Source organism: Anatilimnocola aggregata (assembly GCF_007747655.1).
Taxonomy (GTDB): Bacteria; Planctomycetota; Planctomycetia; order Pirellulales; family Pirellulaceae; genus Anatilimnocola; species Anatilimnocola aggregata.
On record NZ_CP036274.1, the window covers coordinates 5534890 to 5592560 of the forward strand.

Annotated in this window: 49 protein-coding genes (2 of these 49 only partly in view); 20 read left to right on the plus strand and 29 right to left on the minus strand. The window is 57.5% G+C overall.

Annotated features, from left to right (window positions below; all coding sequences use genetic code 11):
- The 11 genes from ETAA8_RS20640 to aroC all read right to left on the minus strand — a co-directional run.
- A protein-coding gene (locus ETAA8_RS20640) for a DUF58 domain-containing protein (RefSeq protein ID WP_145092675.1) crosses the window boundary here: on the minus strand, window positions 1-1319 show its 5' portion. It extends 106 nt beyond the left edge of the window; the window shows 1319 of its 1425 coding nt (coding positions 1-1319); it begins with the start codon at window positions 1317-1319; its stop codon lies beyond the left edge, outside the window.
- 13 nt (window positions 1320-1332) lie between these two features.
- Window positions 1333-2667 (minus strand): AAA family ATPase, encoded by a 1335-nt coding sequence (locus ETAA8_RS20645; RefSeq protein ID WP_238397442.1) that lies wholly within the window; start codon window positions 2665-2667, stop codon window positions 1333-1335.
- 161 nt (window positions 2668-2828) lie between these two features.
- Complete coding sequence (locus ETAA8_RS20650; protein ID WP_145092679.1) at window positions 2829-4028, minus strand: DUF4350 domain-containing protein; 1200 nt, start codon at window positions 4026-4028, stop codon at window positions 2829-2831.
- Window positions 4025-4828 carry a hypothetical protein gene (locus ETAA8_RS20655; protein WP_145092682.1) on the minus strand — a complete coding sequence of 268 codons (804 nt, stop codon included), beginning with the start codon at window positions 4826-4828 and terminating at the stop codon, window positions 4025-4027. The genes ETAA8_RS20650 and ETAA8_RS20655 overlap by 4 nt, the downstream gene beginning before the upstream one ends.
- Window positions 4829-4848: 20 nt before the next feature.
- Window positions 4849-5739, minus strand: coding sequence for a hypothetical protein (locus tag ETAA8_RS20660; protein ID WP_145092685.1), 891 nt, complete (start codon window positions 5737-5739; stop codon window positions 4849-4851).
- The gene (locus ETAA8_RS20665) at window positions 5726-6709 is read right to left on the minus strand and encodes a stage II sporulation protein M (RefSeq protein ID WP_145092688.1); all 984 of its coding nucleotides are present in this window, start codon (window positions 6707-6709) and stop codon (window positions 5726-5728) included. Before ETAA8_RS20665 ends, ETAA8_RS20660 begins: the two co-directional genes overlap by 14 nt.
- Before the next feature lie 45 nt (window positions 6710-6754).
- Window positions 6755-7675 carry an RDD family protein gene (locus tag ETAA8_RS20670; RefSeq protein WP_145092691.1) on the minus strand — a complete coding sequence of 307 codons (921 nt, stop codon included), beginning with the start codon at window positions 7673-7675 and terminating at the stop codon, window positions 6755-6757.
- A gap of 52 nt (window positions 7676-7727) precedes the next feature.
- Window positions 7728-9638: a 1-deoxy-D-xylulose-5-phosphate synthase gene (gene dxs, locus ETAA8_RS20675; RefSeq protein ID WP_145092693.1), complete on the minus strand. Its 1911-nt coding sequence runs from the start codon at window positions 9636-9638 to the stop codon at window positions 7728-7730.
- A gap of 6 nt (window positions 9639-9644) precedes the next feature.
- Entirely contained in the window at window positions 9645-10544 is a 900-nt protein-coding gene (locus ETAA8_RS20680; RefSeq protein WP_145092696.1) for a polyprenyl synthetase family protein, read from the minus strand.
- A gap of 109 nt (window positions 10545-10653) precedes the next feature.
- Window positions 10654-11994: a hypothetical protein gene (locus ETAA8_RS20685; RefSeq protein WP_145092699.1), complete on the minus strand. Its 1341-nt coding sequence runs from the start codon at window positions 11992-11994 to the stop codon at window positions 10654-10656.
- 88 nt (window positions 11995-12082) lie between these two features.
- Window positions 12083-13225, minus strand: coding sequence for a chorismate synthase (gene aroC, locus ETAA8_RS20690; protein ID WP_145092702.1), 1143 nt, complete (start codon window positions 13223-13225; stop codon window positions 12083-12085).
- Between the two features lie 404 nt (window positions 13226-13629).
- Between aroC and ETAA8_RS20695 the strand changes: the two genes are divergently transcribed.
- A complete protein-coding gene (locus ETAA8_RS20695; protein WP_238397445.1) occupies window positions 13630-14184 on the plus strand; it encodes a DUF4254 domain-containing protein in 555 nt (184 codons plus the stop codon).
- Here ETAA8_RS20695 and ETAA8_RS20700 read toward each other — a convergent pair.
- The 5 genes from ETAA8_RS20700 to ETAA8_RS20720 all read right to left on the minus strand — a co-directional run bounded on the left by ETAA8_RS20700 (window position 14181) and on the right by ETAA8_RS20720 (window position 18843).
- The gene (locus ETAA8_RS20700) at window positions 14181-14804 is read right to left on the minus strand and encodes a phosphoesterase (RefSeq protein WP_145092708.1); all 624 of its coding nucleotides are present in this window, start codon (window positions 14802-14804) and stop codon (window positions 14181-14183) included. The two genes, ETAA8_RS20695 and ETAA8_RS20700, sit on opposite strands and share 4 nt — an antisense overlap.
- 84 nt (window positions 14805-14888) lie before the next feature.
- Window positions 14889-15335, minus strand: a complete 447-nt coding sequence (locus ETAA8_RS20705) for a hypothetical protein (RefSeq protein ID WP_145092711.1) — start codon at window positions 15333-15335, stop codon at window positions 14889-14891.
- 192 nt (window positions 15336-15527) lie between these two features.
- Window positions 15528-17360 carry a phospho-sugar mutase gene (locus ETAA8_RS20710; protein WP_145092714.1) on the minus strand — a complete coding sequence of 611 codons (1833 nt, stop codon included), beginning with the start codon at window positions 17358-17360 and terminating at the stop codon, window positions 15528-15530.
- Between the two features lie 138 nt (window positions 17361-17498).
- Window positions 17499-17897, minus strand: coding sequence for a hypothetical protein (locus tag ETAA8_RS20715; RefSeq protein WP_145092717.1), 399 nt, complete (start codon window positions 17895-17897; stop codon window positions 17499-17501).
- The gene (locus tag ETAA8_RS20720; protein WP_145092720.1) at window positions 17884-18843 is read right to left on the minus strand and encodes a DUF1559 domain-containing protein; all 960 of its coding nucleotides are present in this window, start codon (window positions 18841-18843) and stop codon (window positions 17884-17886) included. Before ETAA8_RS20720 ends, ETAA8_RS20715 begins: the two co-directional genes overlap by 14 nt.
- A gap of 207 nt (window positions 18844-19050) precedes the next feature.
- On the opposite strand from ETAA8_RS20720, the gene hemL reads away from it, so the two are divergent.
- From hemL to ETAA8_RS20735, 3 genes are all read left to right on the plus strand, one after another.
- Window positions 19051-20343 (plus strand): glutamate-1-semialdehyde 2,1-aminomutase, encoded by a 1293-nt coding sequence (gene hemL, locus ETAA8_RS20725; protein ID WP_145092723.1) that lies wholly within the window; start codon window positions 19051-19053, stop codon window positions 20341-20343.
- 338 nt (window positions 20344-20681) lie between these two features.
- Entirely contained in the window at window positions 20682-23099 is a 2418-nt protein-coding gene (locus tag ETAA8_RS20730; protein ID WP_145092725.1) for a DUF1592 domain-containing protein, read from the plus strand.
- Complete coding sequence (locus ETAA8_RS20735) at window positions 23096-24439, plus strand: DUF1552 domain-containing protein (protein ID WP_145092728.1); 1344 nt, start codon at window positions 23096-23098, stop codon at window positions 24437-24439. The genes ETAA8_RS20730 and ETAA8_RS20735 overlap by 4 nt, the downstream gene beginning before the upstream one ends.
- 4 nt (window positions 24440-24443) lie before the next feature.
- Here ETAA8_RS20735 and ETAA8_RS20740 read toward each other — a convergent pair whose 3' ends face one another.
- Window positions 24444-25937 (minus strand): sulfatase family protein, encoded by a 1494-nt coding sequence (locus tag ETAA8_RS20740; RefSeq protein WP_145092731.1) that lies wholly within the window; start codon window positions 25935-25937, stop codon window positions 24444-24446.
- Window positions 25938-26080: 143 nt separating this feature from the next.
- On the opposite strand from ETAA8_RS20740, the gene ETAA8_RS20745 reads away from it, so the two are divergent.
- Together ETAA8_RS20745 and ETAA8_RS34800 are read left to right on the plus strand one after the other, a co-directional pair.
- Window positions 26081-27250, plus strand: a complete 1170-nt coding sequence (locus tag ETAA8_RS20745; RefSeq protein WP_145092733.1) for a tyrosine-type recombinase/integrase — start codon at window positions 26081-26083, stop codon at window positions 27248-27250.
- Window positions 27247-28398: a tyrosine-type recombinase/integrase gene (locus ETAA8_RS34800; protein ID WP_202921137.1), complete on the plus strand. Its 1152-nt coding sequence runs from the start codon at window positions 27247-27249 to the stop codon at window positions 28396-28398. Before ETAA8_RS20745 ends, ETAA8_RS34800 begins: the two co-directional genes overlap by 4 nt.
- A gap of 369 nt (window positions 28399-28767) precedes the next feature.
- Here the strand turns inward: ETAA8_RS34800 and ETAA8_RS20755 are convergent, their stop codons facing one another.
- The 3 genes from ETAA8_RS20755 to ETAA8_RS20765 all read right to left on the minus strand — a co-directional run bounded on the left by ETAA8_RS20755 (window position 28768) and on the right by ETAA8_RS20765 (window position 31847).
- Window positions 28768-29103, minus strand: a complete 336-nt coding sequence (locus tag ETAA8_RS20755) for a hypothetical protein (protein ID WP_145092736.1) — start codon at window positions 29101-29103, stop codon at window positions 28768-28770.
- Between the two features lie 875 nt (window positions 29104-29978).
- Window positions 29979-30287, minus strand: a complete 309-nt coding sequence (locus tag ETAA8_RS20760; RefSeq protein ID WP_145092739.1) for a helix-turn-helix domain-containing protein — start codon at window positions 30285-30287, stop codon at window positions 29979-29981.
- A gap of 96 nt (window positions 30288-30383) precedes the next feature.
- On the minus strand, window positions 30384-31847 hold the full coding sequence (locus ETAA8_RS20765; RefSeq protein ID WP_145092742.1) for a hypothetical protein: 1464 nt from the start codon (window positions 31845-31847) through the stop codon (window positions 30384-30386).
- Window positions 31848-32310: 463 nt separating this feature from the next.
- Between ETAA8_RS20765 and ETAA8_RS20770 the strand changes: the two genes are divergently transcribed.
- The 11 genes from ETAA8_RS20770 (at window position 32311) to ETAA8_RS34805 (ending at window position 41366) form a co-directional block, all read left to right on the plus strand.
- Window positions 32311-32868 (plus strand): hypothetical protein, encoded by a 558-nt coding sequence (locus ETAA8_RS20770; protein ID WP_145092745.1) that lies wholly within the window; start codon window positions 32311-32313, stop codon window positions 32866-32868.
- A 57-nt stretch (window positions 32869-32925) separates the two neighbouring features.
- Window positions 32926-33288: a DUF1257 domain-containing protein gene (locus ETAA8_RS20775; protein WP_145092748.1), complete on the plus strand. Its 363-nt coding sequence runs from the start codon at window positions 32926-32928 to the stop codon at window positions 33286-33288.
- Window positions 33289-33292: 4 nt separating this feature from the next.
- The gene (locus ETAA8_RS20780) at window positions 33293-33487 is read left to right on the plus strand and encodes a DUF2997 domain-containing protein (RefSeq protein WP_145092751.1); all 195 of its coding nucleotides are present in this window, start codon (window positions 33293-33295) and stop codon (window positions 33485-33487) included.
- Window positions 33488-33581: 94 nt separating this feature from the next.
- Window positions 33582-35063 (plus strand): AAA family ATPase, encoded by a 1482-nt coding sequence (locus ETAA8_RS20785; protein WP_145092754.1) that lies wholly within the window; start codon window positions 33582-33584, stop codon window positions 35061-35063.
- Window positions 35064-35199: 136 nt separating this feature from the next.
- Window positions 35200-36159 (plus strand): hypothetical protein, encoded by a 960-nt coding sequence (locus ETAA8_RS20790; RefSeq protein ID WP_315851576.1) that lies wholly within the window; start codon window positions 35200-35202, stop codon window positions 36157-36159.
- 13 nt (window positions 36160-36172) lie between these two features.
- The gene (locus tag ETAA8_RS20795) at window positions 36173-36418 is read left to right on the plus strand and encodes a hypothetical protein (protein WP_145092757.1); all 246 of its coding nucleotides are present in this window, start codon (window positions 36173-36175) and stop codon (window positions 36416-36418) included.
- A gap of 107 nt (window positions 36419-36525) precedes the next feature.
- Entirely contained in the window at window positions 36526-36732 is a 207-nt protein-coding gene (locus tag ETAA8_RS20800; protein WP_145092760.1) for a hypothetical protein, read from the plus strand.
- 92 nt (window positions 36733-36824) lie between these two features.
- Window positions 36825-37961, plus strand: coding sequence for a hypothetical protein (locus tag ETAA8_RS20805; RefSeq protein WP_145092763.1), 1137 nt, complete (start codon window positions 36825-36827; stop codon window positions 37959-37961).
- Window positions 37962-38296: 335 nt separating this feature from the next.
- Complete coding sequence (locus tag ETAA8_RS20810; RefSeq protein ID WP_145092768.1) at window positions 38297-40516, plus strand: recombinase family protein; 2220 nt, start codon at window positions 38297-38299, stop codon at window positions 40514-40516.
- Between the two features lie 296 nt (window positions 40517-40812).
- Complete coding sequence (locus tag ETAA8_RS20815; RefSeq protein WP_145092772.1) at window positions 40813-41208, plus strand: hypothetical protein; 396 nt, start codon at window positions 40813-40815, stop codon at window positions 41206-41208.
- Window positions 41209-41219: 11 nt separating this feature from the next.
- Window positions 41220-41366 carry a hypothetical protein gene (locus tag ETAA8_RS34805; protein ID WP_202921138.1) on the plus strand — a complete coding sequence of 49 codons (147 nt, stop codon included), beginning with the start codon at window positions 41220-41222 and terminating at the stop codon, window positions 41364-41366.
- 56 nt (window positions 41367-41422) lie between these two features.
- Here the strand turns inward: ETAA8_RS34805 and ETAA8_RS20820 are convergent, their stop codons facing one another.
- Window positions 41423-42139 carry an alkaline phosphatase family protein gene (locus tag ETAA8_RS20820; RefSeq protein WP_145092775.1) on the minus strand — a complete coding sequence of 239 codons (717 nt, stop codon included), beginning with the start codon at window positions 42137-42139 and terminating at the stop codon, window positions 41423-41425.
- A gap of 69 nt (window positions 42140-42208) precedes the next feature.
- Between ETAA8_RS20820 and ETAA8_RS20825 the strand changes: the two genes are divergently transcribed.
- From ETAA8_RS20825 to ETAA8_RS20835, 3 genes are all read left to right on the plus strand, one after another.
- Window positions 42209-45370 carry a PSD1 and planctomycete cytochrome C domain-containing protein gene (locus ETAA8_RS20825; protein WP_145092778.1) on the plus strand — a complete coding sequence of 1054 codons (3162 nt, stop codon included), beginning with the start codon at window positions 42209-42211 and terminating at the stop codon, window positions 45368-45370.
- A gap of 5 nt (window positions 45371-45375) precedes the next feature.
- Window positions 45376-46845: a DUF1501 domain-containing protein gene (locus ETAA8_RS20830; RefSeq protein ID WP_145092780.1), complete on the plus strand. Its 1470-nt coding sequence runs from the start codon at window positions 45376-45378 to the stop codon at window positions 46843-46845.
- Between the two features lie 142 nt (window positions 46846-46987).
- Window positions 46988-47452, plus strand: coding sequence for a hypothetical protein (locus ETAA8_RS20835; RefSeq protein WP_145092783.1), 465 nt, complete (start codon window positions 46988-46990; stop codon window positions 47450-47452).
- On the opposite strand, the gene ETAA8_RS20840 is transcribed toward ETAA8_RS20835, so the two are convergent.
- The 8 genes from ETAA8_RS20840 to ETAA8_RS20875 form a co-directional block, all read right to left on the minus strand.
- Entirely contained in the window at window positions 47413-48501 is a 1089-nt protein-coding gene (locus tag ETAA8_RS20840) for a heparan-alpha-glucosaminide N-acetyltransferase domain-containing protein (RefSeq protein ID WP_145092786.1), read from the minus strand. The two genes, ETAA8_RS20835 and ETAA8_RS20840, sit on opposite strands and share 40 nt — an antisense overlap.
- Window positions 48502-48504: 3 nt before the next feature.
- The gene (locus tag ETAA8_RS20845; protein ID WP_145092789.1) at window positions 48505-49446 is read right to left on the minus strand and encodes a hypothetical protein; all 942 of its coding nucleotides are present in this window, start codon (window positions 49444-49446) and stop codon (window positions 48505-48507) included.
- Complete coding sequence (locus ETAA8_RS20850) at window positions 49443-50813, minus strand: flavin monoamine oxidase family protein (protein WP_145092792.1); 1371 nt, start codon at window positions 50811-50813, stop codon at window positions 49443-49445. The genes ETAA8_RS20845 and ETAA8_RS20850 overlap by 4 nt, the downstream gene beginning before the upstream one ends.
- 159 nt (window positions 50814-50972) lie before the next feature.
- Complete coding sequence (locus tag ETAA8_RS20855; RefSeq protein WP_145092794.1) at window positions 50973-51653, minus strand: PepSY-associated TM helix domain-containing protein; 681 nt, start codon at window positions 51651-51653, stop codon at window positions 50973-50975.
- Window positions 51650-53146 carry a DUF2271 domain-containing protein gene (locus tag ETAA8_RS20860; protein WP_145092797.1) on the minus strand — a complete coding sequence of 499 codons (1497 nt, stop codon included), beginning with the start codon at window positions 53144-53146 and terminating at the stop codon, window positions 51650-51652. The genes ETAA8_RS20855 and ETAA8_RS20860 overlap by 4 nt, the downstream gene beginning before the upstream one ends.
- A 39-nt stretch (window positions 53147-53185) precedes the next feature.
- Window positions 53186-53869 (minus strand): EF-hand domain-containing protein, encoded by a 684-nt coding sequence (locus ETAA8_RS20865; RefSeq protein WP_145092800.1) that lies wholly within the window; start codon window positions 53867-53869, stop codon window positions 53186-53188.
- Between the two features lie 50 nt (window positions 53870-53919).
- Window positions 53920-55353 (minus strand): DUF1501 domain-containing protein, encoded by a 1434-nt coding sequence (locus tag ETAA8_RS20870; protein WP_145092803.1) that lies wholly within the window; start codon window positions 55351-55353, stop codon window positions 53920-53922.
- 64 nt (window positions 55354-55417) lie between these two features.
- Window positions 55418-57671 carry the 3' portion of a PSD1 and planctomycete cytochrome C domain-containing protein gene (locus ETAA8_RS20875; RefSeq protein ID WP_145092807.1) on the minus strand. It continues 191 nt past the right edge of the window, so only the last 2254 of its 2445 coding nucleotides appear in the window; the start codon falls outside the window, past its right edge; it ends in the stop codon at window positions 55418-55420.

Here is a 57671-nt window from a genome sequence, read left to right on the forward strand (position 1 = left end):
CGCAGCACCTGATGCCGCCACGAGAGAATCTCCGCCGCGGCGGCCCCTCGGAATAACTCTTCCTCGGAACGTGGGTCGCGATCGGCCGCATCGAACAAATGGTGATCCCGCAGCAGCACTCCGAGGGGCAGATGTTGCCCCACAACGTTACCGAGATAGCTTTGAATCTGGTGCGAATTGACTTCGTCGATCACGTTCGTAATCAGAACTACCAGCGACCGCTTCTTGCAGTGTGTGTGAAGGTAGAGAAAAGCATCGTCGTAACGCGATTCAACCAGTTCGGGAAAGCGATCGAACGATGAATGCAGCAGTTGATTCATCTGGTTCATGCCGCCGCGCGGTGGGACGAACGAGAGCACCTTATCGGCAAAGCAGATCATGCCGACCGAATCTCCCTGCCGCAGAGCGACATAGCTGAGCATGAGCACCGCGTTGAGCGCGTGATCGAGCAGGCTAATGCCGGCGGCCTGGTTGGTCATTAGGCGTCCGCAATCGACCAGAAATATCAGCCGTTGGCTTTGGCTGGTTTGAAAATCCTTCACTGTCAGCTTGTTGCGGCGGGCGCTCGCGCGCCAATCAATGAACTTGTAGTTGTCATCGAGCGTATAGTCGCGCAATCGTTCAAAATCGTTCTCGGTACCGACCTTGCGAGTACGGCGAACGCCCATAAGGCTCAAACGGTTCGTGCGCGCCAGAATGGCAAATTCGGCCAGCTGCTTCATATCTGGATAGACGTGAATCGCGCTCGGAGCATCGTATTGATAGAACCGCTTCCACAAACCCAACCAACTGCGGACGCGGACGTGAACGCAGTGCATTGCATAAGCGCCGCGACGGCTTGCTGTCAGCTCGTAGTGCACAGTCGTCCGGCTCTGCGCGCCCAGCTTGAGCACAAACTCCTTCGGATCTGCCGTGAATTCTTGCGGAATATCGTCGCGTACCCAGGCGGTGAACGGACGCGAGCCGATGTTAGAAATCTGCAGCGTCACTCGATGTGGTTTTTGCAGTGAGGCAATTTTAAGTGCCTGTCGCTCGACCTTCAGCTGCTTTTGACGGGGAATCGTAAATAAATCGACCAGAGCGATCAGTGGAATCAGCAAATCGATAATTAATACCAGCGCAAGCAGGCGCTTATCGATCAGCAGCGTCAACGTGAGGATCACCGGAATGCTGAAGAGGGCGATCTGCGTCACATGCGGATAGATTTTCCGGCTAAAGCCAAGTAATGCGAGCGGCGCTACCGCGAGCGCCACAATCAGCACGGCGTACTGATTGAGAAAATCGGCGTTCTGCGTCAGGAGCTGATTCAAGCGATCCATGAGTTCGATCCGGTTAGATCCGGGGGACCTCCACCGAGCGAATCAGTTCCGTTAGCAGATCATCGATCTTCTGTCCTTCCACTTCTGCTTCGGCAGTCAGCACCACGCGATGCCGCAGTGCGGGAAGTGCGATTTGTACGACATCATCCGGCACCGCGTAATCTCGACCGGCAAATGCAGCCAAAGTGCGGGCAGCTTGAACTAACGACAATCCAGCCCGTGGCGATGCGCCCATGTGGAACTGAGGCCATTCGCGCGTTCGCCGTACGATCTTATTGATGTAGTCGATCAGCCGGGGGTCAATGCGAACCTTGGCATTATCCTGAATAGTCTGCAGGATCTCAGGTGGCGAAGTGATCGTCTGTAAATCATTCTTCAGGCGATCATTCAAGTCCAACTGCTGGCTGTGCATTTGCAGAATCTGAGCTTCCTGCTGTTCGAGCGGGTAGTCGACCACTAATTTGAACATGAAGCGATCGAGCTGAGCTTCGGGCAAATTGTAAGTTCCTTCGGATTCAATCGGATTCTGGGTGGCGAGCACCAAAAACGGTCGCTCGATTACGTGACTCGTACCATCGATGGTGACGCGATACTCCTGCATGATTTCGAGCAAGGCCGCGTGGGTCTTGGCTGGAGCACGATTGATTTCGTCTGCCAGCAGGAACTGGGTAAAGACGGGCCCGGGACGAAAGCGGAACTCCTGAATCTTCATATCGAAAATTGGCGCGCCAGTGATATCCGAGGGCATCAAGTCCGCAGTGAATTGAATCCGCCCAAACTGGCAACCGAGTACTTTCCCAAGCGTCCGCACAAACAGCGTCTTACCCAGTCCAGGCACGCTCTCGATCAAGACGTGCCCGCTCGAAAAGAGCGCGACCAAGGCTCCCAGGACTAGTTCATCCTGTCCGACATACAACTTGCCAATTTCCTGCGTAATGCGGTCGAACAGCTTCTTGGTGGGGGTTTCTCTCCCTGGTTCTGCGCGCGGAGACATGTGAATGCCTGCCGCCGGTGCAGTATGCGGAGGCGTTGGTTGAGCGAATGGAGTGAGCGCTGGTGCCCCGCTGGCAGGAGGGGAAAATGTCGACAGCGGCGTGGCAGGGGGCGCATTCCAGGCAGCGGGTTGCATGGCGGGCGGTTGTGGCGCAAACGGAGTGACTGGCGGTGATGTGGGCTGCGCCGCAACCGTACTCGCCTCAGGAACCTGCACAACGCCATAGCATTGCGGGCAGGATGCTTTGCGCCCAGCCGCAGAGGCAGGAACTTTAAGCGAGCGGCCGCAGCCGCTGCACGTGAATTCGATGGTACCAGCAGCGTTGGGATCGGATCCGGGTGGTAAAGAGCTCATGCGGTAATCAAGGATTGCGAAAGGAAGAAGTAGATCTACGAGGAGGTGTTCGCTGGCGGCTTCACGTGCTTGCCAAGCTTGCCGGAGTGGCTGAGCATGACTTTAGTCCAGCGAAGTGCCAGGCACCATGCACATGAGAAAGTTCCGCTGGTTTAATACCGTCACTTCTTATGAGCCTTTCCCGAGTCTCGTTTGCCATGTTGACGATATTGCTGCAGCCGGGCATAAGCATACGACTGGTCTTTGGTGCGCTGCATCAGTTTGCCGAGGGCCGTAATATGTTTGCCGAAGTCGGTGGGTGTATCGCCGATTAAACGGCGGGCGCGCCCAAAGATAGCCGATCTAGCCAGGCAATAGACCATGGCTAACATGACCAGATGAAACACAATGGCGTTCATCGGAAATGGCCACTCGGAATTCACTTTCGCCAAGTGGCGATGTTCGACGCGCGGGCCACCCTCGCCACTTTCCAAAAAGGCGACATCACCAAGTGGATCACTTTCGGCAATTAGTCGACCCGCGAGCTTGCGGTGCTCATGGTTGATCAGCGGATAATTCAAGAGCGTGCTGCCATTGGCAACGACGATAATCTGACCGCCGCCGAAAGCGTTGCCAGAAACGCGGGCGATAATGACATCCCCGTCGCTCTCCAACAGCGGCTCGAACGTTTCAGGGGGAGTGCCCTGATTGCTGGTGACATCTTTTTCGGTTGGTTCAACCAGTTGGCTGGCGATACGGATGTCGGCCTTCAAAGGATCAATTCCCTCGGCCCACTCACCCTGTAAGGCGGTGACTTTTCGCGGCGGACCATCTCGCAAAACAAACCAGCCCCCAAACTTGTCCTTGGGCAACATTGCCCGCTGGGTTGCAAAACGAGATTTGGCATCGGCCAATTTGCGCCGGATTTCGACAGCCTGATCGGCTGGAGCTTGAGGCTGAATCTGCGACCAATAGGCGGTTGCGGCATCGTAGTCCCGCCCCACATAGATGAGCGTGCGGCCACTCGACTCAGCCAGCCAGTTCTCGATGAATTGCCGCTGCTCGAGCGTGGGAACGCCAAAGTCGTCGGGAAACCAGACAATGGTCTGATACTTCCTTAATCTGGGAGAAAGCTTGTCGAGCGAAGTTACCGAGTGGCCTGCGTTGCGAAACATTTCTGAAAACGCCAAGGTCCCATTAACGCTGGCCCGGTTCTCGTTGCCCAATCGCTGTCCATAGCCAGTTTGCAATTGTTCGGACCCGCGCATGAGCCAAACGACCAAGAACACCAGGAGCACGAGACCGCCGAGAATTGCTGGCAGCGTGTACGGACTCCCCTCAGGTTTTTCGGTCGCGGAGCGATAGGTGCGCGCGGTGCTCATGCGGCGGCTAGCTCCACTTGTTCAAGTTGGTGGTGGAAGTTGTCTAGTTGAAACCAGCTTTCTTCAAACCCCGCGCGGCTTAATTCATGGTGTCCAAAAAACACATCTTCGAACGAAATCATCGTCCCCTGCAGAATCTGCTTAAGCCCCTCACGTGAACGCGCTTCACGCAGATATTGGCGATTCGTTTTTCCCTTTGCCAGGCGAATGAAGTGGCGCTTATCGAGTGCCACGAGCTCGTAGCTGAACAAGTAGATGATTGCTTCTGAATATTGCCCCGCTTCATACAATCGCCGAGCTTCGGAAAGGAAATCTCCGGTGGGGCGCTTAAGCTGAAAGGGCAGGTCTTCAACTCGGTCGACGTCGCTCGAAGTATCGACAAATTTGGCGCCCTGCGTTTGTGTTTGCTCGCCTTGCAAGAACGTTTTCGTCAGCAGAATCGCCACAGCTACGATCAACAACGTGAGGACGGTCAGGCCTGCCACTTGAAAGAATGAAGCAAACGAACTGCTCCTGCCGCCACCACCTCGCACTGGCGCAGTCGTGCCGGTTGTGGACGCCCATTTTGAATCGTTGTCTGCGTCTGCCGCGGTCTTCTTCTCCTGCACATCAATCCGCCGAACTTCATCCTTTTTCGCATCATAAAACGGAAAGTATGTCCTGCCGTTCAAGGCATCCCGACCGCTCTCAATTGCCTCGACATCGCTGGGGGCAATTTGTTCGTCGGCGCAGGCCGGCCACCGACTGCTTGTCGTGAGCAGGAGAAATCCAAACGTCAGGTAGCAAAACGCTCTCGTCACCGCGAATCAGTCCAATCGTGTTATAGCGGGTTTGGTTTCAAGCGCAGGGCTTCTGCCTTCATCAACAACTCCACTTCCCACCCTTCGTGCCGAATGCGCAAGTCGAGGTAATCCAGAAAGCGGACCAGTGAAATCAAGCTGACGACCGTCCAGAGGACAGCAGGATACCAAATGTAAACCAGGAGCCAGTTCAGCTCCGAATTCGAGAATAGAACCGACTGAAGAGTCAGCGTGCTGACGCCGATCATGGCAACCAAAGCCAGCGAGATCAACAGGGTGCCGAGCCAGCGAACGAACAGGTCGCTGCCATACGGGCCATGCAGGTGCGCACTTCGTTTGCCAATCGTCAGCACTTGAGGATTGTTGGAGCGGAGCGGGTTCTTTTCGAGCAGGATAATCTCGTTGATGTAAGGGCGAAAAGCGCGCACGGCAGTCGCCAACGGTAGCAGCAAGAACGGAATCACAAACGCCTCGATGGGCCAATTCGGTTCGATCCGATCCATCATGGCCGCTAGTAGCCAGACAGGCAACACGCACCTGAGCAGGCACTGCGCTATGAAGAGCGACGGGAATTGTCGCAGCGTATCCCAGAAGACTTGCTTAATGGTCGGCTTTTCCATGAAGACCGCCGGCCCCATGTAGCCGACGACAAATATCGAAGCCAGTGGTGCTTCGAAATAGATGAACACAGCCATTGTCCAGAAATAGCGAGCCGGCCATTCCTCGACGAAATCCATATCGGCAGCCATCCAGCCAAGCAGCAACGCGTTGAGGATTGCCAGCGGGACTATCGCCAAGAGCGAGCAAATGAGCCACGGCTTCCAAAATTCGCGCAAGACGCGAAAGGACAAGTCGACGGTCTCCAGCAGATTCCGCTCGCGGATCGAAATGCGGGTGTTATCGAGTTGCACCGAGCAGGCTCCGCGGAAATCCAAGCACGATGAAGTAAAACGCGAGGGCCGCACTCGAAATGATCGCTACTGCCGCCTTGATCCAATAAGGGGCGGCCGAGGGAGATAAGAATCCCTCGATAAACGCAGCCAGGCCAAACATAATCATCGCCGCACACATGACGGGCATCATTTCGGTTCCCGTCTGCTGCAACGAAGCACCACGTGTCAACTGTCCGGGCATGATCCAAGCCAATCCCAGCCGCAGTCCGGCACCGGCGGATAGGACGATGGCAGTCAGTTCGAACGGGCCGTGAGCAGTCACGAAATGAAAGAAGTTCGCCCCTTCGGGCACATCGGGACGAGCCATGTAGCCGAAAGCGGCGCCGAGCAAGAGTGCATTTCTGATCGTGACGTATAAACCGGGAACCACCAACAGGCCCCAGACAAAACACTGCAGGCCAATTCCCGTATTATGCCGAATGTAAAAGGCCGCCATAATCAGATTCATATCCCCGTCGCGGCCTGAACCATCAATGGGGTTTTTGAAGCTGCTTTCCATTTGCTCGATCATCTCGGCCTTCATCATCTGCTCGGCATAGTCGGGCCAGGTTGTTTTGGAATAGGCCAGCCAGGCACTGAGAATGAAGAAGCCCCAGAAGAGACAAAACATCAACTGCACGCAGCGATCGTTGAAGATGCGTTGAGGCACATCTTCGAGCAGCATTTTGCTCCAGGCAGCAAAGTCGAGCCGCTTGCTGCGATATAGTTGATTGTGAGCTCGACCCACAATATTGTGCAGGTACTGCACGGTGTTTTCGGGTAGTTGATAGGAATTCGAAAGTGCCAGGTCAGCACAGGCAGCGCGATAAAGGGCCGAAAATCGCGACAGTTCCGAGGTATTGAGCGAACCCAAGCTGCTTCGCGCGCAGTAGCGTTCCAGCTCCTGCCAGTTCTTGCGGCGGCGCTCGAGTAGTTCAACGACTTTCATGCCAGAGGCTTTCGTACGGGGGCGAGTGTTCGGCTACTCTCAAAATTACATCTTCAGCTTCGCCACTTCATCGACTGGAATGCCTACCATTTGCTCTTGCGGCAGCGGCGGCATCTTTACTTGGATCTGGAATAGATTGTTACCGACTTGCTGAAACGGATTGTTTTGAACGGCAGCCGCTTTCGCTTCGGCCAGGCGCTGTTCGTCTTGATGCCGATCGGCAATGAACGTGCGGTAATAGAGCGAGCAGAGGAGCAGGTCGTAGCTGGTATCTGCCGGCAGGCCAAATTGCTGCAACAGGGGTTCGCCCAAGTGCTTGGCCACTTCCCGTCGCCGCAGGGGAGAGAAGAAGCGACGCCGCTCAACATAGGTCGCCAATGCTCGCGCAAGTTGACGAGAAACTACGAAGTTGGGCGGCAAATAGCCGGCTAGTTGAATCGCGCGGTGGTCTTCCAACTTCGCAACCCCCGTAAGCCAGGAATTCTGTTCGACGACGACGATGGTTCCCGCCACCAGGTCCCCTAGCCGCTGGCTTCGGTCGTTGAGTGTCATCACGACAGGGCCGATCAGAGGCATCATCGGAAACAAATCGGCACCGCGGAACAAGTTCCGCATGATCGATTGCATGCCATTGATGGGCTGACCTTCGGTCGTCAGCACGCGAAGTCCGGTCAACCGTTTTCCGGGTGTCTGGCCATTCATGTAGACCTCGAAGAGGCCCATGTAGAACCATTGCACCACAAACGACATGATGAGAAAGATGGCGATCGTCAGCCCGAAGCTAACAATGGCGAGCGTCATCATCAGCACGATCATAAAGACGATCAGACCGGTGCCCATAATCGCAAAGTCGACGAGCAAGGCAGGCAGACGGCGGAATGGTCCCGCCAGACGATACTCGAACGCAATATTCTCCGGTGTGACCACCCGGATGATGGAATCGATCTGCTCGCGACGCTGTGCCATAGAGCCTGTATTATTCGCTTGCGAGCGGTCAGCCGCAAGTTGGCCGCGTCGATTAGGAATTCGCCTGCATGCTGGAAGAGGATTGGCAACGCTCGGTCATGGCACGGCACGCACTGATGATACCCAACTGGTCGAGTCCTAAATCGGCGAGCAACTCCGCGCGCTCGGCATGCTCGACGAACCGATCGGGAATGCCAAGCCGCTTGATGCGGCTGCAATCGAGGCCGAGGTCGGAGGCAGCTTCGAGCACCGCGCTGCCGAAGCCACCCATCAAGCAGCCTTCTTCGACGGTGATGAGGAAGGGGCATTCGCGGAGAGCCCGTTCGAGCAGTTCTCGATCCATGGGCTTGATGAAGCGGGCATTCACGACGCCGATATCCAGGCCATCTTGCCGCATTCGATCCGCAGCCCGCACGCACTCGGTGACCAGGGTGCCGCAGGCGAGAATCAAACCATCGCGGCCCCAGCGCAGGACTTCACTGCGGCCGAGTTCGATGGGGGAGCGCTCGCCGGGCAATGTTTCGGCGTTGGCCTTGGGATAGCGAACGGAAGTAGGAGCGTCGAGCGACAACGCAAAGTCGATCATCCGCTGGGCGTCGTACGTATCGCCCGGGGCCATGCAAACGATGTTCGGGAACACGCGCATGTAAGCGATGTCGTAGGAACCGTGATGCGTCGGGCCATCGGGCCCCGTAAGCCCCGCACGGTCGAGCGTGAACATGACCGGCAAGTTCTGCAGGGCCACTTCTTGAAAGATCTGGTCGTAGCTGCGTTGCAGGAACGTGCTGTAGATATCGACGATTGGCCGCATTCCAGTCTTGGCTTGTCCGCCGGCGAAGGCGACCGCATGCGATTCGCAAATGCCGGTATCGAAGAAGCGCGTGGGGAACTCTTCGCGCACTTTTTCGAGCTTGTTTCCCTGGCACATGGCGGCTGTGAGCACCGTGACGCGACTGTCCCGCCGCATGGCGTTGCCGATCGCTTCGCTAATGAGATTGGTATAAGCGGGTGAGCCACCCGACTTCTTCGGCACCGCGCAGCCGTGATCGTCTTCGAACGCTGGCGGTGTGTGAAAGAATACAGGATCGGCCGCTGCAGGCTGATAGCCGTGGCCTTTCTCGGTGACAACGTGCAGCAAGATCGGACCCTTCAGATCCTTGACCATCTGCAGATATTTCTTGAGGACCACAATGTTGTGGCCGTCGATCGGGCCGAGATAGCGGAAGCCGAGATCCTCGAACATCATGCCGCCGTGCAGGCCAGCCTTCACAGCTTCTTTCATCTGCGCGAGGAAGCGTTCGACCGGATCGCCCAGCAACGGAACCTTGTTCAGTGCCTTCACCACTTCGGACTTGAGTCCGGCATAGAAGGGCGTCGTGCGGAGGCGGTCCATGTAGCTGGCCATGCCACCGACACGCGGACAGATCGACATTTTGTTGTCGTTGAGGATGACGAGCGTGTCGCTCTTCAGCCCACCCGCATTATTGAGCGCTTCGAAAACGATGCCCGAAGGAAACGCGCCGTCGCCAATCACCGCCACCGCGCGACGATCGCCTTCACCGCGCAGATCGTCACCACTCTTCAAGCCGACAACTGTCGATACGCTAGAGCCGGCATGGCCGGTCATGAACAGGTCGTAGTCACTTTCGTGCGGGTTGGGATAACCCATCAGCCCCCCCTTGGTGCGGATGGTGCTGAATTCGTGATAGCGGCCGGTCACGAGCTTGTGCGGATAGATTTGATGCCCAGTGTCCCAGATGAGCCGATCGCGGCGGAAGTCGAAAACGCTATGCAGGGCCAGGGTCAGTTCGACCACGCCCAGGTTCGAGGCGAAATGCGCCGTCCGCGTGCTGAGCAAGTTGCAAAGGACGTCTCGAATCTCGGCTGCGAGCGTAGTGAGCTCCCCGACCGACATTTTGTGTAGGTCATGAGCCGACTCAATCTTAGAAAGCAACTGATGCATGGCTGATTAATGATTCCTTTCTAACACGTAGCGGGCCAGCGCTTCCAGGTGCGCCGCTCGCGGAGCGAAGACCGCCACTGCCTGCCGAGCCTGAGCAATCAAGCTTGTCGCTCGCTCCCGGCTAGCATCCTCGCCGATCAATCCGGGATAGGTCAACTTCCCGGCGTCTGAATCTTTGCGAGTCTTCTTACCCATCTTGCTCTCATCCCCTTGCAAGTCCAAGAGGTCATCCACAATTTGAAACGCTAATCCCAGGCATTGCCCGTACTTATCCAGGCTCTGTAATTGTTCGGTATTCACGCCGGCAATCAAGCCGCCCAGCCGCAGCGAGACCTCAATCATGGCTCCCGTTTTGCGCCGATGGATCCGCTCCAATCCCGCCAAATTCTGGGCCAGATGCTCGGGATGCAGGTCATCCTGCTGTCCGCCGACCAGGTTTCCCGCTCCCGCGGCCACCGCCAATTCCAAAACGCAACGGGCGGCAACTGCCGGAGGCTGAATGTCCTTCGCGATCAGTTCAAACGCCTGGGCGAGCAACGCGTCGCCAGCCAAAATGGCCGTCGCCTCCCCATACGCCACGTGACAGGTCGGCAGACCGCGACGAAGCTCGTCGTTGTCCATCGCCGGCAAGTCGTCATGAATCAGGGAATAGGTGTGAATGAACTCAACCGCACAAGCGGCGGGCAGAGCCGCCTCAGCATCATAACCGCAAGCCTCGCAAGCCATTAACACCAATAGTGGGCGCAATCGTTTGGCCGGAGCGAGCAGGCTATGGCGAATGGCCGCCGCCAAGTGAGACGGGCAATCGTCACCGTAAGTCGTGTAGTCACTTAACTTCTGCTCGACGCGCTGCCGCCAAACTTGGCAATAGGCAGCGAACTCGTCGGCAGATCCAGCAGCGGACATAGCGGGCGGGTTAATTCAGGGGTGAGGTAGTGGTGGGTTTATCTTAACCGAAATGTTACGAGTTGTGGCTGGGGTCGGGCGCGACAGCGGCTGCTACAAAACGGGATGCCTATCTGTAGGGCTGACGAATCACCGGGGCGTCGGGATTACGCGGGGGATTCAGCCGCGTCGGGACGTGCGACCGCGAGATGGTGGCCCCGTTTTGCAACTCGGGAAGAGGCAGGAACCTCGCCAGTGCCTGGGCAGGACGAGCGGCAGGAACCTGCCATTCGCTTTCGGGAACGAGCATGCGCACGAAGCCCAAGGACGTAGCCTGATGCCGGGGTGGAGTTTCCAGGATCGAGCCGGAGCCAGTCGCCAGCAGCACTCCCGCACGAAGCGGATCGGCGCTACCCGATAGTTGCAGGCCGCCGTCGCGCAGATCAAAGCCGAGCGATAACTGGCGATACGAAACGGGGGCTCCGCTGGCGGGCAATGTTTCAGCGACCGGGCAGTGCAGTTGCAAGTGTTCGGTCGCGGCTTGAAGTAGCGACCGGCTGATCCAACCATCGCGGGCTTGGACAGTGCCGCGGATCATTGTCAGCCGATTCTGCTCAAGCGTGGCGTCTTCAATCTTGCAAATTGCCAGTCCGCTCAATTGATGGGCAAATTGCTCGCTGATGAGGGCATCGAGATCGACATGCTCGAACGTGCCGCGCAGCCGGCCCGACGATTGCTCCCCGGCATCGACCAGTTCCAACTGCCCGAGAAAGGTCGCCCCAATGCCCAAGTGCCGCAGGTCTCGCCAACCGGGCGCGGCCAGCGAACAAGGGAGCGGCAACGCGCCGGATTCAAATTGCCAGCGTGTACTCGGCGGCGATGTTTGCCGGTTCCGTTGCACGACGATTCGTCCGCGCGGGGCATTTGGCTCTGCTTCGGGTAACCGGAATTGCAATCCGCCGAGCGGTCCATCCTTGGTCGATTGCCAGGTGCCGTTCAAATCGACGAGCGTCAAGCTTCGCTCGGCATCGCGGAGGGTGATTTCCCGCAGCCAGATTGCGCAAGGCAAGGCATCGGTCGCTGACATCTTCAGCAGGCGTTGCTGCAGCACTTGCATCACTTGCGGCAACTGGGCGGATTCAACCACTGCCTGCCAGCCAATCAATTTCCATTGCTTCTCTTCGCGAATCACTTCGAGCAGGGCGAGCGTGGCAATTGGCACCCCGGTCTCGGGATCGAAGAGAGCAACGTTTTTTAGCTCTGCAGCATTGGGCTGAGAATAATCGAGCGCTTCGCAAGTGACGCGCAATCCCAAACGCTGGCTGAGGACGTGCTCCCACTCCTGCTTTTGAGAAAGCACGACGCCGGCGAAGGAACGATAAGCAATCCACCCGCCGGTCACGCAAGTTGGCAATAGGCAGCACAGCACGAAGCCGAGGCGGCAAACGAATTGTGCTGTGTTACGGTGCATGACGAACGTCCTTGTTCGGTCACTGACTTGAACTGCTTAAAAACGTGGCGGAATCCTCTGAACTCCGGTGAGTTCAGCTACTTTTCAGTTATCTCTCTCGGGCCATCTTGTTGAACAATTCCAAACGAGCCTGCATCTCCACCAGGCTGTCGTTGCCAAACTTCTCGACGAGTGCGCGGGCGATTTCAAAGGCCACGACGTTCTCGACAATCACGCTCGCAGCCGATACCGCGCAAACATCGCTCCGTTCGTATTGAGCACTTTCCGGCTCTTTGGTTTCGAGGTTCACCGAATCCAAAGGCTTGGCCAACGTGCTGATCGGCTTCTTCGCCGCGCGGACTACCAAAGGCTGGCCATTGGTCATGCCCGCTTCGAGTCCGCCGGCATTGTTCGTGGGTCGGCTGTAGCCCAGCGTGGCGGTGTCGCGCGTGGCAGGATCGAAATGAATTGGATCGTGAACTTGCGAGCCGCGCCGGCGGGCCGCTTCAAACCCCAGGCCGATCTCGACACCCTTGATCGCCTGCACGGCCATCACGGCCTGAGCAATCCGGCCATCGAGTTTCAAGTCCCACTGGGCATGCGTTCCCAGGCCGAAGGGCAAACCTTCGACTCGGACCTCGACAATGCCCCCCAGCGTATCGCCGGCCTTGCCAGTCTCGTCGATGAGTGCCTTAACTTCGTCGTCTTTCTCGGGGACCAGCGAATAAACCTCACTTGATTCGCGCCGCTCCAGTCGCTCCGCCAGCGGGGCATCGACCGGATCCAGCTTGATGCCGCCAAGTTCCACGACGTAACCAATCACATCGATCTGAAAGGCAGACAAGAGTTGCCGGGCAAGGGCACCGGCTGCAACTCGGACGGTGGTCTCTCGGGCACTGGCCCGTTCGAGAATTCCCCGGATCGAACCCATGTATTTGATCGCGCCGGTCAGGTCGCCGTGACCTGGCCTTGGCCGCGTTAAGTCGCTGAGACGCTCCAACTTGTAATCTTTATTGACGACCTGCAGAGCGATTGGGCTGCCGAGCGTTTCGCCCTTCCAGATGCCGGATAACACATCGACGGTGTCGGTTTCGATTCGCTGCCGCCCGCCACGTCCATAGCCACCTTGCCGCCGACGCAGTTCCTGGTCGATCACCGCCGTATCGAGTTTCACCCCCGCCGGAAACCCATCGACCAAAGCCACCAAAGCCTTGCCGTGCGATTCACCTGCGGTCCAATAGCGTAAAGTCATGACATCCAAACAGTTGCGAAAGATCGATCCGTCACTCAGCGTCTGCGCAGACCTTCCCCGCGCACAATAAACCGTGACGTGAATTCTAGTTACGCTTCGCAGACACGAACAGGGCGGTTTTCGAGCCCGCAAGCCCGAACCTCGTGGAATATGCCACTTGTTAACTTGTGTTTTTGGTTGCGTAACCGACTAAACGACTGTCTCCCGCCCCTGCGGCAGGATTCAAATTTGGAAAGTGCGACCAAACGCGTAGACAGGCGTTCAGTCGTTTGAGCCATTTCAATTCACGTTGCCAGAATTGGCCTGAATTCTTAGAATCCCGCGCAGAACTAGGATGTTTGCCAGCAACGGAAGTCGAGGCATGGATGCAGAGGATAACGGAAATAACGAAGCTTCATCGGGAAATGATCGTGCGCTGGCACACGAAACCGATCGAAAATCACTACACCGGCTTTCTCGGGCTCGTTTGCCAGCAGCTTACTTATAACTTTCAGCTATGGCACGAAGAAGATATTGCCCGCAGTAAGGACGTGCCCGATTCAACCATTGCGCAGGTCAAGCGCGCCATCGATCGCTACAACCAGCAGCGGAACGATTACATCGAGAAGCTCGACGATTGGATCACTGATCGACTCGAACAACTGCAAGTCACACCCGCGCCTAACGCCACTCAAAATACGGAAACGGCGGGCAGTTCAATCGACCGGCTCGCGATTCTGGCGCTGCGGATTTATCACTTGCAGGAACAGGCCGAGCGTACCGATGCCACTCCCGAGCATCGAGCCAGCGTGGCCGGCAAACTGGGGATTGCTGTCATGCAGCAGCAGGACCTGTCGCGATCTGCGCAGGAATTGATCGACGATATCTTCGCCGGGCGCAAAAAGCACAAGACTTATCGCCAGATGAAGATGTACAACGACCCGACGCTCAATCCGTACTTGTACAAAGCGGCCGGTTAAGACCTGCTCTTGCCAAACAGTGCTTGCAGGCAGATCTGCGACCAGGTTTCAAACCGCGAGGTATCGGCCAGAATCTCGCTCACGGGGACGAAGCCCGTTTCGCAAATATCATCTTCGCGCGGACTAACGCGCGGCTCAGCTACATCGAAGATGTGGACGAGCCCTAAGTGGACCTTTCCCACTTCGGTCAGGTCGTCGTTAATCAAACCAACGAGTTTGGCCTCGTATTGCGTATCGATCTGCACTTCCTCGAGCAGTTCGCGGCGCATGCCCTCTTCGTAGGGGTTCTGGCAGGCGGCGTCGTCCGACGAAATATGCCCGCCGATACCAACGCTGCGCTTGGCATGCAGCCGGCTTTCGCCTTGGCCCTTGCCGCGGGTGTAGCAAAAGAGCGAGACGCTGCCGTCCGTCGCGCGATGGCGGAAGATGACGTACGGAATCAACTGCTTGAAGCTGGGATCCTTCTCCATCTCGGGTCGAGGGCGGTAACTAACGTGCTCTGGCTGAAGAAGCTGCGGCAGATAACGGCTGATGTCGCTCGAAAACCCCTGAAAGTATCCCAACTCATGAAAGACAGCGGTCGGGACAACCAGAATGTGTTCGACAGCAACCAGCGACATCGCAGACTCCTCGCGCGAGCAGAAAACGTTCCTAAAATCTCAGCTAGCAATCATCGTGCAAAAGCTGCAGCGCCGGTAGAGGGGCTAGGCTTCAAGCGGACTGACGTTCCCATCCAGGCCCATGATGAACGACTTCACAATGAGTATTTCTTCATTCGGGCCTTTGTTCGCACTGCTCCATGCTTCGATCACCGCGCGCAAGCGTCGCGCAAAGAAAGTGTGGCACCAAACTTCGGATTGCGCTTCGCTGGGGTCGAATGCCCCTTCAGCACCCAAGAACTCTTTGTAAGCCCCGCAGTCGCGATGCTCCAGCACATAGACTTGCTTGATGTGATGTAACTTATGAGCGAGTTCAAGATGCTTAAGAAATGTTTTATGCCAGCTCTCAAAACCAGTCGCGGGACTAATTGGCCCTTCGGGCCCACCCAACGCGCCGAGCGACGCGCCTGCCATGATGGCGTGATCGTAGGCGTTGGTGAGTTTTTGCAACTCCATCCAGCGTACGGTTTCATCCAGTAGTCGAAGATCCATACAAGTCAACAAGAGCACTGAGCCATCAGCGGCCGTAGCAGCTTTTGCTGGATCTTTTTTTGCGCGCGCCATTTGAGCCTCAATTGCAATCGGGGTGCATGTCAATAATTGAGTCGCATGATAACAATCGTAACGAGCGCCGCAAATCAAATATTGGCGGTGGTTGTTATAAGCGTGCTGCAGGATAGCGACTTACGCTTTCGCCGCAAAGGCTTTGAGGTCAACTTCAAAGGCTTGCATGCGGGCAGCCATTTCTTCCTTGGTGCGGTCAAGGTCAGCAAGCTGTTCGGCGGGGGTGTAGGTGAACATGTAGAACTTCACCTTGGGCTCGGTTCCGCTGGGGCGAACGGCCACGTAGTTTCCTTCTTCGGCCAGGTCGAGAATCACCATGTCTGCTGGTGGAGCGTCGAGCTTTTCGGGCTGGCCGCCGGTGACTGTGCGGGTAAGAGCTTTGTAGTCGCGGACGGCTGCGACCTTGATGCCGCCGAGCGCGGTGGGCGGTGCTGAGCGGAAGTTGCCCATCAGCGATTGCATCTTCGCCATACCCGCCGAACCCGGCATGGTGACGTTGAGCACGCGTTCGCCGTGGTAGCCATGCTGCCAATAGAGCGAGTCGAGCTTTTCGTGGACCGTCTTTTTCTGCTCCTTGCACACGGCAGCCAGTTCGGCCATCAGCATGCAGGCCGCAGCGCCGTCCTTATCGCGGACGTATTGGCCGATAAGAAAGCCGTGCGACTCTTCGGTGCCGAAGAGGAACTTGTCGGGGCCGGAAGCGTCGATTTGCTGGGCAATCCATTTGAAACCGACATGCAGGTTGTTGTAAGTCGTCACACCATAAGAGTCACCAATTCGGCGAATCATCTGCGTGGTGACGAGCGTCGAAACGAGGAAGTTCTCCTTCGTGAGCCCGCCAGTTTTCCTGCGCGATTCGCAAACATAGTCGGCGAGCAACACGCCCAGTTGATTGCCGGTGAACGTAGCCCAAGGAACTTGCTTCAAGTCACCCTTGAGACTTTTCTTCACGGGTGCGGCACAGCCCATGCGATCGCAGTCGGGGTCGGTGGCGAGAATCAGTTCGCCGCCAGATGCGTATGCCCGGGAAATGATCGCGTCGAACACTTCGACATTCTCGGGGTTCGAAACATGGCCGGGAACGTTCGGGAAATCGCCGCTTTGCTCGCGATGGGGGCCATAGACTTCGACGTCTTGAAACCCGTCTCCTTGCAGTACGGGAACAACAGCGGACTCGCCCACGCCATGCAACGGCGAGTAGATGATTTTCAAGTTCCGCGGGCCGGGCGTGCGCTGGGTGAGAACATTAGTCCAGAATGCCTGGTCGACTTCGTCTTTGCAGAAGATCACCTGCCCAGCTTCGACCGCGGCGTTGAAGTCGGTCGTCTTGATTTCGCCGGTGCTCATCACGCGATCGACGATGGCCTTGTCGTGCGGTGGAATCACTTGCGCGCCGCTCGACCAATAGACCTTCACCGCGTTGTCGCTGGGCGGGTTATGGCTGGCGGTGACCATGATGCCGCAGGAGCACTTTTTATAGCGGACCAGAAACGAAAGCTCCGGAGTGCTGCGATAGTCTTCGAGAAAGTAAACCTTGAAGCCGTTGGCGACCATAATGCTGGCGCACAGTTCGGCAAACCGACGGCTGTTGTGCCGCGTGTCGTAAGCGATCGCGCATGAAAGCGAACCAGCGGGCAACTTTTGCTCCAGAACGTAGGTCGCCAGCCCTTGAGCGCTTTCGCCGATCGTCCGGTCGTTGATCACATTGCAGCCGATGGGGTACATCTTGCCGCGACGGCCACCGGTGCCGAAGGGAATGACGGTCCAGAAGGCGTCGTCGAGTTCTTTCCACTTCCCTTCGGTTACATGGCGGGCCGTTTCGGCGGCATATTCCCGATAGCGCGGTTCGGTCAACCAAGTGCGAATATTGGCCGCGGCCGCTGGGGTGACTTTGGCAGCAGCGGCAGCAGCATCGAGTTGAGCGAGAGTAGCGGACAGATCTGGCGCAGCCATGAGCGTGAATCTCTTTTCGCGTGGAGAAACGTGAGGTTGCTCACAGTTTAGAGAGGCAAGCCGCGGGTGGCGAGGGGCGGGTAAAGGCAGAACTGAGAACGCAGAATGCAGAAGGAAAAAGCAATCAAGCCAGTCGATTTATTGCAAATCAAAATCGATGGTCTGCGGCTCGTTGGCTTCGACGGTTCGTTTTTCCTGGCTGGCCGTGTTGAATTTGGCGGGAAGGTCGACAAGTTCCGGAATCTTGGCTCCCATGCCACCTTCGGTGAATTTGCCGGTCTCGCGCGGCGCTGAAATGCGGACGGTCTTTTCACCCGCGGTCAGCTTGACGCTGTACTTGCCATTCTCAATCGGGCAAACGCCAACGTCGCCAGGATTGTCTGCTTCGAATTGAATTTGCCCTTTGGCGATGGGTTCCCCCTGGTGCTTTACCGTGCCAGTCACTTGGTAGAGGCGCGGCCCAAGTGAGCAGCCGGCTGTTGCGACCGCGAAGAGCAAACTGATGAACAGAAAAGATAGCGAGCTACGGATTTCCATCCTGCGAGGCTCCACGATTGCGCCAGGTTGTCAGATCAATGGTGTTGGTGACGAACTGCACCGAGCCATCGCAGTTCGCTGTCATCACTCCGCCGGGATGCGTGCTGCGGGCGGAAAGATTTTTCGGTGTCGAGCCCGTGTCTTTGCCCGATTCCGTCTGGCAGGGCATGCCAATGGAGGCCGCACCCGTGGGATCGGGACACCAATTCACCTGCACATAGTCGGGGACTTTGGTATTCGGGGCGTTGTGAGTGGTGATGCCGGTGTGGTGGCCATACCATTGCAGGCCGCGCAAATCGGTTTGATTTCCCGATGCGGGCTTCTGTCCCTGCCGCACTTCGGCGAGCATCAGCGTGTTGCTCGTGCCGTCAGTGATGCCGGCCAACGAGAACGTAATCATGGAGGGAGAAATTTGTGCTTCTTCGTAACGAAAAGGCGCTTCGTTGTAGGTGACGCCGTTGAACGGCGAGACGCGAAACACCGTCGTATTGCCGAGATTCACCGCGTAGTTCATGTTGGCCATTCGCTGGCCGCCGCTGTTCCAAGTGGAGAACGTGGGGTTATCGCTGGGGCACATGTGCGCCTTGATTCGTATCCGGCAAAGATCGAGATTGGGCTGCGAAGAATAGACCAAACCTTCGGTCCATTTTTCCCACAGCGCGCGTTGCTCGATGAACGGCAGTGTCATCTTGAGCCAACCGCCATGCCCCCAGTGCGAAGCAGCATACGGCAGCTTGCCATGAGTATCGTGATAATTGTGCAGCCCGATCGCGTGCTGCTTGAGGTTGTTGCTGCAAGACATGCGGCGAGCAGCTTCGCGCGCCGCTTGCACGGCCGGCAACAGCAGGGCCACCAATACGCCGATAATGGCAATCACCACGAGTAGTTCAACGAGGGTGAAGCCTCGCGCGCGGGAAGATCGAGAGGGCGAATCATGGGAGAGCATGATTGGCAGCTTTCTTGGATTGTAGTTGTCTGGGCTGGAGCAGCGCTCGGAACGCTGCCCCTTCCCCTTGCCGAGTCACCGCTTCCGTTACAGACTTGACTCATCGGTTCCGTTTTATTCACTGCGAAGGCCGCAAGCTACACCTGTACGGGTGGGGCAAGGCTTTTTGTTTCCCAAGTTTGTTTTAAGCCTCTCCGGAACAATGCCATGCAACGTCCCAACAGCCACGCCATCTTCACCCGTGCGAAAGAGATCATGCCCGGGGGCGTGAATAGTCCTGCGCGAGCCTTTGGAGCAGTTGGCGGTGAGCCCGTGGTGATGGATCGGGCGAGTGGGGCTTATTTGTTCGATGTCGATGGGAATCAGTACATCGACTACATCGGCTCCTGGGGGCCGATGATTCTCGGTCATCAACATCCGGCCGTGGTCGTGGCGGTACGCGCCGCGGTCGAGAAGGCCTTCAGTTTTGGTGCGCCCTCGCCTGGCGAAAACGAACTGTGCGAGTTGATTATCGAGCTCGTGCCGTCGATCGAGATGGTTCGGCTGGTGAGCAGCGGTACCGAAGCCACCATGAGTGCCATTCGGTTGGCGCGGGGTTATACCGGCCGCGATCGAATTATCAAGTTCGCCGGGAACTATCACGGGCACGTCGATAGCCTACTGGTAGCGGCGGGAAGTTCGGCGGCCACGCTGGGGGTGCCGAATTCGCCCGGCGTGACGGCGGGGACAACGCAGGACACGATCATCTGCCGCTACAACGATCCAGCGAATCTGGAAGAGATTTTTGCCGAGCATGGTTCGACAATTGCCGGCGTGATCTTCGAGCCGATCGTCGGCAACATGGGAACCGTCATTCCAACTGCCGAGTTTTTGCAGACGATGCGCGAACTCACCTGGAAACACGGCGCACTGATGATTTGCGACGAGGTGATGACGGGCTTTCGCGTTGCAGTCGGCGGTGCGCAGCAACTGCTCGACTTCACTCCCGACCTGACCACGCTGGGGAAGATTGTTGGCGGTGGCATGCCGATTGGTGCGTACGGAGGCCGCAAGGAGGTCATGCAGCATGTGCTGCCGGCCGGAAAAGTGTTTCAAGCGGGAACGTTGAGCGGCAATCCCCTGGCAACAGCAGCGGGGATCGCAACGCTCAAGCAGTTGCGCGATCAGCCGCCGTACGAGAAACTGGAACAATTGGGCGCGCAATTGGGCGATGGCTTACTAGCTGCAGCGCAAGCGGCGAAGATTCCTGCCTCGCTGACTCGCGTGGGCAGCATGCTCACGCTGTTCTTCAATCCCATGCAGCCGACCGATTGGGATACTGCGAGCCAGAGCGATACCACTCGCTTTGCCCGCTACTTCTGGGGCCTGCTGAATCGCGGCGTCTACATGCCCTGCAGCCAGTACGAAGCCCTCTTCATTTCCGCTGCCCATTCTCCGGCCGATATCCAGGCCACCATCGCCGCCGCCCAGGAAGTATTGGCGGGGTTCGGGGAGAAGTAGCGGCTCGGTTCATCGGTGCCAGAAGTAGAACCTGGCACGCGAACCGCAAGCGGGGGGGGTGTTCAACAAACGGGCCGATTGTTGAACAGCGATGTTTTGTAAGTCTCTAAAAAACAAGGCCTTACGACGGCAGCGTGTTCAACAATGAGGCTGAATGTTGAACATGTTGGTAAAACCTGATGCTGCGATTTCGCTTCGCAGGGCGAGGAGATTGGAATGACGTGCCTGCGTTTGCGGCTTGTTCGCGCTTTCCTGCGGACGAGGGCAAGGTTATGATCGAGACTCCTCCCGCCTGCAACCTTCCTTGGTCGCCCCGCCTTTCGTGAGCAGAGTTCGCTATGCGTCTTGGTTTCTTGATTGCGCTCCTCTCACTATCGGGATTTTCCATTGCAACAGCGCAAGAGTCAGGAAACAGTAGTGCCAAGCCTGATCTAACCAAGGATCTGTTCGCTTACGTCAATAAGAACTGCCTGCACTGCCACGGCGAGAAAGAAGGGAAGGCTGACGTCCGCCTGCACTCGTATAAGGACGAGCTATCGATCGTGAAGGGGCGGAAAGTCTGGGAGCATGTAGTCGACATGGTCGAAGCGGGCGAAATGCCCCCCAAAGACAAGCCTCAGCCGATGGCCAGCGACACGACCGCCTTCCTCGCTGCCGTGAAAGGCGTTTTCTTGCGGGCTGATCAGAATGCCAAGCCCGATCCAGGGCGGGTGACTGTTCGCCGCCTCAACCGGACCGAATACAACAACACGATTCGCGATTTGGTAGGCGTTGATTTTAACGCGGCCGAAGATTTTCCCTCGGACGACGTCGGCCACGGCTTCGATAACATTGGCGACGTGCTCACACTGTCGCCGGTGCTGATGGAACGTTACCTGGCCGCGGCTGAAGGCATTATGAAGCGGGCCATCGTGGTGGAAGTGCCCAAGTCGCCCACGCGCTGGCAAGGCGGCCAGTACTTGGAACCTGCTGGTGGCAACGTACCCAAGCAAAAATGGCGCCCCATCAGTGCCAAGGACGAGACGGCACAGTTCACTGGTCCTCTGCATACCCAATATCAAAACCTGCCGCCCGGCGAGTATCAGTTCCGCGTCCGCACCTATGCCACCACGGAAGGCAAAGAGCCGGTGAAGGTTGTCGTCCTCGCCGTCGGTAAAGAATTGGCGGAACCCGATCCTGTGGACCGCGGTGCGAATATTGTCGGCGGCACCAAGGCCTTCCGCTCCTTCAAGATTCTGAAGGAGTTCACCGTCGATGCCCGTGAGGACAAGAAGGCTCAGAACCTGGAACTCGATTTCACGATGCCCCAGGGAATGGACCGGATGGCTGTCGGCTTGCTGAAGGCGGCCGATGGCGAACCGTTGCAAACCCTGCATGTCGAGAATTTCGCACTGACGGGTCCGAAAGATATGCGTCCAGCGACGCAACTAAAATTGCTTCGTTGCAGCCCTGAGAAGCCGCAGGCCGAACAGACTCGCGAAGTCCTGCTGCGGTTTGCTTCCCGCGCGTATCGCCGACCAGCTACAACGGCGGAAGTGGATCGGCTCTGCCAACTGGCAGAGGCAGCCCTGGCGAGCGGCGAAAAATGGGAAGGAGCCATGCAGTTCGCGATGCAGGCTGTGTTGGTCTCGCCCAAGTTTCTCTTTCGCCTGGAACTCGACGATCGGCCCCAGGCGGCCGAGTCGCGGGCGCTGGATGAATTTCAACTCGCTTCACGCTTGTCGTATTTCATTTGGAGTTCCATGCCCGACGACGAACTCTTTCGCCTCGCGCTCAAGGGGCAATTGTCGGCGAATCTCGAACCCCAAGTTCGCCGCATGCTGAAGGATCCGCGCTCGGTCGCCCTTTACAAGAATTTCGCCGTCCAATGGCTGCAACTCGGGCGGCTGCAAATGCATTCGCCGGATAAAACGCTGTTCAAGGACTTCAACGACAGCCTGCGGCAAGACATGCTGCGCGAGACGGAGTTGTTCTTCCTGGCCATTGTGCAAGAGGACCGCAGCATTCTCGATCTGATAAATGCGGATTTCACTTACCTGAATGAACGCCTCGGCAACCACTACGGCATTCTCGATGACACCGGCACCACTTGGGCAACGAAGAAGAACCGCCCCAATCGTCCAAAGCTACCGCGGGAAGAGTTCGTCCGCGTCCAACTGGCCGACGATCAACGGGGCGGCCTCCTTACGATGGCCAGTGTACTGACGGTTACCTCCAATCCCACTCGAACGTCGCCGGTCAAACGTGGCAGGTGGGTGCTGGAACAGATTCTTGGTACTCCGCCGCCGCCACCGCCACCCGATGTGCCAGAACTAAAGGAAAGTGCGGAACTGAAGGGGACGCTTCGCGAGCGAATGGCTCAGCACATGGCGAATCCCGCCTGCGCCAACTGCCACGCGAAAATGGACCCGATCGGCTTTGCCTTTGAGAATTTCGACGCCGTGGGCAAGTACCGCTGGGAAGAGGAAAAGCAGAAGATTGATCCTGCCGGTACTTTGCCGGATGGTCAGTCATTTGCCGGGCCCGCCGAGTTAAAGAAGATCATTCAGTCGAAAAAAGAGTTGTTTGGCCGCAACCTGGCAGAGAAAATGCTGACATACGGCCTGGGTCGCGGCCTCGAATATTACGACCGTCCGACTATTCAGAAAATTGTCGGCGGCCTTGCTGCCGACGACTACAAGTTCTCCCGCCTGGTAATTGAGATCGCCAAGAGCGAGCCGTTTCGTAACCGCCGAGGAAAGGATCCTGCCAAATGACGAGCCCCATTTCCCGCCGAACCGTGTTGCGTGGCCTTGGTGTTTCTCTCACGCTGCCGTGGCTCGAAGCCATGGGCTCGGTCTCTTCGTGGGCTGCTGATGCTGGCTCGCGCAAGTCGGCCACAGCGCCGGTGCGCATGGCTTTCCTCTATGTTCCCAACGGCAAGAACATGGCTGACTGGACGCCGACCGCTGAAGGCACCAACTACGAACTGCCCCACATTCTCAAACCACTCGAAGAACTCCGGCACGACTTCAACGTCCTCACCGGGCTCACCGCCGACAAGGCTCGTCCCCATGGCGATGGTGGCGGCGATCATGCTCGCGCGCTCGGCGCGTTCTTGACCGGTGCTCAACCTCGCAAGACCGACGGCACCGACATTCGCAGCGGCATCTCGGTGGACCAGGTCGCTGCTTCGCGAATTGGCGATCAGACTCGTCTCGCCTCGCTGGAACTTGGTTGCGAAGCAGGCTCGATGGCCGGCAATTGCGACTCGGGTTATAGCTGCGTCTATTCCTCGACTATGTCCTGGCGCTCGGCCACTCAGCCCTTGCCCAAGGAAGTGAATCCCAAGCTGATCTTCGAGCGAATGTTCACCACCACTCCCGCCAAGGACCGCGTCGAACGCGATCAAAAGCGCAAGAGCGTGCTCGACTTTGTGCGTGAAGATGCGAAGGATCTCAGCGGCAAATTGAGCAGTAACGATGTCCGCAAGTTAGACGAATACTTCTCTGCTGTTCGCGATATCGAACAGCGGATCGATCGCGCCTCGCACTTGCCGGAAGTGAAGACTCCGGACTTCCCGGTTCCTGCCGGCGTTCCCAAGGACTATGCCGAGCACATTCGCCTGATGTGCGACCTGATGGTTCTTGCCTTCCAGACCGACGTCACTCGCGTGGCCACGTTCGTGCTTGCCAACGAAGGAAGCAACAAACCCTACTCATTCATCGGTGTGAACGAAGGGCATCACGACCTGTCGCATCACGGCAACGACGCGAAGAAGAAGGAAAAGATTCGCGACATCAATACCTTCCACACGTCACAATTCGCTTACCTGCTGAAGAAGCTGAAGTCGATTCCGGAAGGTGGTGGCACGCTGCTGGACAACTGCCAGATCGCTTATGGCAGCGGTAACTCGGATGGCAATGCTCACAACCACGACAACCTGCCAATCCTGCTCGCAGGCCGTGGTGGCGGCACCATCCAAACCGGCCGTCACATCAAGTATCAGAACGAAACGCCCCTCAACAACCTTTGGCTTTCGATGCTCGAGCGTGTAGATGTTCGCTTGCCGTTCCTCGGCGACAGCACCGGCGCACTCAAGGGCTTGAACGGGTGAGCGTTTACTCGCTCAGCCCTGCTGGTCGCAAGCCCGCCCCTTTGACTTGTGAGAGTGAATCACCAAGCTCGGAGCGAAACTGGTCGCCAAGTTTGGATAGTTCAGTGACGATTGCTGCGTTGTCAGCAGCCACGTTTTTCATTTCCCCAGGGTCGGCCAGTAAATCGAACAACGACTGTTCGATCTTCTCGACCCGATAGCCGTGCCGGCTGGCGATCCCGCGAATGCCCGATTGTTCGATGGAGTTCGGCTTCATGTTGGCAAAGTTGGCCGGCTTGCCACCAACTCCCGGCGGACCAGCGACCGTGAGATATTCGTGCGGAAAATGAAGCTTCCAGTTTCTTTTGCGAACGGCGTGCAACTCACTGGCCGAGTAGTAAGCAAACGAGTCTCGCCCTTGCGATTGCTCTTTACCTAGCAGCAGCGGAGATAGGTCGACACCATCGATTGCAAGCGTCGGCAACTTCGCCCCAGTGATAGTCGCCAAAGAAGGAAGCAGATCAAGCGCAGTGATCAGCTCGTTCCGCACCTGAGCAGCCGGAACCTTACTGGGCCAGCGGACGATGAAGGGCATCCGGTGACCTCCTTCGAAAGTCGTAAGTTTGCCTTCGCGAAATGGTTCCGCGCGCCCCGCATGATCGCCATAGCTCAAAAAAGGCCCATTGTCTGAGAGGAAGATCACCAGCGTATTCTCGGCCAACTGCAAGTCGTCGAGAGCACGCATGAGTTCGCCAACGCCAGCATCGAGTTCTTCCACCACATCGCCATACAACCCGCGCTTCGACTTTCCCTTGAACTCGGGCGACGCAAAGATAGGTACGTGTGGCATCACCTGCGGCAAATATAAAAAGAAGGGTTTGTCTTTGTTCGCCGTGACGAATTCGATCGACAACCTGGTGAACCGCTTGGTGAACTGCGATTGATCGGGATCGGTCTCAGTCACTTCATCGTTGCGATAAAACGGAAGAGCCGGTATGTCGCGCACCGTCGGGTGGAGTGGACCGTTATCATTTGAGTAGGGAAGACCCGCCCATTGATCGAAGCCGTTGCGAGTGGGAAAAAAGACCGGCTTGGTTCCCAAATGCCACTTCCCAAAGCAAGCTGTGGCATATCCCCGCTTATGCAACAATTCGGGCAGCAGCAGTTCATCGGCATGAATGCCGACTTTGCTTGTATGATTGAGCGCGCCCGCCATCCCGATGCGATGCGGATAGCAACCACTCATCAGTGCCGCCCGCGACGCAGTGCAAACAGACTGTGCGACGCAGAAACTCGTATATCTCGTTCCTTCCTTCGCCAGTCGATCGATGTTTGGCGTGCGAATATCTCTGGCACCATAGCAACCAAGATCGGCATAGCCCAGGTCGTCGGCAAGTATTAGCACTATGTTAGGTACACGACTAGATGCTGCATTCTGCTCGGCAATTACCGGCCGAAACGAGATGCAAAACAGGCCGGCAGCAATGATTAGTGTAGCTAATCTGTGTAGCAAACGCATAAAATATCCGTGCGATGGAGCGTGTGAACAAGCCGACCACGGGGGTTTCACCGAGGTTACGAGCAACGGTGACAGTATCGGGGCGCGAAAATAAGCGGTCAACCAAGCTGAAAGAGAACTGTTTCGTGGGTAGAAAACGGAAGGTGCGACGGCAACAGCACGGCTCGGTTTGGCACTGGAAGCAGACCGACGCCTGGTACTACACGTTACCGGGCACGAAGAAGCGAATGCCCCTCTTCGACGAACAGGGTGAACGCATCAAGGGACTGGCAAGGCGAGACGAGGCCGAGCGCACCTTTGCCAAGATCAAGGTAACTCTGGCCGACAATGGCCCAGGCTACACCCCCGAGGGGGAGTGGATCGTGGCTCGCGTTTGCTCAGACTACCTTCAGTACTGCGAACGGGGCGTTTCGAAGGCGGCCACCAGTGCAGGGCATCACCGCAGCGCGAAGATGTGGCTTAATGACCTTTGTGCCTACTGTGGTGCCCTCCCTGTTTCGCAACTCAAGAAGGGGCACATCACGACCTGGATCGAAGCCCACTCGTCGTGGCGCAGCACCGAGACTCATCGCGGGGTTTTATCCGTCGTGCTGGCAGCCTTCAATCGAGCCGAAGAAATGTTCGGTGTGGCCAATCCGCTCAAAGGGCTTAAGAAGCCAACACCCAAGCCCCGCCTGCAGTCGATTACTCCGGACGATGAACAGGTGATTTACGACAACCTGGAACCGCAGTTCCGAAACTTTCTGTTTGCTGCTGTTCATACCGGACTGCGGCCCTTTTGTGAACTGGCGCAACTGAAGGCCGAACATATCGAACAGACGCCGCGCGGGATGATGTGGCGAGTCTATTCCAGCAAGACGAAGAAAACTCGCAAGATTCCCGTGCGTCCCGAAGTGGCCAAGCTTGTCACGCAACTTCTGAAGGACGCACCGCCCGGTTCTAACCTGCCGCTGTTCCGAAACACCAAGGGTGGGCAATGGAAGCGGATGACGGGCGTGGTGAGGTTTGGCAACCTGCGGAAGAAGTTGAAATGGGATCAGGACCCGGTTCGGAGCAAATACACCTGCTACACCTGCCGGCATACGTTTGTGCATCGGATGCTTTCGGGCTACTGGACGAGCGGCGTCGGCTGTTCGATCGAGACGGTTGCTGAACTGATTGGGGATACCCCGAAGGTTGCTTTCGACCACTACGGTCGCGAATGGGGGCAGCATTATCAGGCCCCACTTTGGGCCGCGATCGGCGAACAACCCAAGGCGCAGAACATCGCCCAGCCAAAGGGAACTAAGGCTGACAAGAAGGTGCGCGCATGAGCTCGAAAAAGTTGACTACAACCCATACGACTCAATCTCGGCGTCGGGCGCATGGATCTGCCTGGCATTGGCAGCAGACCGACGCGTGGTACTTTACGCCTCCGGGCACGAAACGCCGTGTGGCGCTGCTCGACTCCTCCGGCAAACGAATCAAGGGCAAATCGAACAAGCAGGCCGCAGAATTGGCACTGGCTCGATTGAAATCGCGCGCGGATTGGAAACCATCACCCGAGGAACCGATCGCGCCGAAACCAGTCGTGCTCGTCGCCACGGTGTGTTCGGATTACGTCCAGCACTGCGAAACGAGAGTAAAGGGCAAGCATTTGGGAGCAGAAGGCGGCGACCACATTCGACGAACCCTGAACGATTTAGCGAGCTACTGCGGCGCTTTGCCGCTCGAGCAACTGCAAAAGGGGCATCTCGAACACTGGGTCGAAACTCATCCCAACTGGCGATCTCCAGTGACCAAGCGAAACGCACTTACGGCCGTATTGGCTGCGTTTGAATTCGCTAGCGAAAGTTATGGAGTGGTAAACCCGTTACGTGGGTTTCCGAAGCCGCCACCACGGCCGCGGCTCCAGTCCCTCAGTCCCGAAGATGAACAGGCCCTTTATGGTGCTGCTGACAAGCCATTTCGGGATTTTCTGTTCGCGGCGATTCACACTGGCCTCAGGCCCTTCTGTGAACTCGCGAAGCTTCGTGTATGCGACGTGGAGTTGCAATCAGGCGGGATGCTTTGGCGAGTTTATTCAACCAAGACAAAGAAGTCCCGCAAGATTCCAGTCCGATCAGAAGTGGCGAAGTTGTTGATGCGGCGAGTAGGTACCGCCGCAAAGGATGCTCCTTTGTTCCCCAATCCGCAGGGAAGGCCGTGGAAAAAGGTTACTGGCAAAGCGAGGTTTTCGAAGATGAGGAAGGACTTAGGCTGGGATACCGATCCAATTCGCAAAGGCTATTCTTGTTACACATGCCGCCATACGTTTGCCCATCGCTTGCTCTCCGGTTATTGGAACAACGGCGCGGGTTGCACGATCGAGACATTGGCCGAGCTGATGGGCAACACGCCTCAAGTGGCATTTGCTCACTATGGCCGAGAGTGGGGCAAGCACTATCAGGACCCGCTGTGGGCAGCCATTGGAGTTAGCTGAAAACAATTTGCAGTGCTAAGTACTCTAGTCTGCTGGTAAGTCAGAAACTAGGTTTTGAATCCAGCGCATCTGCCATTCCGCCGTTCGCTGAACGACACTGCTGCAGCACCGATGCTCACGCATCGTTCGAAATGTCGATCGTCTGCGCCGAAGCGCAGGCGACCGTTATGTTCAATTCGTCAGTAGTTGAAGTTCCTTGGAAACGAAAAATGGCCCGCCTCAGCAGGCGGGCCTGGGTGGAGTTTATCCCTGCTCCGGTCAAGATTCCAGTGCCTTCATTAGGCCGAAAATGCAATTGCATCAGCAGATCGCGGTCGACAACCAAGCGATGACTGCAGAGTGGCATCACTGATTTTCGACACCAATGAATCAGCCGAGAATTTGCGCTAGGGCGCTGATCGCTGACTTGGCGGCGTCAATTCCACCCAGCTGATCCACGAGTTTTTTGGCCTTTACGAGTTGCTCGATGCTGCTTCCCCCGCTCGCGGTTGCCGGCACCTTGCCTGGCTTACGTCCCCGTTTACCAATCACTCCGCCTTTTCGTTTGGCGTTAGAGAGGACGGTACTCACAAATTGCGGAGTTACTTCCATTCCAGTCTTACTCAGAGCTTCAGCGATTTCCTTCGGAGATGCGGAGGGGTTGGTTACCTTGTAGTTGCGAATTGCAAGTGATTTGTTTGGGCCTGATTTGGCTTTCTTGGCCATCCGACGGACTCCTGGCTGGCTTGTAAAGGAAATTCCTCAAGCAATTGAGCCTAGTTGCGGTCTCAGAATTCGTCAAATCATTGTCCAGGAGAGGTTTACCGATTTATGCAATGACAGGGGCTGACATACCCTGCGGGCAACAACCTCAGATCAAGATAGCTGGTCAGGATTGGAGTAGTGGTTCAGTTTGAAATCTGATTTTCCGAAACGGCTCCACTGCGCGTTAGGCTAATCCTCACCCAACTGCCCAGACGTTGGAATTGTGCCGTCGCCGACCAAAGTTCTTGCGGAACGCCGGTACTTGAGTTGATTCACGTGACCCGATTGATCAACGAAATTGACAGGTCGGTTGCGAGGAACGAGGCAGCCTCCGATCATTGGCTAGGCCCATTCGAGGGATCGTAGCTTGATCAGCTCCAAAGAAAAAATAATAGCGAGCCTCTCAAGTCGATCGCGATGAGTTCGAAGTTGTTTTGCTGCCAATCCCGGCATCGCTAAGGTGAAGCGAACCCTTGGCGAAGACAAACTGGCCGGCCGTCTACACGATCTCCTACCAAACTGGCGCTCAGCTAAATTTTCTCGTATTTTGCGTCATTATATAGTGAGAACATAGTTAGATTTCAGCTTCGGTGATGCCGCCGACGTAGTAATCCGGCTGTGCCACCCGCCTGATACCTTCGCACCGTGTCGCCTCTCGTCGGCGCGAGCCACTCTGCAAATAGATGGCGCCATCTAGCCCCAGAATTCAGCGTTTCTCTTGCGGCGCGCACGAAAGAATCGGCTGTGGTAGGCTCGTTGAATCGCGCATACAGCCGAGGCAGTAGCCGCTGCTAAATTATCGACGAAATTGTGGCATAAGAAGATGAGAACGGAAATTAGCTGTTGGTCGGCCTTCCTAGCGGAACCGTAATTCCAGGCAGCGCGTGGGAGGGCACTGGCAGTTGGCGCTGCGGCACACGTTTGGGCGTGACTCGCATGAGTTCCAACAAACGGTCGACCTCTTTCGCGGGGATTCTGATCCGCCCTTGTCCTTTCGCCCCTCCTTGCAGGTAGTTGATGTTGACCCTCTGACCGCGGATTTCCAGCAGCCCATAGTCTGACTGTCCGAGCCAGTCGTAGAGCGTCGCGACGGAAATCCCCAGCCTGTGGGCAGCTTCGGCTGGTTTGAAGAAGTTATCATCCACGGTCGGATCGCCCCATTGGTGATGTAAGGTTTCACCAAGAGGGGAAATCCGGTCAACGTGACTTAGAGCTTCTGTTCGTAATATCCAGTTTTGCGGTTACCGTTCTTCGCCACGAAGAACCTTCGTCGCCTCGGCCCAAGCGATCTTTACCGTTCGTGACCTGCCAGGATGAGAGGGGCAAAGACCGCATGCTTCGAGCGGTTCGAACTGCTTAAACACATCGAGCTCGATGGTGAATTTCAACGGGTTCCCACAATAGCGGCAGTTGTAGTTCCGGCGAGTCGCGACTTGCTGGGCCAGCTCGGTCAGGCGGGCGAGCAGCTTGATCTTATCGTCAGCACTGAGCTGCGGTTTGGGGCTCGAATCAGCCGACTTTGGCTGCTGATAGACGGGCTTCCGGCGGATCCGCTTAGCGCTCTTGTCGAGGGTGCGGCGCGCGTTGACCATTTCGCCGTAAATGCAAAATAAACGATGAAGGGCGCCAATCAGTCGGCGGTCATTAGGCGCTTCCCACAGCCGAGGGACCAGTGGTGCGATCAGTGGCGCACGATCCATGAGCATCAACAGAGGCAGACCACCGAACTCCGGTTGAGGAAGGTAGATCTTTTCGAAGTGTTCCTTCGCAACGGGAGTTAAATTTTCAGCCAAGCACCGTTGGACCCAACCCATACAGGCCTGAATGTAGGTCGCGACTGCGAAATGCCCGGCCCAGCCAAGCTCTACCAAACCGGCTTTCACGAGTTCAGGCGACATCCGTTTGGCAGTTCGTTTCAGCATCCCGGTCAGAGCCTTGATCACGTTGCTGTGTGGGCCCGAAAACCATGCGTCGAATGCCCCGCCGGAATCATCGCGGTGATTCGCCAGAGCCTCACACAAACAAGCGTCAAACTCAGCTTTGTCGCTCACTGGAAGACTAACGTCAAGCCGCTCGAACAGCGCTGCATGGACGAGCTCTCTAACCTGTTCGTCGGTGCAAGAAAGAGGATCCTGCAATGCCGCAGCGCACAAGCCATAGGCGATTGCGACCTTGTTGCTTGGATGCTGGTCGCCATCATCCCGCGCAGCATCCGATCCGAGGGCAAGTAAACGTTTGATGGAGCCGACCTCATCGGGCAAGATTGTGCGACTGATACTACCCGCCAATACGCCCGGACGAATTGCTAGATCCGCTGCCGAAGAGAAACTGCGCCGTTGCCGCAGGCTGCGGCAACGATACCAGCGATAGCACAGAACGTGTACTTGATCGGCGAAGGACTGGTCGGCCGAAACAGGTTTGACGTTCGCGAGAATGGCCGGCCCGAACGCGCAACACTGGCTAATAAAAGCCTGCGCTTGAACCCGCGGCACCACTCGCAAATTGCCAGCCGAATCGCTGACTACGAGAAACTCTAGGGGGAGGTGGGCGGGATCATTGGTGGTGACATCTGCGGGCAATGTCCACTGCATCACCTGCACGGGTTGCAATTTCGGCAACCGCGTTAACCGTTCCTCACCGACGGTTGACCACCGCACTTTGATTTCACCGTACGCCGAATTGCACTGGGAAATATCAACGCTCATCGGAAGACCTCTGAAATGGAGTAGCTGAAGGGCTGGCCGGTAAAGCGGTCGAGCCCAGGGGAATCGCAAACGCTTCTGAAATCCTGTCCGGTTTGAGTATCTCCGAACAAGAGCGGAATTATTTTCTCTTCACGTTGCACTAAATCGCGGCAACACCGCACAGTTTCGGAACGCTCGCAAAGTACGGCCAGATAAAGAGATGCGTCGCCTTGGCGTCCTCGCTCGCGACGTTATCGATCATCAAAAACAACCTGTTTCAGAGCGATCCGCAAATCAACGGACCACGGTGTCGTGGCCCCGGATCGACTGATCTTTCCAGGAGCAACCATGTTTCGATCCGAAGTGCTGGGAGCCTTTGCGCTCCTCGCGCTGCTGCTCACGTTTGCGCTCGCCCGAGAAATTCGGCTGCGGCGAGCCTTGCAGCGATTACTTGTCCGAATGTTTAAGCCTAGGAGAACAAACCATGAATCGACGACTGATCCCGCTCGGGATGAGTCTGCCGCTCTTGATGAGCGGCTGTAGTCCCCCTGGCGATCAGCGCCTCGCGCAGTTCGCCGAACTGAGCGTGCAACAACAAGCTCGGCAGAATGAGGCGATGGCCACCAACGTTCAAGAGTTGACGCGCGCCACCGATGACCTCGTCAAAGCAGACGCGGCAGCGCGACAGGAGTTGCTCACTGCTAGTCGCGAGCAGCAGTCGGCCTTTCGTCAGGCCACCGCTCAAATCGATCAGTCCAGGCAACTTCTCGATCGAGAACGACAAGCTTTGGCAGAGGAACGGGCGCGTGAGACGCGGTCCGTGACCGTGCTCAGCGCTCTGCTGGTTCTGGCACCGGTACTGTTCCCTTTCGCGCTGATTGCCTACCTGCTGTATTTAGCCCGCCAACCCGATCCCGACGATGCGACGCTGACCGAAGTCCTGCTCTCGGAATTGACCAGCGACGCACCGCGGCTGTTCACAGTGAGCACCGAACCGGCCCGGCTAGAACGAGACGATTTGACCGACAGTCCAGAGGAGTGACCAAGCTAGTCCTGTAAACGTTAACACAACCGTTCATTTTTCAAGGAGCCTTATTTCATGTCCCACATTGTGCAGATTCAGACTCAGGTGCGCGATCCAGTCGCGATCGCCAGTGCCTGCGAGCGGCTACGCTTGTCTCCACCGATCCACCGCACCGTGCAGCTCTTCAGCCGCCAGGAGACGGGCCTCGCCGTCGAACTCCCCGGATGGCGCTACCCGGTCGTCTGCCAACTCGCCTCAGGCGAAGTCCGGTACGACAACTACAACGGTCGCTGGGGCGCGCAAGCCGAACTCGACCGGCTGTTGCAAACTTACGCCATCGAAAAAACTAAACTCGAAGCGCGCCGCAAAGGACATCGCGTCACCGAGCAGTCGTTACAAGATGGTTCCGTCAAACTCGTTATTCATGTGGGAGCCTAAGCCGATGCCGATCATTGAAGTCATCGTCTCTCCCCAGGGAGCCACGCAGGTCACCACCCGTGGTTTCGCGGGAAACAGCTGCCAGGCTGCCAGCCAGTCGCTCGAAGCGGCCCTCGGCCTCCGCCAAGCCGAACAGCTCACGCCGGAGTTTTATCAGCAGCAGGCTACCAACCTCGCGCAGTCTCAAGGGCAACGTTAGCCCTCTCCTGGCGGCCACGCACAGATGCGCTGAGCGCATCTGTTTCTACTCGCAGCCGTTTTTCTCAACAACCTACGTTAATAAGGAACCGACGATGTCGCTTACCCAGCGATTGGAAGAACTCGTGCGCGCTTGCTTCACAGGAATCTGGATCGAGTCGCATGAACATGAAGAAGCCCTCCTGGAGATTGCCCAACTCTGCCACGCGCAGAGTTGGCGATTCGCTGTCTGGGATATCCAGCAAGGGTTGAAGCTCGCTGGCCTAGAGGCGGCACCGCTCGCCGCCGATCCCCTCGCGGCCATTCAAGTGGCCGGTACGCTGCCAGCATCCGACCAGCCCACGATTGTCGTGCTAGTCAACTTTCACCGGTTTCTCCAAGGAGCGGAGACGGTGCAAGCTTTGGCCCATCAGGTAGTGAGCGGTAAGCAGTCGCGCACTTCAATGGTCATCCTGGCGCATCAAGTAGCTCTGCCGCCCGAACTCGAAAAGCAGTTTGTCGTAGTGGAGCATGCCTTGCCGGGCCGTCGGCAACTGGCGGAGATCGCCCGCGGGATCGCCACGCAAGAGGATGAACTTCCACCCGAAATGGAATTCGAGCGGGTGCTCGACGCCGCGCTCGGTCTGACTCGTTACGAGGCCGAAGGTGCGTTTTCCCTGTCGCTCATTCGCCATGGTCGCTTGTCGGCCGAGGTGCTGTGGGAACAGAAAGCCCAGCTGCTCAAGAAGAGTGGTCTCCTCACCTTGCACCGGGGTGGGGAATCGTTCGCGCAGCTCGGCGGGCTGGAGTCCTTGAAAGCCTTTTGTCTGCGGGCCATGCGCCGGCAAGGGGAAGCTAATCCCCTGCTGCGGCCGCGGGGCGTGCTCTTGTTATCGCCACCTGGTTGCGGCAAAAGCCAGTTTGCCAAGGCCTTGGGCCGTGAGACAGGCCGGCCAACGCTGGTCCTGGACTTGGGAGCCATGCTCGGCAGTCTGGTTGGCGAGTCGGAGCGCAATCTGCGGCAAGCCTTGCAGGTGGTCGATGCCATGGCGCCCTGCGTCTTGTTTCTTGATGAATTAGAGAAAGGACTCGCGGGAGTCTCTGGCAGCGGCGACTCGGGAGTTTCGGCCAGGCTCTTTGGCCAGTTGTTGGTCTGGTTGAACGACCATACCAGCGACGTATTCTTCGTCGGGACCTGCAACGATGTCAGTCGGCTACCACCTGAGTTTGCGCGGGCCGAACGCTTTGATGGGCTGGTCTTCATCGACCTCCCCAATGCAACGCAGCGCCAGCAGATCTGGGAACTCTATCTGGCGACGTTCGGGCTCGATCCGCAGCAGGCTCGTCCCTGTGATGAGCAGTGGACGGGCGCAGAGGTCCGCGCTTGCTGCCGCTTGGCGGCCTTACTCGATGTTCCCCTGACTGTGGCTGCCCAGAACATTGCTCCGATCGCGGTCACCGCAGCGGAGTCGGTGGAACGGTTGCGGACGTGGGCCAGCGGCCGCTGCCTTGCCGCCGATCAACCAGGAATCTACGAGCACGGAGCCAGTCTTACTCCGGCGCGGCGTAAGGTCAGTCGGGCGGCCCAGCAGAACTAATTTTATTTCGAGGCCAGTGCGACAGGTGCGCACGACCTCGTCGTTTTTACTCACGTTGCCGAGGGGCCAAACGACAGTCGTTTGGCCTCTCGGCCTTTCTTGTCCTTCTCATTTTCGAAAGTTCCTTGGAGGTCCTATGACCATGTCTGTTGCTGATCGAGTTTCAACTCCTCTGACCGGTAATCTGGTAGATCCCATGGCTGACCGCTTACGAGCGGCCATGGCCGCCGCCCGTGTCTCTTTTACCTGGTTCGGATCCCGCAAGTCGCTCACAGCCGAGCAACAGTCGCAGGCTGCCGATACCTTCGACGCCGAGAAAGAGTTTCTGTCGGCGCGCAAGAAGCTGATCGATACCACCCATCCGGCCATGAAGGCGGTGACTGCCCTGCGCGGTCAGATTGTGCAGTACTGGCGCCGCGTTTCACTCCCCTTTCCGGAACCAGGTATCCGGTTGATTCGCCGCGCGGACATTGCGGCGTTCAATGTGCAGCTGACTTCGTTGAAAGGGGAATTGGGAGCGACTGTCGAACAGCTGGAAGAGAGCTATGCAGAACTCAAACGCTCGGCCCGTCAGCGGCTCGGTCGTCTCTTCAATGCCAGCGACTATCCGGTCACCTTGCGGGGCATGTTCGATGTGAACTGGGATTGGCCGTCGATTGATCCACCACAGTATCTGCAGCAACTGACTCCCGACCTGTTTCAACAGGAATGCACTCGGGTGCAGGCTCGTTTTACTGAAGCGATTCAACTGGCGGAGCAAGCTTTCTTCGAAGAGTTTTCCAAGCTGCTGGAGCATTTAACCGAACGACTCACGGGAGACGTCGATGGCAAACCCAAAGTCTTCCGCGACTCTGCAATCGAGAATCTGCGCGAGTTTTTCCAGCGATTCCAGTCGCTGAATGTCGGTTCGCACCAGCAATTGGAGGAACTGGTCTCGCAGGCGCAGCGGATCGTGCGCGGGGTCGGCCCGCAAAAGCTCCGCGACGATCGGGGTCTGCGTCAGGAAGTTGCCTCCCAACTTTCAGGTGTGCAGAGCGTGCTCGATGGCCTGATGGTCGATCGTCCTCGTCGCAATCTGGTCCGTCGGCCGCATTAGAAGGGAAGCACTGATGCAACTCGTTATTCAAGTCGACGGCTCGATTCGTGGTCTCTATGACGAGACCATTGATCTAGCCACCTTGGGACAACTGGCCATCATGCGGGGCTCGCACGTCGAGCCGACTGATGATGGCCAGTGGCTGGCTGACCTGTCCCCGGTTCACGGTCCCCAGCTGGGACCGTTTGCCGCGCGTTCACTCGCCCTCAGCGCGGAACGCGAATGGTTAGAGCGGCACTGGCTCGAACCAGGCACCTAGCCCGTCTTCTGCCCGGGGCAACGTTTGCCGCGGGACTTCGTTCTCTGTTTCCAGTCCCGCGCTACCGCTGCGCGCATGCGCTCACCCATTTCCAGGAGATTCTGCTGATGACTCAATGCGAACTCGAAACGGCTATTTCCCAAACTACCGGCGAAGACCTGCATGAAATCCGCCGCCGAGGATTTTCGATCGTGCCCGAGTTCGAAGTTGATTTCGACTCCGAACCGTCGTCCCCGCAGTTCGTCGACTGGGATGCCTTGGAGCGCGAGCGCCGGCATCCCGACTCGCTCCTCCCCAGCGGTTGGGGATTCTAGTGCGTGGTTGTTTTCTTACTCGGGCGCCACTTCGCTCCGGCGAGGTGGCCCCTTTTCTTTGTCTTGTTGTTTCTCACAAAGGAGAGTTAGCCATGTTACGTTTACACCGTTCAGCCATTTATTACGTCCGCCCGCTGCTGCGGGCGGCACTGGAACTTACGCCCCATAAGAACCAAACCCCAGTGACATTCGTTGCGACCGCTGCTGGGCTGCTCGTACGCGCTCAGAACGAGAATGTTGCGTTTGAATTAGTGGTTGAGGGAGCAGGTAGCGGTGATCCCATTTCAGTGCCCTACGTTACCTTGGCTAAGGTCGAAGGCCGGCAGCACGAACCGTTGGAATTGGCGGCAACGCTAGAAGGCAATGTGTTTCGCTGGTCCGAGGCCGGGATCCCGCAAGTGTTGTCGGCACCAGCGCTGGCAACCGATGCCTGGCCGAGTCTGCCAGCTCAGGATTGCGCGAACGACGCTGAGTTGCTGACGGCACTTCGGGAGGCGGCCAACACGACAGATACAGCGTCGTTGCGTTACTCGCTGGGCTGTATTCGTTTTCGGTGTGCCGACGGACAACTGGCCGCCACCGATGGCCGCCAGGCCATCCTGCTTACCGGGTTTCGTTTCCCGTGGAGCGGAGATGTGCTGGCGCGTCGTTGCCCAGCATTCTCCAAACTACGACTCGCCGCGACCGACGAACTGCACGTGGGACGGACGGAGGATTGGCTAGTACTCCACGCTCCACGCTGGACGCTCTGGCTGAAGATTCAGCATGAAGCGCGCTTTCCGGATGTCGATTCGCAGATTCCGGCTCGCGAGCAGGCCGATACCACGTTGTCGCTGGCCGAAGGTGACGCCACATTCATCCTGCAAAAGCTCAAGCACTTGCCAGGCGGCTCTGATCAGAACGGACCGATCACCATTGACTTGAATGGCTCTGTCGCGGTCCGCGCGCAGGATGAATCAAGTTCAGTCACGGAACTGCTACTGTCGCGCTCGGAGCGCAGCGGCGCGGAAGTCCGCTGCTGCAGCGATCGTCGCTATCTGCAACGCGCCGTGCAGCTCGGTTTTCGCGAGATCTTATTTCGTGGGGTGGCCGCGCCGCTGTTTTGCAGGGAATCGCGGCGAGCGTATGTCTGGGCGCTCCTCAGTGCTGAGCACTGCCTGAAGCACAACGAGCAGGCTACTCGAATCGCCTCGCCTCGCGCGACAACCGCAGCTAGTTCAGCGGGCTAACTCCTGAATCTGGCTCCGGCTCGTGACGCCTTTTTGGCTCGCAACGTCTGCGGATGCTAGCGAGTTTTCCTCCCTAACAAAACCAAGGAATGAATCATGCCGCATCCACCACCTGGTTCGCCGGAACAATCCAGCGAGCCACCGACCAATTCGCTGCGGGAGCGTCTCCTCGCAATCGCGACCGGAATTCCCTTACGCATCGAGAGCAATCAACAAAACCTGCTGGAACTCACGCGAGAGATCCAGGCGGCACGACGTAGGTCGCTGCTGGCGCACATCGCGGAGGTCATTGCTCGTTGCCATCTTCAATCGATAAAGAAAAGGGATCCCGAACAATGAATCAGTCTTCTTATAACCCATTGAGGGCGTACCAGATTGCCATCTATGCCCGGATGTCATCGGCAGCTCAGAATGAACGTTCGCCGGAGTCGCAGATCATCGAAATCCAGGAAAGGCTGCGGCGCGCTAGCTACCCGTGGGTTGTCGTCGGCACGTATATCGACCGAGCAATCTCGGGCCGCTACGACGAAAAGCGCCCGGAATACCAACGGATGCTCCGCGATATTCGGTCGCGCGTGATTACGGTTGATCTCGTCGTGGTCGACACCTACGATCGCTTCTCGCGTTCGCGGCGTGGCGGCGAGTACCGGGCGAAGCTCGAGCGGCAGGGCGTGCTGGTCGTGACCGCCAACAATAACTTCGCCGACCCCACAACCGTCGCCGGTCAAGTCATGACGGCCTTAGACGAGGCTCGTTCGCGCGAAGAAGGCCGCGTGAAGGGGCATCAGGTGCGGCGCGGTAAAGCCGACGCCATTCGCCAGAAGCAGTGGGCCGGTGGTCCGGTCCCCCTGGGGATGCGGCTGCGGCCGGTCATGAAAAACGTCGCCGGGGTAGAAACCGTAGCGCACAACGTGCTCGAACCTGATCCGCGAACGCAGTGGGTCGTCGAGGAGATGTTTCGCCTTGCCGATGAACATGGCTTCGGTGCGACACGCGTGGCCGTCACGCTGAATGCCGACTCGCGCGTTACCGATCTGGTCGGCAAACTGTCGGGGGCGACCGTTGCAGAGATCCTGAAGCGGCGGATTTATGTGGGCGAGTTCATCTGGAACAAGCAGACGGGCGACATCGTCCAGGATGTGCGGGTGCTGCACGACGTCCCCGAATGCGACTGGCTGCGTGTGCCCGAGTATTGTGCTGCCATCGTCGACAAAGATCGCTGGGAGCGGGTCAACGACCTGCGCAAGGCACGGAATCGTCGCAGGGTCGCTGCGGAGACCAGCAATTCTGGGATTGCGGGGCTGTGTGCTCCTGGCATTGCCCTCCGCTATCCGTTGTCAGGCTTGGTGCTCTGCGCCGAGTGTGGCCGCGCGATGACCGCTTCCTCCGGGATCCCCTACGTCGACAAGAACGGGAACAAACGGCGGTACGTCTATTACGGCTGCGCAGGGTACAAGCAGGGGAAAATCTGCGTGAATGATCGCTTCGTTCCGGAACAGTGGTTGCGCGAAGAAGCCTATGGCATCATTCGCGCGGGGTTGGGCTTGGCGGATTGCAGCACCGATTCTCCGGCGGTGCAGGAATTGGTGCAGCTCACCCAAGCGGCGTTCGCGCGGCAGCGGGCCGACCAGCCCAATCGGCTTCCGAGCCTCCAAGCAGCGCAGAAGGCTGTGGAGGAACAGTCGCAGGGTTGGGTGATGTCGCTCGGTAATCGCGATCTGTCGGCGGCCGTCCGCGACATGCTCGGAAAGCAGCTAAACGAAGCGCAAACGCAACTGAGTCGGTTGACCGCGGAAATCGATTCGCTGGCAGCCAGCGAGCGGATCGAAGCGGAGGTGTTGAATGCAGAAGTGATCGTGGATCGGCTGCAGCATCTCGCCGAGGCGATGCTGAGCGCGAATCCTTCGGCGACAAGTCTCGTGCTCGCGCAGCACATCGAGGGCATCCATTGCTTCCGGGATGGCCGGTGCGAAATCAAACTTTGCAAGCTCGGCGCCCTCGCGGGCGATCTGGACTTCATTCCATTGGAATGGACTGAGTCGGAATCGCAGAGAACGGCTGCCGATGGAAGTGCAAGCTTCGACCCTCGCCGCCGGACCAAGCGTGATGCTCGTGCGGTCATTCACGACGACGAGGTGCTCGATGCGGCCAACGCGTTCGCGGTGGACCCTCATCGGTTTGCCGGGTTGGGGCAGGAGTTGTTCGTGTCGCATGTGTTGACGATCCCCGCTCCCACGTCCTGGGCTCGGCGGAATGCGTCAGCGGTTGCCGCGCATCGGCAAGAGCATTACGCTTCAATGGCCGAGTTGGCCACCCACTTCAATGTGAGTATCCCCACAATTCGTCAAGCGCTGCGTGAAGCGGAGAAAACCGAGGGAGGCACTCTAACTGGCAAGCTGCCGGCAAGGCCCAATAAGCGCAACTGGGCTCGGCTTAACGCCGCACTGGTCGCTGAGTTCATGCAGTTGGAGGGCTCGACGGTCAAAACCGCGGCAGCGCACTTCAGCAAGTCCGAACCGACGATTCTGAAGGCCCTGCGGTACGCGAACGGCTAAGCAATCATCAGTTGCAGGAGATTCGCAAAGCCGGCCGCCTGCGGGCGGCCGGCTTCCTTCTTTTTAGCTATTGAGATCCGCAGCTGAGTCAACAGCGAGGAAACAAATGTCTCACGAGCCGTTCCCGAGCGTGGAAAATCCGAGAGGCCTCGGAAGTAGCCAGCCTGCCTAATGGGAGAGTCACGGACAAGCTCTAGTCATTCGCCGATCTGGACAACGAAGGGATCGAGTGCGGTTTACTAGCTACGGCTCCATGACTCTGGCAGGGCTCTTTCGTTCGCGTGTAGAATAGAACGATGACGCCAATCTTGCGGTTCAAACTCTCGAAGCTTCTGGCGGTCACAACTTTTATGCCAGTGATCATCGCGGCAGCGTTCTACCTTGGCGGGTGCAATCAGGTAGTGCACAGCGGCCAGAGCGATCAATTGATTCGTCGCAGACTGCTAACTGGAACTCCGCGGGGAACCAGTGCAAAAGATGTGTTGGCGTTTATCGCGAAGAATTTCAACGATGGGGCTGGATCGCAAGTACTTCCTTCATTGGCACCCAATGAGCAAAGAACCATTGAAGCCGTCGTGGCGCGCGGATCGGCGGGCTACATGCTCGCTGAACTTGTGACAGCCACTTGGCATTTCGACGATCAAGATCGTGTTACGTATATCCTGATTTCCAGGAGCCATTACGGTCCTTAGAACTGCCAGCGATGACCACTCGCGTTCCCCTTGTCTTCGCCAGCGTCTTGCTGCTGCTGCCTTTGCCGTACCCCGGAAGCTATTTGGCCCTGGTCATCTTCTATCCGCTGGAAGAATTCGACCGAAGATTGAGACCACAGGTGTGGACCAGCGAATGACCTAGCCATGCGGCCAGTCATTGATAGGTTGCGGAGCCGAAGCCGTCGAAGGATGGCTAACGGCCAGGCAGCAAAACTTGTTTCAGAACGGCTCCCGCATGCGGCACGGCCGCCTGGTAGTTTTCGCCGAGGAGGGCGGCGAGGGTGGCTGCGATTTGACTCTGGGTCACGCGTTCGCAGTTTGTTCGTTCGCCCAGAGCAGCTGTATCCGGTCCCAGAAATGCCATCCACATGTCTTCGGCCCCTTCGATCTTTTGGCCATGATTTTTCCAATCGATTAGTCCCGAGCCGCGACCGTGATCGGTCGAGATGATGAACGTGGTCTTGCCTCGATACTGTTCCAGTGACTGCATCGTCTCCCAAAGTCGCTGGATGTACTGATCGACGGCATGGGCCGACGTTAATAAGCTGTCGTAGCGGCCGGCATGCCCCCAGGCATCCGTTTCGAGAAAGCCAATGAACATCACGCGTGGCTGATGTCGCAACAGATGCTCGCGCGCTGCCTGATAGAGAAACGAATCGATGACTTCCGCCGAATTGGGTCGAGTGGTATCTGCGATCAATTCGTCGAGCAGTTGCTGCTTGGGGTTCGGCTCTGGCTCTGGCAGGGACTCCCAGCCTCCCATGACCGGAAAGCCGCATCGTTCGCAGTTAATGATGTAGGGAGTGAAATGCCAAGCGCTAAAGGCGGCAACCTTGCCAGCAAAGGCGGGCTTGCGATGAAGCCAAACAGACTGCCCATCAGGCGATAGCCACGCTAATAATGCACCCATTTCTTGAGCAGATGCTACAATAGATGCTTCCCCTGATCGCTTCGAATTTTCCGCCTGATGAGGCATAGGATGCAATCTCTCCGTTACGGTTCTGTCGTTGCTATGATCCTCGCGATTGCTGCTGCGACTTGGGCCGACGAGCCTAGAATTAAATTCAACCGGGATATCCGGCCGATCCTGTCGGATACTTGTTTTACGTGCCATGGTCCCGACAGCGGCAAAGTCGAAGCGGGATTGAGGCTGGATTTATTCGCGTCAGCGACTGCGAAACTTGATTCGGGCGAGACCGCAATCGTTCCCGGCAAGCCGGACGCCAGCGAACTGATTCGGCGCATCGTTTCGACGGACGCCGATCTGCACATGCCGCCGGCGAAGTCCGGAAAAGTTCTCACGCCGGCCCAGATCGCAACGCTGAAGCAATGGGTCGCCGAAGGTGCCAAATACGAAGGGCACTGGGCGTTCATCGCACCCGTGCGCCCCGAAGTTCCCGCTACTGCACCAACAATCACCAATCTCATCGACAAGTTCATCCGCGCCCGCCTGGCAACTTCGGGAATGCATCCCGCGCCGCAGGCTGACAAGGCCACGCTCCTGCGCCGTGCAACACTCGATCTCACCGGCTTGCCGCCGACGATCGCGGAGATGGATGCGTTTCTCGCGGACAATTCGCCACAGGCTTATGAAAGAGTCGTCGACCGCCTGTTGATGTCACCCGCCTATGGCGAACGAATGGCCCTGCCCTGGCTCGACTACGCTCGCTATGCCGACAGCAACGGCTTTCAAAGCGACGGCAGCCGCGACATCTGGGGCTGGCGTGACTGGGTGATCAACGCCTTCAATCGCAATCAGCCCTTCGATCAATTCACGATCGAACAACTGGCTGGCGACATGTTGCCGAATGCGACCAGCGAACAAATCATCGCGACGGGTTTCAACCGCAACCACCGCTTGAATGGCGAAGGAGGCCGCATCGTCGAAGAGTGGTTTGTCGAAACCGTGATCGATCGTGTCGAGACGACTGGCCTCACCTGGCTCGGCCTCACCGTCAATTGCTGCCGCTGCCACGATCACAAGTACGATCCAATCTCGCAAAAGGAGTTTTTTCAGCTCTTCGCGTATTTCAATTCGGTGGACGAATCAGGCGTTCTCTCGCCGGCGGGAAAGAACGGAGAGAACACGCCGCCGCTGTTCACGATGAAAACGCCAGCCGACGATGCGAAGTTGGCAGAGTTAGCAGCCATCACGCTCGAGAAGGAAGACTCGCTCGCGGCTGCGAAAAAGGATCTCACCAGTTTGCAGGCAGCGTGGGAGACCAAGCTGCGTGAATCGCTCACCAATGCACCGCTGACCTGGCAAGTGATGGCGAAAGTCGAAGTAAAGTCGCTCGCCGGCGGAGCAACGTTCCAGCAACTCGACGACAGCAGTTGGCTGCCGGGCGGGAAGAATCCTGCGAATGACGTGTATGAGTTTAAGGCCGCCGTTGCCAAGGGCTCGACACTGAGTGGCATTCTGGTCGAAACGATCCCGGATGCTTCGATGCCCAATCAAAGCCTCGGGCGGGCCTCGAATGGCAACTACGTTTTAACAGGCGTCGCGGCGGAGATTGTGCCTGCAACCGGAGCCGCGCAATCTGTGGAATTCGCCCGCATTGCTGCGGATTACGAACAACCCAATTGGCCGGCGGCGGCGATCTTGAACAATCGCGACAAAAGCGGCAAAGGCGATCTGACCGGCTGGGCCGTCAACGGCAACGATCCCGACAAGCGACTCACGCGGAAGTTGCTCCTAGTAGCTAAGGAGCCGCTGAAGATCGCCGAAGACGCCACGCTGAAGATTGTCTTCCGCCATGAGTCGATGCATGCGCAACACAACATCGGCCGCTTCCGCGTGTCGACTTCGAGCGCGCCGACGGAAACACTCGGACTGGAAGGGAATGCGATTCCGCAGGGAGTGCATGATGCACTGCTCGTCGACACCCGCAAGCGAACCGCCGCTCAGAAGAAGCTGATCGAAAAATACTTCCTCGACAACTCTTCTGGCGGATTAAAGGCAGCGCAAGATGCCGTCGCCAAAGCGAAGCTTGCAGAAAAGAATTATCGTGAAGATCTGCCGACCACGATGGTGATGAAAGAAATCGCGCCGCGGCAAGCCTTCTTGTTGAAACGCGGCGAATACGACCAGCCCGGCGAAAAGGTTTCGCGCGGATTGCCTGCATTTCTGCCACCACTCCCCGCCGGCGTTGCGAACGATCGTCTGGGCTTTGCCAAGTGGATCGTGCACGACTCGAATCCACTCACTGCTCGCGTGTGGGTGAATCGCCAATGGGAAAAGTTCTTCGGCACCGGGCTCGTCAAAACCGCCGAGAATTTCGGTTCGCAAGCGGAGTTCCCCAGCCATCCCGATTTGCTCGACTGGCTCGCCTGCGAATTCATGCAACCGACAGTCAGCCCAGCCGTGAACGGCGTGCCTGCTCAGCGGTGGGATATGAAAGCGCTGCAGAAGCTGATCGTGATGAGTGAAACCTATCAGCAGTCGTCGCATGTCACCGCGGCCACGATCGCCCGTGACCCCGACAATCGCCTGTTGTCGCATGGCCCGCGCTTTCGCTTGACAGGCGAGTTGATCCGCGATCAGGCGCTGGCGGTGAGCGGCTTGCTGGTCGACAAGATTGGCGGCCCCAGTGTGCGGCCCTACATGCCGCCAAACGTGTGGGACGAAACCAGCAAGTACGGCAACCTCCGCGGTTACAAGAATGACAAAGGCGAAGGACTCTACCGTCGCACGATGTACACGATTTGGAAGCGAACGGCCGCCCCACCGACGATGCTCCTCTTCGACGCGCCCAATCGTGAGATTTGCACGATCAAGCGCTCGAAGACCAATACGCCGCTGCAGGCCTTGTCGCTCCTTAACGAAGTCACCTTCGTCGAAGCGGCTCGCAAACTGGGCGAGCGAATGCTGAAGGAAGGTGGCGCTTCGCCGGAACAGCGGATCGAGTATGGCTTTCGGCTGGCAGTAGGTCGCCGCCCCACTGCGACGGAGTTGAAAGTGCTGGCCGATGGCCTCACGGAAGATCTGAAGCGGTTTACTGCAGATGAAGCGGCCGCTAAGAAACTGGCCAACGTCGGCGAAGCGAAGGCCAATGCGGCGCTGCCGCCCGCGGAACTGGCCGCATATGCGCTGACGGCGAATGTCCTGCTGAATCTCGATGAGTTTGTGACGAAGGAATAGAGAACATGACCAATCCATTTAATAATCCTCAATTCGCCGACTCACTCAATCGCCGCATCTTCTTGCAGGGGAGCACGGCGGTCGGCTTGTCAGCACTTACTGGCTTACTGCAGCCATCGGCCGCCGCTGCGCCGAGCGCTGCAGCCACTCCGCATCCAGCGCTCGCTGGTCTGCCGCACTTTGCACCCAAGGCAAAACGGATCATTTACCTGTTCCAGTCCGGCGCGCCGTCGCAGATGGATCTCTTCGATCCTAAGCCGGAAATGGAGAAGCATCGCGGCGAAGATTTGCCCGCGTCGATCCGGAAGGGGCAGCGCTTGACGACGATGACGTCCGGACAAAAGACGTTTCCCGTCGCCCCTTCGATGTTCAAGTTCGCCCAGCATGGCAACGGCGGCATGTGGTTCAGCGAACTCACGCCCGCGATGGCCAAGCTGGCCGACAAGTTCTGCATGATTCGCTCGATGTACACCGAGGCGATCAACCACGACCCGGCCATCACGTTCTGCCAGACCGGACATCAACTGGCTGGCCGACCGAGCATCGGCTCTTGGGTCACTTATGGCCTGGGCAGTGTCTGCGAGAATCTGCCAGCCTACGTCGTGCTAACTTCGTTCGGCAGCGGCCGGCCCGATGATCAACCTCTCTACGATCGTTTGTGGGGTTCGGGCTTTTTGCCGTCGCAACATCAGGGCGTGAAGTTTCGCAATTCGGGCGATGCTGTGCTGTATCTTTCGAACCCGCCCGGCGTCACTGCCGAGGCCCGCCGCGGCACGCTCGATCGCCTGGCCGCGCTCAACGGCCAACATGGCGCAGTGGTCGGCGATCCGGAAATCCAAACCCGCATCGCGCAATACGAAATGGCCTTTCGCATGCAGACCAGCGTGCCGGATCTGCTCAACATTTCGAAAGAGTCGCAGGAAACACTCGATCTTTACGGGAAGGACGTGAAGCGTCCCGGCAGTTATGCGGCCAATTGTCTGCTCGCGCGTCGGCTCGCCGAGCGCGACGTCCGTTGCGTGCAGTTGTTCCACATGGGTTGGGATCATCACGGCAGCTTGCCGGCCGCGATCAAGGGCCAATGCAAGGACACCGACCAGGCGACGGCCGCCCTCATCACTGATCTCGAACAGCGCGGACTGCTGGACGAGACGCTCATCGTGTGGGGCGGCGAATTTGGCCGCACCATCTACTCGCAAGGCGGATTAACAGCGACAAACTACGGCCGCGACCATCACCCGCGCTGCTTCACGGTGCTGCTCGCCGGCGCCGGCATCAAAGGTGGCCTCACCTACGGCGCGACCGACGACTATTGTTACAACATCACCGAGAGCCCTGTCCACGTGCATGATCTTAACGCCACACTCCTGCACCTGTTGGGCGTTGATCACGAACGGCTTACATTCAAGTATCAGGGCCGTGACTTCCGACTGACGGACATTCACGGGCACGTTGTGAAGGGCGTTTTAAGTTAGTGGGTTACGGCGATTCAGCTCGGGGTCCATAAGGACCGGGCGTGTAAGTGCTGCAGAAGAAGCAGGTTACGAATCATAAGGCACTTCCGTATTCCGGCGTGTACATGGTCATGTACCCGGTGGAAGACGGAACTGCTTCACAATGAACTTTCGAGAACTAAATCAAGCACCTGTTGACCGCCGGGTCGTCGGTTCGAGTGCTACGGAAGGGAAGCCGAAGTCCGAACCGACACCCGAGCAAAGCCACCTTTGCAACACCCGCCCGATCTGGACGCCGTTGGGCTGGGGCGTCGACCGCAAGCGGCTGGTATGGCTAATCACCAACTCGTGTACCCGCAACCCGAAGTGCTTCACCTGTAACTTCCGCTCGCAGTATCAGCGAACGCGGAAGGAACTGTTTCCAGTCCTCAGCCGCATCCAAAATATCGGCTACGTGCTCGGCGAGAATAGCCGAACTGCAGAGTGGTATCGCGCGAATCATCGGACGCCGTGGGTGGCTGGTCCGTACCCGAAGTCGTCGTTTGAACTTGCGCAGAACTTGCTGCCAAAATGCGAGACCCAGTCTGTTCAATCACAGAGCCAACGCATCCACGATTCAATGCCGTAGGTTCGATCAGGGCCAAGTCGTCGCAGGATGCCATAGCAGCCGGCGAGAAACACGAGGGCCAGCAGGAGCGACGTCGTGATCGGCATCGCCTTCATCCAAAAATAGGTCGGCTCGAAGCCATTGGCCCAGCCGTAGATCCAGAGGGGCCACAAGTGAACCACATGATGCAAGATGTAGATGGTGAATGAATAACGACTGAACGTTTTGGCGATGTTAAGCAAGCCATTCCATCGCAAGGCCCGTGGGTTGTGATCGATCAAGCGGTGCGCGAGTCCCAGCAGCATCAGGGTCATCCCCAAGGTTCCGAGCACGTATCCAATCGTGGGTGGAAACATGGTCCAGCCCCCCAAGTAGTTGTTGGCGAGCACCGCCGGCAAGTACGGCCGTGACAGACGCGCGAGCAGCGATGTCGCGATCAACGCGGCCCCTAACAGAACCAGCGGCCAAAGCGAGGGGAGCGGTTCGTCGTTGTCGGTCTCGGCGAACAGCGTGGCGGCGGCGACATATCCGCCCAGCGAAAATGCGATCCAAGGGAAGATGGGAAAGTAGCCGGTACACAAAAAGCCGATCAGCACATCGGACAATGTGAGGTCGCATTCGAAGTAACCGTTTTCCCAATAGGCGGCATAATCGGCTTGCCCGCGAAAGATGGGACTCACCAGCAGTGCCATCGCTGCGGCCAGCACTACGATCGGCAGCGGCAGGCGGCGAAAACCATTGAGCAGTATCAGAGCGGTACCCACAAACGTGAGAACATCCCAGTTGAAGGTATCTTCGGGCAGCCACACGAGAATGTTGAACGCGAAGCCGATACCGATCACAAACAGGCCACGGCGGATGGAGACCTTGGAGATATCTTCTTCACTCGTGCCGCGGGCTGTCTGCCCTTGCACCCAAAGGTAATAACTAACGCCACTGAGGAATGCGAACAGCGGTGCCCCAAAACCGGTGAATGGCGACGTGAAGCCGGACAGGTTCTCGCCGAAGTGTACCAGCACCATCACAAAGATGGCGAAGGTACGAAGGATATCTATCGAAGGAAATCGCATTGCTTACGATACCACGTGCGTCGTAGTGGGGATCGTGGGTTGAGCGCTGGCAGGCTCGATGCTGGTCAGTACTTCGAAACCCGACAGCAGCAACTGCGCTACCAATAGCACAATAATCGCCCACTCCAGCATGTGACCTGTGCGGGCGAGTTTGAAGTCACTCGCCCGTTGGCCGCACATTTCGTAAACGCGTTCAAAGACCTCGAGTTGCTCCCCCAGGAACTCATGGCGATGCATCATCCGAGTACGCTCGCGGAACCGCTCGCCGATCTGGCTGGCCAGCGTGGGTGGATGCAGATGTGGTGTATGCACAAACGGCCCCAAGCGTGCCAGTCGGGCACGCGATAACAACACTTGCTGAAAGCGTCGTTGCAGTGTTTGGTGTTTGCCGAGCGATTGCTCTTTGAACTCAAAGGCCAACGGCATGTCCGCTTCCATTGCAGGCCACGCTTCGCCTAAACTCCGTTCGATCTCGTTTAGTTCGGATTCGTAAAAGTAGACCTCAATCACCGCCCGCTTCACAGACTCTAGACGTTCGGCAGGGGCCAGGATGGCACAGCGCTGAGGGGTCCAGCAGATTTGCGTTCCCTGAAACGTCATCCATTGCGCGACAGCGGCGCAGGAACTTTCTGCTGCCTCGACCCAGTGCTGCATCTGCCCCTTGCATTCGCCATCGCTCCCGTGGTTTGCAGCTCTGGACGAACTGGGAACCGCCAACAATGTGACGGCCGGTTTCTCGTCTTCGGCAGAGTTGGAATCATTCGCCAGAACCACGGCCCGCTGGTGAATGGGAGGTGGGAAGGTCAACAACACTTCCTGGCCTGGCGCAGGCTTGGCAACGAAGGCGATCCGTTGCAGCGCCGCTCCCTCCGGTAACGTAGCAAAACCGTTCGTAGAAAGTGTGGAATGGTTTGGTTGGTAACGCGTTTCGCTAGTCAGAATCATGTGTCACTTTCGGAATAAATCGTCAACCGTGCTGCCAACCACGATGCTACATACTGCGCAGACTCGAGCACGCCATTCAAAGTTGAATCAAACAAATAATCCCCCACCACAAACAAATTGGGATGGTCCTCGGGTTCGGGTTGATGTCGGCGATCAAGAGTCCGAGCTTGTAAGCCGCCAGGAATGGCATTGACCGCGCCGGTCCATCGATGCACTCGCCCTTCCAACATGGTGTGCCGACCAGGCTCCAGGAAGAAAGGGAGGGAATCGAGCGCTTGTGCCAGCAATTCCTCGTCGTCGCGGTCGCTCATTTCTTCAGCCGCTTGACCGGCCAACAGCCACCCCAGCACGCCGTGGGTGATGTTGGGGTCACGCGAAGACTCGTCGTACAAACAACATCCCCCAAATTTGTCGAGCATCCAGTAGGAGTCGGTGCAGGAAGTGCGCCAGAACGGTTGCTCGAACAAAATGGTGATTCGCAGATAATGCGTGGGATAATCATAGTGCGCATGATGCGAACGCAGGGCTGCTGCCAGCGTCTCGCCACGATAAGCAACCGTGTTGAAGCGGTTGTGAGGGAGCGCGAGTACGACGTAATCGAAATCGTCTTCACTTGGCACGCCTTGGTGATTGGACGCGATGCGAAGCTGCCGTCCGACTTTCTCTACCGATTGAACCGGTGATTGCAGCCGGACGTGGGCGTCGATTCGGGCCGCCACTTCCTGGACCAACCGCTCGTTCCCTCCTTCGATGCCATACAGGTGCATGTAGGCCGGATCGTTCATCAAGTAATTCTGCAGGCCATAGCCGATACTGGTCTGCGCCGGCTCGGTCGCTAGATCGCTATGGATCATGTTTTCGATGTAGCCCCGAGCAGTTGGTTCAGCGACGGTTGTCAGCAGGTCATCGAAGCGTTTCTCCTCGACAAGCTCCGTCGTTCCCTCGGGGTTGTCGGAATGATAGAACTCTTGCGGCGTCATACGGTCTTTCGCACGCCGATCGAACTGTACAAGCGACTGATAGGCTGACGAGCCCAGTTGCTCCCGAATGTCATCCCAGTTCTCCAGAATCTGGCCATTCATCACGACAGATGGGCCACCCATAGGGCGAATGGGGAGCCCCAATTCCATGATCAGTTCTTTCAGCGGATCGTCATCAAACTGGGAATAGTCGTAGAATTCCGCAGCTCCTGCTTCATAGCGAATGGGAAAAGTCGCAAACTGCGGCGTTAAGATTTTTCCTCCCAAGCGCGGACTCGCTTCGAAGAGGGTCACCTCCAATGGACAGTTCGCTAACTTTTGCAGCATGTAGGCAGTCATCAGGCCGCCCGGCCCACCGCCCACAATACCGATTCTTGGAATGTACATTTGCGACTCTTTCGGAAACAACTGCGAGCATGCGCAGTGGAACGGCGTGCTAGTTTCTTGTCTGGTTAAACGAAGTCTGTTATTCATCGGAGAGTGCCAGCCGCATCTGCTCAAAACCGCGGATGCGTTGCAACGCTGGGCGTGTTCTGGTTCACCGACCTACTTCGGAACAAATATGAAATAGACGACCATTACCACTACGGCACCAACAAGTGCTGAGACCAAGCCAGCGTTGCGGTGTCGCTTAACGTAAAACATCAGTAGTAGCCCTGTCAGCGAAACCACTGTCATCAAGATCGCCGAGGCATCAATGATCCAACTCCAACCGTCACCACTATCGCGCCCCTTGTGCAGATCGTTAAGCCATGCAATCGTGCCGAGAGATGTTTCAACAAGGTCGTACTCTCCCGAATCGCGGTCGATAGAGACATCAGCCGAGTAAGCGGGCGCGCGAAATGTCACCGCGATCTGATCGCTATTGACTGTAAACTCTCCAACAGCACCGCGTACTCGATCAATACGTCTCAAGTGTTCGACGATCTCAAGTCGTGCAACAGATGTGGAATTCAATGAAGTAGCGGTGCTGTCGATTCCGCGCAGCCAATCGGGATTCAATTTTCCGGCGCATTCCCGCACAAACTCATCGTCACCGCCAAACCATGATGGGTGATTGAGTGTGATCCCTGTTATTCCGAAGAACAAAACGATGGTTAACGAGATCATTGAGACATAGATATGTAGCCAGCGCGTCCACTTCGCAATCAGTGAAGAGAAGCGATTCCGCCTTCCCGTAAATGTGTTCGCGACGGACGCGCGATCGTCGTAGGGCACGTTGCTCATGGCTGGTACTTAAACGCGGCCGATTTGATTTCCGCGTTTCCCCTGAGTGTCCCTTCCTGCTTCTTTGTACCCACCACAACGGTTGCACTTGCCAACTGGTAGGTACCATGTTCGCGAGCGGCCTCTATGTAGAGAGTGTACTTGCCCTGCTTTACGAGCTTGCCTTGATCGTCTTTGCCGTCCCAGACGGCCTTGTAACTCCCGGGCGCCCTGGTGGCGGCGGACACCGTCCCGATTAGTTTCTTGCCGTCCACCAATTGACGAACTTGATCCTGTTTGAACCATCGTTTCAGGTCCCGATGCCAGCGGGCCCCGCGGCCTTCCTGCAGCCAAAGAATCAGTGTTCTGACTGGAAGCCCGTCCGCGTCCTCAATCCACACGGCGACATACGGCCGTCGATATCGGTCTGTATCCGGTTTGTTTAATTCAAATGCAAAATTCAGCTTCGCTTCGCGGGGCCATTCGTCGGCTGCAGCCAGGAGGGTTGAAACTGGAAATTCGATCTGCTTTTCACTCGCGGGCTGTTTTTCATTGGCCGGCCACTGACGACTGCGATGCAGATTGCCCTTGGAATCTAGAATCAGACAACTATAACCCTCATGGGCATCACACCATTTCAGCGAGTCATCAACAGACATGACGCTCAGCGCTGTTGCCGCGGCATCCGCTGCAGCGGCTGTGTCAGCGATCACACTGACACTGGTCGAGTGATCGACGGGGCGGGCTGATCGCGGATCCAGGATGTGACTGTGTTGGCGGCCATCAATTTCAAAGAAACGCCGGTAGTTCCCGCTCGTCGCGACAGCTTTGTCGCGGAGTGCTAGGACAGCGATCGGCTTGGACTCATCCTCTGGTGAGCTAATTGAGACCTGCTGCGATTCTTTGCCGGCTATCCGCAAATCGCCACCGATGTTCACGACGACGCCAGTCACGCCACGCACTTTTGAGGCAGCAAGTGTCGCCTTGTCGATGATGAAGCCTTTTGCGATTGCGTCGAACGTTAATGTTGCTGCAGCCGAATCGAGAATCGCCGCTTGACGCGTCGAAGCGTCAAGTTTCCAGACTGCACGAGCGCATTGCAGCGCCGTCTCTTGAAGTTGGTTGTCGTCGGGAACTCTCCCCTCTTTACTTGCTGCTTTCCAAAGAACCGAGGCAGATCCAACTCGCGGATTGAACGCTCCGCCGGTTAGCCGCTCGAATTCATCGCAGCGAACGAGGAGTTCGAATAGTTCCGGTGAGACCTTTGTACCGAGTTCGCCAGCAATCCAACGGCGCATTTCACTGCCAGCATCATAGGTGCTAACAATTCGGGCAACGCGATCGACTTCGGCTAGAATTCGCCGCTCCACCTCGTTGGCAGTCGAACGCGAATCGGCGTGAATGCGCAACTCGGCCGAAGTGCCGAGCACATTCTCGTGATGAAATACAAACTCCTCGCCATTGGCAAGAGACGCGAACAGTGCAAGGAGCAAGGAAGCTAAGAGTTGTTTCAAGAGAACCTCCGATTAGATCAAAGGTAGAGGCGAACGAATTCATTCTTTGGCATCGCCATCTACCGGAGGCCGCTGCGGCGACGACGGTTGACGAAAACGGCCTCGCCCCGGCGCGCCAACCGCTGGATTCGCGGGAGCAAGTTCTTTCAGGGCCATCGCCTTCAATTCAGCGTTCGTCACCATCCCGTCACCGTTGGAGTCGGCACGTTCAATCAAATCCTGCATGCGTTCCGGGAGTTCGTCCTTCGTCAGTATTTGGTCATCGTTTTTGTCGAACGTCATCAGCTTTTCCACGGTCGCGGCGGCCTCCGCCTGAGGGTCTGCCTTGGTTCCTCCATGCCCATGACCACCACCGGCAGGCTGGCACTCAGCTTGCGAGAGTTTCCCATCGCCATCTTTGTCGAGCGCCTTCATCACAGCAGCGGCGGACCGCAGTTCGGCTTCCGAAAGTGTTCCATCCTTATTCTGATCAAGGGCGGCGAAGAGCGGGCTCGCTTGGCCCCCATGCCCATGACCACCTCGCATGGCACTTGGTCCGCTGGATGCTCCGCCTTGACCCATCGGCGCTCGGCCCGGGGCGCCGCGGCCCATCGGTGCTGCGGGGACAGGATTCGATTCGCTCGGAGACTGCAGCGACGGCCTGCGTCCCTGAGCATGCGTAGGCTTGGTGCAAGACAGAATCAGAAGCATTACGGCTGCGAAAGCAATTACAAGTCGCGACATATCAACTCCAAAATAAAGCGAAACGTGTTAAGGCAGTTATTGTGTGTGGTTTAGGCGATAATCGCTTTGGCTACGGAACCCGCCACTTCCGTGAGTCGCATCTCTCGGCCGCCGTAACGGTAGGTGAGTCGCTCGTGATCGAAACCAAGGAGGTGCAGAATCGTGGCGTGCCAGTCGTGAATGTGCATCTTGCCTGCGACGGCCTCATAGCCGTGATCGTCGGTCGCGCCATACGCGAACCCGCCTTTGACACCGCCGCCGGCCAGCCACGTCGTGTAGCCTTTGTGATTGTGGTCGCGGCCGTTTCCGTCGGGCGAGTAGGGAGTGCGGCCGAATTCACCACCCCAAATGATGAGCGTGTCTTTCAGCAAGTCCCGACGCTTCAAGTCGGCGATCATTCCGGCGATGGGCTTGTCCGTCTCGGCACAGTTATCGGCCAGCGCCGTTTGCAGGTTACTGTGCTGGTCCCAAGTGCCATGTCCCAGTTCGATGAAACGGACGCCGGCCTCCACGAAACGGCGAGCCAGCAAGCACTGGCGGCCGAAACCGTCTGTCGGATCCTCTTCGATGCCGTACATCGCGAGCGTTTCTTTCGTCTCTTTTGACAGATCCATCACTCCAGGCACTGCTTCCTGCATGCGGAAGCCGAGTTCGAAGTTTTCGATTGCTCCTTCAATGATGGGGTTGTGCTTGTCGCGTGACAGCTTGTCTCGGTTCACGGATGCGATCAGATCTAGCTGCGCACGCTGAACAGGCTTGGAAAGTTGTTTGTTGACCGCATTGTTAATGCCGTAGGGATTCACTTCGCCTCGCCGCAGTTGATCGATACGGCGGTTGCGAGCGCTGCTGTCGGCGACGGTGAATTTGGTCCCTTGATAGGCGGCCGGCAGAAAGGCACTGCCGTAATTCTGGGATCCCCCGTTGGCTGAGGTCGGATTGATCGAGATAAAACCGGGCAGGTTTTGATTTTCAGTACCCAATCCGTACAGCGACCAAGCTCCCATCGATGGCCGCACGAACTGAAAGTGCCCGGTGTGCATTTGCAAGTACGCTTGCGCATGTGCCGGCTGATCGCAGTGCATTCCCCGCAACAAGCACATCTCGTCCGCTTGCTTAGCCAGGTTCGGGAACAGCTCCGACATCCACAGACCGCTCTTGCCGTGCTGTTGAAACTTCCAATGCGACGCGCACCAAGGAGTCCCGTAGTGCGACGGCTTTCCGTGATCTTGCTGAAGCCGCGGTTTGTAGTCGAACGTGTCAACGTGCGATGGCCCGCCGCGCATGCAGAGGAAGATCACGTGCTTCGCCTTCGGTTCAAAGTGCGGCGCGCGGGGAGCCAATAGCGAGCCTTTCCTTTCCTCAGCAGCATGCGCAGACGCCAAGCCGGCGAACGCCAGGAAGCCGAAACCTGCCGAGAGGGACTTGAGCGCGTGTCGCCGCGAAACGGCCGAGATCTGGTTTGAGCAAAACAGTTTTCGTTTCATGGTTGGTCCGTGGAGCGGGGAATGCTACTTGTGATGGTTCGCAAGCTGAAAGCTTTCGCCACGATCAATCAATCGAACAGAACTCCGTGGTGCAGATTAACGCCTGACAATAGGCTGTTAACTTCTGCTGCGTGCTTAAACGGGCGCTACCAACGTCGTCCAGGAACGAGTTGGCAAGCTGCTTTTCTTCCTCGCGTGGCTTGCGGCCCAAGGCGAGCAGATACGCATATTCGATCTGTTCGCTTGGCGGGCGTTTGGCGATGCGCTGGGAGAGCCCTTCCGCCTGGCGCTGCACGAAGGGGTTGTTCATCAAGTAGAGCGATTGCAGCGGGCTGGACGTCTGCTCGCGCGAGCCCGCCACAAGGCTTGCGTCTGGCGCGTCGAACAACTCGAGCACTTCGGGCAACACCCCGCGAACCCGCGGCAGGTAGACGGATCGGCGGTGCGAATCGATCGCGCGAATCACAGGCTCGAAGACGTTTTGACCGACGTTACCTTCGCCCACGTCGCGAAGCAAAGTGCCCGGCTGCCGCTTCAAATCGAGATTGCCGCCGACGACCAACATGGCGTCGCGAACCGCCTCGCCCTCCAGGCGTCGCTGGTGCATTCGCCAGAGATATTGATTGTCGGGATCGACGGCAAAGTTGTCCTCGTCGAACGAGGTCGAAAGTTGCCAGGTCCGCGAGAGGGCGATTTCGCGAATCAGCTTTTTCGTTGACCAGCCATTCTGTATGAAGCGAATTGCCAGGTAATCAAGCAGTTCCGGGTGCGTGGGTCTGTCACCGGTCGAGCCGAAATCGTCAACCGTCCGCACGAGGCCACGGCCGAACATCCAATGCCATACCCGATTGGACATGACGCGGGCAGTGAGCGGATTCTGATGCGACGCGATCCAATTCGCCAATTCTAATCGTCCGCTTCCCTTGCTCACTGTGGGCAAAGAGTGCTTTCCACGCGGACTCAGCACTTGCAGCACACCACGTGGGACGCTTTGCGCTGGCTTGTCAAGTTCGCCGCGCACTAGCAACCGAGTCGCCAAAGGGAGGTCGCGATCCTGCGTCCCCATCGCAAACACGCGAGGCTGTCCGCGATTTGAGTAAGCTTGCAGTGCCGCTTCAGTCTCATCACGATCTGACCGATATTTACGGAGCAGTCCCCGAAAGACATTTTCGCCGGCGCGGATCTTCTTCATTGCATCTGCGATTACCTGGGCGGCATCATCACGTTTTTTGACAAGCGCTGCGTATTCCTCCGCGTTGAGTTCCGGAGTTCCCGCCGGTGGCCCCAGGCCAGTCAAATCGAGCAGGGTTGTGGCTTGTCGTGCCTGCGCTTTCAGCAGACCGTAATGCGTTTCGGTCGAGCGGAAGATTCCCGCCAGCGCGTAATAATCGGACTGTGGAATCGGATCGAACTTGTGATCGTGGCATCGTGCGCAAGCCACGCTCGTCGCCAGGAACGCCCGCGTCGTGGCGTCGATCTGCTCATCTACTAAATCCGCGAAGAATTTCTGTTGATCCTCTTCGCCAACAAGCTTTGTGCCCACCGCGAGGAAGCCGGTGGCGATCACGTTATCGGCCCACTCCTGATCGTTAGCGATCGGCAGCAGGTCGCCGGCTATCTGTTCGCGGATGAATTGGTCGTATGGTTTGTCGCTGCTGAAAGCGTCGATCACCCAGTCTCGATACCGCCAGGCGTGCTGAAACACGTTGTTCTGATCGCCGCCGGTCGACTCGGCAAAGCGGGCCACGTCCATCCAGTGCCGCCCCCAGCGCTCGCCGTACTGCGGCGATTCGAGCTGTTGATCGACGAGTTCGGCAAGAGCGTCGCGCCTTGCCATTTCGGACGGTTGCGTTTCGATCCTTTTCGTCCAGTCTTCGATTTCTTCGGGCGTAGGCGGCAGGCCGGTGAGCACGAAGTACAGACGGCGAACAAGCAATCTTAGCGGCGCGTCATCAACCGGCTTCAGCTTGTGTTCGTCGAGCTTCGCAATAGTAAACTGGTCGATCGGCGTCCGTACCCAGGACGAATTGGAGCTGCTCGGCGGCTCGGGTCGAACCAGGGGGCGGTACGCCCAATATTCACGCCCCTTTTCGACGTCAATGACCGTTTTCACGGCGGGGTTGATTTCAGTGACGCGCGGGTCGGGCGCTCCCATCAGAATCCACTTACGAAAGTCAGCGATCACTTCGTCAGGCAGTTTTCCTTTGGGAGGCATTTGGAAATCACCATCGTGAGTGATCGCCTTAAACAACAAGCTCTTTTCCAACGAACGCGCGACAACCGCCGGCCCCGTGTCACCGCCAGCCAGCAGAGCATCG

Bases quoted from the DNA above. Each gene is read 5' to 3' on its own strand.
- ETAA8_RS20670 (WP_145092691.1), bottom strand. From the start codon at position 7,675: ATGGCACAGCGTCGCGAGCAGATCGATTCCATCATCCGGGTGGTCACA.
- ETAA8_RS20755 (WP_145092736.1), bottom strand. From the start codon at position 29,103: ATGGCCAAGAAAGCCAAATCAGGCCCAAACAAATCACTTGCAATTCGC.
- ETAA8_RS20795 (WP_145092757.1), top strand. From the start codon at position 36,173: ATGCAACTCGTTATTCAAGTCGACGGCTCGATTCGTGGTCTCTATGAC.
- ETAA8_RS20740 (WP_145092731.1), bottom strand. From the start codon at position 25,937: ATGCGTTTGCTACACAGATTAGCTACACTAATCATTGCTGCCGGCCTG.
- ETAA8_RS20765 (WP_145092742.1), bottom strand. From the start codon at position 31,847: ATGAGCGTTGATATTTCCCAGTGCAATTCGGCGTACGGTGAAATCAAA.
- ETAA8_RS20775 (WP_145092748.1), top strand. From the start codon at position 32,926: ATGTCCCACATTGTGCAGATTCAGACTCAGGTGCGCGATCCAGTCGCG.
- ETAA8_RS20735 (WP_145092728.1), top strand. From the start codon at position 23,096: ATGACGAGCCCCATTTCCCGCCGAACCGTGTTGCGTGGCCTTGGTGTT.
- ETAA8_RS20810 (WP_145092768.1), top strand. From the start codon at position 38,297: ATGAATCAGTCTTCTTATAACCCATTGAGGGCGTACCAGATTGCCATC.
- ETAA8_RS20730 (WP_145092725.1), top strand. From the start codon at position 20,682: ATGCGTCTTGGTTTCTTGATTGCGCTCCTCTCACTATCGGGATTTTCC.
- ETAA8_RS20645 (WP_238397442.1), bottom strand. From the start codon at position 2,667: ATGAGCTCTTTACCACCCGGATCCGATCCCAACGCTGCTGGTACCATC.
- ETAA8_RS20830 (WP_145092780.1), top strand. From the start codon at position 45,376: ATGACCAATCCATTTAATAATCCTCAATTCGCCGACTCACTCAATCGC.
- ETAA8_RS20680 (WP_145092696.1), bottom strand. From the start codon at position 10,544: ATGTCCGCTGCTGGATCTGCCGACGAGTTCGCTGCCTATTGCCAAGTT.
- ETAA8_RS34805 (WP_202921138.1), top strand. From the start codon at position 41,220: ATGACCACTCGCGTTCCCCTTGTCTTCGCCAGCGTCTTGCTGCTGCTG.
- aroC (WP_145092702.1), bottom strand. From the start codon at position 13,225: ATGACTTTACGCTATTGGACCGCAGGTGAATCGCACGGCAAGGCTTTG.
- ETAA8_RS34800 (WP_202921137.1), top strand. From the start codon at position 27,247: ATGAGCTCGAAAAAGTTGACTACAACCCATACGACTCAATCTCGGCGT.
- hemL (WP_145092723.1), top strand. From the start codon at position 19,051: ATGCAACGTCCCAACAGCCACGCCATCTTCACCCGTGCGAAAGAGATC.
- ETAA8_RS20780 (WP_145092751.1), top strand. From the start codon at position 33,293: ATGCCGATCATTGAAGTCATCGTCTCTCCCCAGGGAGCCACGCAGGTC.
- ETAA8_RS20855 (WP_145092794.1), bottom strand. From the start codon at position 51,653: ATGAGCAACGTGCCCTACGACGATCGCGCGTCCGTCGCGAACACATTT.
- ETAA8_RS20840 (WP_145092786.1), bottom strand. From the start codon at position 48,501: ATGCGATTTCCTTCGATAGATATCCTTCGTACCTTCGCCATCTTTGTG.
- ETAA8_RS20700 (WP_145092708.1), bottom strand. From the start codon at position 14,804: ATGTCGCTGGTTGCTGTCGAACACATTCTGGTTGTCCCGACCGCTGTC.
- ETAA8_RS20685 (WP_145092699.1), bottom strand. From the start codon at position 11,994: ATGCACCGTAACACAGCACAATTCGTTTGCCGCCTCGGCTTCGTGCTG.
- dxs (WP_145092693.1), bottom strand. From the start codon at position 9,638: ATGCATCAGTTGCTTTCTAAGATTGAGTCGGCTCATGACCTACACAAA.
- ETAA8_RS20695 (WP_238397445.1), top strand. From the start codon at position 13,630: ATGATCGTGCGCTGGCACACGAAACCGATCGAAAATCACTACACCGGC.
- ETAA8_RS20870 (WP_145092803.1), bottom strand. From the start codon at position 55,353: ATGAAACGAAAACTGTTTTGCTCAAACCAGATCTCGGCCGTTTCGCGG.
- ETAA8_RS20800 (WP_145092760.1), top strand. From the start codon at position 36,526: ATGACTCAATGCGAACTCGAAACGGCTATTTCCCAAACTACCGGCGAA.
- ETAA8_RS20850 (WP_145092792.1), bottom strand. From the start codon at position 50,813: ATGTACATTCCAAGAATCGGTATTGTGGGCGGTGGGCCGGGCGGCCTG.
- ETAA8_RS20790 (WP_315851576.1), top strand. From the start codon at position 35,200: ATGACCATGTCTGTTGCTGATCGAGTTTCAACTCCTCTGACCGGTAAT.
- ETAA8_RS20770 (WP_145092745.1), top strand. From the start codon at position 32,311: ATGAATCGACGACTGATCCCGCTCGGGATGAGTCTGCCGCTCTTGATG.
- ETAA8_RS20835 (WP_145092783.1), top strand. From the start codon at position 46,988: ATGAACTTTCGAGAACTAAATCAAGCACCTGTTGACCGCCGGGTCGTC.
- ETAA8_RS20845 (WP_145092789.1), bottom strand. From the start codon at position 49,446: ATGATTCTGACTAGCGAAACGCGTTACCAACCAAACCATTCCACACTT.
- ETAA8_RS20710 (WP_145092714.1), bottom strand. From the start codon at position 17,360: ATGGCTGCGCCAGATCTGTCCGCTACTCTCGCTCAACTCGATGCTGCT.
- ETAA8_RS20865 (WP_145092800.1), bottom strand. From the start codon at position 53,869: ATGTCGCGACTTGTAATTGCTTTCGCAGCCGTAATGCTTCTGATTCTG.
- ETAA8_RS20665 (WP_145092688.1), bottom strand. From the start codon at position 6,709: ATGAAAGTCGTTGAACTACTCGAGCGCCGCCGCAAGAACTGGCAGGAG.
- ETAA8_RS20815 (WP_145092772.1), top strand. From the start codon at position 40,813: ATGACGCCAATCTTGCGGTTCAAACTCTCGAAGCTTCTGGCGGTCACA.
- ETAA8_RS20785 (WP_145092754.1), top strand. From the start codon at position 33,582: ATGTCGCTTACCCAGCGATTGGAAGAACTCGTGCGCGCTTGCTTCACA.
- ETAA8_RS20715 (WP_145092717.1), bottom strand. From the start codon at position 17,897: ATGGAAATCCGTAGCTCGCTATCTTTTCTGTTCATCAGTTTGCTCTTC.
- ETAA8_RS20650 (WP_145092679.1), bottom strand. From the start codon at position 4,028: ATGAGCACCGCGCGCACCTATCGCTCCGCGACCGAAAAACCTGAGGGG.
- ETAA8_RS20820 (WP_145092775.1), bottom strand. From the start codon at position 42,139: ATGGGTGCATTATTAGCGTGGCTATCGCCTGATGGGCAGTCTGTTTGG.
- ETAA8_RS20805 (WP_145092763.1), top strand. From the start codon at position 36,825: ATGTTACGTTTACACCGTTCAGCCATTTATTACGTCCGCCCGCTGCTG.
- ETAA8_RS20720 (WP_145092720.1), bottom strand. From the start codon at position 18,843: ATGCTCTCCCATGATTCGCCCTCTCGATCTTCCCGCGCGCGAGGCTTC.
- ETAA8_RS20825 (WP_145092778.1), top strand. From the start codon at position 42,209: ATGCAATCTCTCCGTTACGGTTCTGTCGTTGCTATGATCCTCGCGATT.
- ETAA8_RS20705 (WP_145092711.1), bottom strand. From the start codon at position 15,335: ATGGATCTTCGACTACTGGATGAAACCGTACGCTGGATGGAGTTGCAA.